Source organism: Lederbergia wuyishanensis, assembly GCF_022900255.1.
GTDB classification, from domain to species: Bacteria; Bacillota; Bacilli; order Bacillales; family Bacillaceae_C; genus Lederbergia; species Lederbergia wuyishanensis.
In genome coordinates, this window is record NZ_JALIRM010000002.1 from 229,034 (window position 1) to 286,704 (window position 57,671).

Annotated in this window: 46 protein-coding genes, 3 pseudogenes and 1 riboswitch (2 of these 50 running past the window's edge); of the genes and pseudogenes, 21 read left to right on the plus strand and 28 right to left on the minus strand. The window is 36.9% G+C overall.

Going from position 1 to position 57,671, the window contains the following annotated elements:
* The 4 genes in view from MT489_RS07315 to MT489_RS07330 are tightly spaced (at most 6 nt apart) and all read right to left on the minus strand, a layout consistent with a single transcriptional unit that may run on beyond the window.
* Positions 1 to 366: the 5' portion of a DUF6339 family protein gene (locus tag MT489_RS07315; RefSeq protein ID WP_244680877.1), read on the minus strand. It extends 354 nt beyond the left edge of the window; only the first 366 of its 720 coding nucleotides appear in the window; it begins with the start codon at positions 364 to 366; its stop codon lies off the left edge, out of view.
* Positions 367 to 372: 6 nt separating this feature from the next.
* Complete coding sequence (locus MT489_RS07320; protein WP_244680878.1) at positions 373 to 1,320, minus strand: hypothetical protein; 948 nt, start codon at positions 1,318 to 1,320, stop codon at positions 373 to 375.
* A 3-nt stretch (positions 1,321 to 1,323) separates the two neighbouring features.
* Positions 1,324 to 3,360, minus strand: coding sequence for a hypothetical protein (locus MT489_RS07325; RefSeq protein ID WP_244680879.1), 2,037 nt, complete (start codon positions 3,358 to 3,360; stop codon positions 1,324 to 1,326).
* 2 nt (positions 3,361 to 3,362) lie between these two features.
* Positions 3,363 to 6,107 carry a Z1 domain-containing protein gene (locus MT489_RS07330; RefSeq protein WP_244680880.1) on the minus strand — a complete coding sequence of 915 codons (2,745 nt, stop codon included), beginning with the start codon at positions 6,105 to 6,107 and terminating at the stop codon, positions 3,363 to 3,365.
* 95 nt (positions 6,108 to 6,202) lie between these two features.
* On the opposite strand from MT489_RS07330, the gene MT489_RS07335 reads away from it, so the two are divergent.
* Positions 6,203 to 6,637, plus strand: coding sequence for a very short patch repair endonuclease (locus MT489_RS07335; RefSeq protein WP_244680881.1), 435 nt, complete (start codon positions 6,203 to 6,205; stop codon positions 6,635 to 6,637).
* A 5-nt stretch (positions 6,638 to 6,642) separates the two neighbouring features.
* Here MT489_RS07335 and MT489_RS07340 read toward each other — a convergent pair whose 3' ends face one another.
* Positions 6,643 to 7,593 (minus strand): restriction endonuclease PLD domain-containing protein, encoded by a 951-nt coding sequence (locus MT489_RS07340; RefSeq protein ID WP_244680882.1) that lies wholly within the window; start codon positions 7,591 to 7,593, stop codon positions 6,643 to 6,645.
* 88 nt (positions 7,594 to 7,681) lie between these two features.
* On the opposite strand from MT489_RS07340, the gene MT489_RS07345 reads away from it, so the two are divergent.
* Complete coding sequence (locus tag MT489_RS07345) at positions 7,682 to 8,854, plus strand: DNA cytosine methyltransferase (protein ID WP_244680883.1); 1,173 nt, start codon at positions 7,682 to 7,684, stop codon at positions 8,852 to 8,854.
* Between the two features lie 492 nt (positions 8,855 to 9,346).
* Here the strand turns inward: MT489_RS07345 and MT489_RS07350 are convergent, their stop codons facing one another.
* Both MT489_RS07350 and MT489_RS07355 read right to left on the minus strand, forming a co-directional pair.
* On the minus strand, positions 9,347 to 10,603 hold the full coding sequence (locus tag MT489_RS07350; RefSeq protein WP_244680884.1) for a DNA cytosine methyltransferase: 1,257 nt from the start codon (positions 10,601 to 10,603) through the stop codon (positions 9,347 to 9,349).
* An 8-nt stretch (positions 10,604 to 10,611) separates the two neighbouring features.
* Entirely contained in the window at positions 10,612 to 11,754 is a 1,143-nt protein-coding gene (locus tag MT489_RS07355) for a DNA cytosine methyltransferase (protein ID WP_244680885.1), read from the minus strand.
* A 263-nt stretch (positions 11,755 to 12,017) separates the two neighbouring features.
* Here MT489_RS07355 and MT489_RS07360 point away from each other — a divergent pair, with 263 nt between their 5' ends.
* Positions 12,018 to 12,956 carry a restriction endonuclease PLD domain-containing protein gene (locus tag MT489_RS07360; RefSeq protein WP_244680886.1) on the plus strand — a complete coding sequence of 313 codons (939 nt, stop codon included), beginning with the start codon at positions 12,018 to 12,020 and terminating at the stop codon, positions 12,954 to 12,956.
* Positions 12,957 to 13,695: 739 nt separating this feature from the next.
* Here MT489_RS07360 and MT489_RS07365 read toward each other — a convergent pair.
* From MT489_RS07365 to MT489_RS07380, 4 genes are all read right to left on the minus strand, one after another.
* Positions 13,696 to 14,376: a hypothetical protein gene (locus MT489_RS07365; RefSeq protein WP_244680887.1), complete on the minus strand. Its 681-nt coding sequence runs from the start codon at positions 14,374 to 14,376 to the stop codon at positions 13,696 to 13,698.
* 207 nt (positions 14,377 to 14,583) lie between these two features.
* Positions 14,584 to 14,835, minus strand: a complete 252-nt coding sequence (locus MT489_RS07370) for a hypothetical protein (RefSeq protein WP_244680888.1) — start codon at positions 14,833 to 14,835, stop codon at positions 14,584 to 14,586.
* Positions 14,836 to 14,975: 140 nt separating this feature from the next.
* Positions 14,976 to 15,113, minus strand: a complete 138-nt coding sequence (locus MT489_RS07375; protein WP_244680889.1) for a hypothetical protein — start codon at positions 15,111 to 15,113, stop codon at positions 14,976 to 14,978.
* 508 nt (positions 15,114 to 15,621) lie between these two features.
* Complete coding sequence (locus tag MT489_RS07380; RefSeq protein ID WP_244680890.1) at positions 15,622 to 16,554, minus strand: D-2-hydroxyacid dehydrogenase; 933 nt, start codon at positions 16,552 to 16,554, stop codon at positions 15,622 to 15,624.
* Positions 16,555 to 16,913: 359 nt separating this feature from the next.
* Positions 16,914 to 17,030, plus strand: a riboswitch (SAM riboswitch).
* A 167-nt stretch (positions 17,031 to 17,197) separates the two neighbouring features.
* On the opposite strand from MT489_RS07380, the gene MT489_RS07385 reads away from it, so the two are divergent.
* From MT489_RS07385 to MT489_RS07400, 4 genes are all read left to right on the plus strand, one after another.
* Positions 17,198 to 18,826 (plus strand): sodium:solute symporter family protein, encoded by a 1,629-nt coding sequence (locus MT489_RS07385; RefSeq protein WP_244680891.1) that lies wholly within the window; start codon positions 17,198 to 17,200, stop codon positions 18,824 to 18,826.
* Positions 18,823 to 19,281 (plus strand): OsmC family protein, encoded by a 459-nt coding sequence (locus MT489_RS07390; protein ID WP_244680892.1) that lies wholly within the window; start codon positions 18,823 to 18,825, stop codon positions 19,279 to 19,281. The genes MT489_RS07385 and MT489_RS07390 overlap by 4 nt, the downstream gene beginning before the upstream one ends.
* 161 nt (positions 19,282 to 19,442) lie before the next feature.
* Entirely contained in the window at positions 19,443 to 19,694 is a 252-nt protein-coding gene (locus tag MT489_RS07395; protein ID WP_244680893.1) for a type II toxin-antitoxin system Phd/YefM family antitoxin, read from the plus strand.
* Positions 19,691 to 20,128, plus strand: coding sequence for a type II toxin-antitoxin system VapC family toxin (locus MT489_RS07400; protein WP_244680894.1), 438 nt, complete (start codon positions 19,691 to 19,693; stop codon positions 20,126 to 20,128). The genes MT489_RS07395 and MT489_RS07400 overlap by 4 nt, the downstream gene beginning before the upstream one ends.
* A 77-nt stretch (positions 20,129 to 20,205) precedes the next feature.
* Here MT489_RS07400 and MT489_RS07405 read toward each other — a convergent pair whose 3' ends face one another.
* The 4 genes from MT489_RS07405 to MT489_RS07420 form a co-directional block, all read right to left on the minus strand.
* The gene (locus tag MT489_RS07405) at positions 20,206 to 21,111 is read right to left on the minus strand and encodes a sugar phosphate isomerase/epimerase family protein (RefSeq protein ID WP_244680895.1); all 906 of its coding nucleotides are present in this window, start codon (positions 21,109 to 21,111) and stop codon (positions 20,206 to 20,208) included.
* A gap of 6 nt (positions 21,112 to 21,117) precedes the next feature.
* The gene (locus MT489_RS07410; RefSeq protein WP_244681009.1) at positions 21,118 to 21,789 is read right to left on the minus strand and encodes an orotidine 5'-phosphate decarboxylase / HUMPS family protein; all 672 of its coding nucleotides are present in this window, start codon (positions 21,787 to 21,789) and stop codon (positions 21,118 to 21,120) included.
* Between the two features lie 31 nt (positions 21,790 to 21,820).
* Complete coding sequence (locus MT489_RS07415; RefSeq protein ID WP_244680896.1) at positions 21,821 to 22,858, minus strand: zinc-binding dehydrogenase; 1,038 nt, start codon at positions 22,856 to 22,858, stop codon at positions 21,821 to 21,823.
* A 496-nt stretch (positions 22,859 to 23,354) separates the two neighbouring features.
* Positions 23,355 to 24,797 carry a sensor domain-containing diguanylate cyclase gene (locus MT489_RS07420; RefSeq protein ID WP_244680897.1) on the minus strand — a complete coding sequence of 481 codons (1,443 nt, stop codon included), beginning with the start codon at positions 24,795 to 24,797 and terminating at the stop codon, positions 23,355 to 23,357.
* A 377-nt stretch (positions 24,798 to 25,174) separates the two neighbouring features.
* On the opposite strand from MT489_RS07420, the gene MT489_RS07425 reads away from it, so the two are divergent.
* Complete coding sequence (locus MT489_RS07425; RefSeq protein WP_244680898.1) at positions 25,175 to 26,569, plus strand: S8 family serine peptidase; 1,395 nt, start codon at positions 25,175 to 25,177, stop codon at positions 26,567 to 26,569.
* 149 nt (positions 26,570 to 26,718) lie between these two features.
* Here MT489_RS07425 and MT489_RS07430 read toward each other — a convergent pair whose 3' ends face one another.
* Both MT489_RS07430 and MT489_RS07435 read right to left on the minus strand, forming a co-directional pair.
* A complete protein-coding gene (locus MT489_RS07430; RefSeq protein WP_244680899.1) occupies positions 26,719 to 28,530 on the minus strand; it encodes an endo-1,4-beta-xylanase in 1,812 nt (603 codons plus the stop codon).
* A gap of 1,058 nt (positions 28,531 to 29,588) precedes the next feature.
* The gene (locus MT489_RS07435) at positions 29,589 to 30,080 is read right to left on the minus strand and encodes a hypothetical protein (protein WP_244680900.1); all 492 of its coding nucleotides are present in this window, start codon (positions 30,078 to 30,080) and stop codon (positions 29,589 to 29,591) included.
* A 103-nt stretch (positions 30,081 to 30,183) separates the two neighbouring features.
* Here MT489_RS07435 and MT489_RS07440 point away from each other — a divergent pair, with 103 nt between their 5' ends.
* The 6 genes and pseudogenes from MT489_RS07440 to istB form a co-directional block, all read left to right on the plus strand.
* Positions 30,184 to 32,784 carry a M14 family metallopeptidase gene (locus tag MT489_RS07440; RefSeq protein ID WP_244680901.1) on the plus strand — a complete coding sequence of 867 codons (2,601 nt, stop codon included), beginning with the start codon at positions 30,184 to 30,186 and terminating at the stop codon, positions 32,782 to 32,784.
* A 650-nt stretch (positions 32,785 to 33,434) separates the two neighbouring features.
* Positions 33,435 to 34,661, plus strand: a complete 1,227-nt coding sequence (locus tag MT489_RS07445; protein WP_244680902.1) for an NAD(P)/FAD-dependent oxidoreductase — start codon at positions 33,435 to 33,437, stop codon at positions 34,659 to 34,661.
* 349 nt (positions 34,662 to 35,010) lie between these two features.
* Positions 35,011 to 35,793 (plus strand): metal-dependent hydrolase, encoded by a 783-nt coding sequence (locus MT489_RS07450; protein ID WP_244680903.1) that lies wholly within the window; start codon positions 35,011 to 35,013, stop codon positions 35,791 to 35,793.
* Between the two features lie 718 nt (positions 35,794 to 36,511).
* Positions 36,512 to 36,955 carry a hypothetical protein gene (locus MT489_RS07455; protein WP_244680904.1) on the plus strand — a complete coding sequence of 148 codons (444 nt, stop codon included), beginning with the start codon at positions 36,512 to 36,514 and terminating at the stop codon, positions 36,953 to 36,955.
* A 25-nt stretch (positions 36,956 to 36,980) separates the two neighbouring features.
* Positions 36,981 to 37,424 carry a hypothetical protein gene (locus MT489_RS07460; protein ID WP_244680905.1) on the plus strand — a complete coding sequence of 148 codons (444 nt, stop codon included), beginning with the start codon at positions 36,981 to 36,983 and terminating at the stop codon, positions 37,422 to 37,424.
* Positions 37,425 to 37,867: 443 nt separating this feature from the next.
* Positions 37,868 to 38,542, plus strand: a pseudogene (gene istB / locus MT489_RS07465) (IS21-like element helper ATPase IstB); the annotation flags it as partial.
* 108 nt (positions 38,543 to 38,650) lie between these two features.
* Here the strand turns inward: istB and MT489_RS07470 are convergent.
* Positions 38,651 to 40,010, minus strand: a pseudogene (locus MT489_RS07470) (IS1182 family transposase).
* Positions 40,011 to 40,473: 463 nt separating this feature from the next.
* Between MT489_RS07470 and MT489_RS07475 the strand changes: the two are divergent.
* The 4 genes and pseudogenes from MT489_RS07475 (at position 40,474) to MT489_RS07490 (ending at position 45,567) form a co-directional block, all read left to right on the plus strand.
* Positions 40,474 to 41,958, plus strand: a complete 1,485-nt coding sequence (locus MT489_RS07475) for a spore germination protein (RefSeq protein ID WP_244680906.1) — start codon at positions 40,474 to 40,476, stop codon at positions 41,956 to 41,958.
* Positions 41,959 to 41,966: 8 nt separating this feature from the next.
* Positions 41,967 to 43,061, plus strand: coding sequence for a GerAB/ArcD/ProY family transporter (locus MT489_RS07480; RefSeq protein ID WP_244680907.1), 1,095 nt, complete (start codon positions 41,967 to 41,969; stop codon positions 43,059 to 43,061).
* 4 nt (positions 43,062 to 43,065) lie between these two features.
* Entirely contained in the window at positions 43,066 to 44,196 is a 1,131-nt protein-coding gene (locus tag MT489_RS07485) for a Ger(x)C family spore germination protein (RefSeq protein WP_244680908.1), read from the plus strand.
* 146 nt (positions 44,197 to 44,342) lie between these two features.
* A pseudogene (locus tag MT489_RS07490) lies at positions 44,343 to 45,567 on the plus strand (IS256 family transposase).
* Between the two features lie 96 nt (positions 45,568 to 45,663).
* Here the strand turns inward: MT489_RS07490 and MT489_RS07495 are convergent.
* Positions 45,664 to 46,797 (minus strand): hypothetical protein, encoded by a 1,134-nt coding sequence (locus MT489_RS07495; RefSeq protein WP_244680909.1) that lies wholly within the window; start codon positions 46,795 to 46,797, stop codon positions 45,664 to 45,666.
* A 283-nt stretch (positions 46,798 to 47,080) separates the two neighbouring features.
* Here MT489_RS07495 and MT489_RS07500 point away from each other — a divergent pair, with 283 nt between their 5' ends.
* Positions 47,081 to 47,677: a hypothetical protein gene (locus MT489_RS07500; protein WP_244680910.1), complete on the plus strand. Its 597-nt coding sequence runs from the start codon at positions 47,081 to 47,083 to the stop codon at positions 47,675 to 47,677.
* A gap of 160 nt (positions 47,678 to 47,837) precedes the next feature.
* Here MT489_RS07500 and rlmH read toward each other — a convergent pair whose 3' ends face one another.
* From rlmH to MT489_RS07515, 3 genes are all read right to left on the minus strand, one after another.
* Positions 47,838 to 48,317: a 23S rRNA (pseudouridine(1915)-N(3))-methyltransferase RlmH gene (gene rlmH / locus MT489_RS07505; RefSeq protein ID WP_244680911.1), complete on the minus strand. Its 480-nt coding sequence runs from the start codon at positions 48,315 to 48,317 to the stop codon at positions 47,838 to 47,840.
* A gap of 196 nt (positions 48,318 to 48,513) precedes the next feature.
* Positions 48,514 to 48,672, minus strand: coding sequence for a CxxH/CxxC protein (locus tag MT489_RS07510; RefSeq protein ID WP_244680912.1), 159 nt, complete (start codon positions 48,670 to 48,672; stop codon positions 48,514 to 48,516).
* A 174-nt stretch (positions 48,673 to 48,846) separates the two neighbouring features.
* The gene (locus tag MT489_RS07515) at positions 48,847 to 50,061 is read right to left on the minus strand and encodes a S1C family serine protease (RefSeq protein WP_244680913.1); all 1,215 of its coding nucleotides are present in this window, start codon (positions 50,059 to 50,061) and stop codon (positions 48,847 to 48,849) included.
* Positions 50,062 to 50,401: 340 nt separating this feature from the next.
* Here MT489_RS07515 and MT489_RS07520 point away from each other — a divergent pair, with 340 nt between their 5' ends.
* Both MT489_RS07520 and MT489_RS07525 read left to right on the plus strand, forming a co-directional pair.
* Positions 50,402 to 51,538, plus strand: a complete 1,137-nt coding sequence (locus tag MT489_RS07520) for a nitric oxide synthase oxygenase (RefSeq protein ID WP_244680914.1) — start codon at positions 50,402 to 50,404, stop codon at positions 51,536 to 51,538.
* Positions 51,539 to 52,055: 517 nt separating this feature from the next.
* Entirely contained in the window at positions 52,056 to 52,226 is a 171-nt protein-coding gene (locus tag MT489_RS07525) for an aspartyl-phosphate phosphatase Spo0E family protein (RefSeq protein WP_244680915.1), read from the plus strand.
* 108 nt (positions 52,227 to 52,334) lie between these two features.
* On the opposite strand, the gene MT489_RS07530 is transcribed toward MT489_RS07525, so the two are convergent.
* The 6 genes from MT489_RS07530 to walK all read right to left on the minus strand — a co-directional run.
* A complete protein-coding gene (locus tag MT489_RS07530; protein WP_244680916.1) occupies positions 52,335 to 52,580 on the minus strand; it encodes a hypothetical protein in 246 nt (81 codons plus the stop codon).
* Positions 52,581 to 52,815: 235 nt separating this feature from the next.
* Positions 52,816 to 53,736, minus strand: a complete 921-nt coding sequence (locus MT489_RS07535) for a phosphotransferase (protein ID WP_244680917.1) — start codon at positions 53,734 to 53,736, stop codon at positions 52,816 to 52,818.
* Positions 53,737 to 53,981: 245 nt separating this feature from the next.
* Entirely contained in the window at positions 53,982 to 54,776 is a 795-nt protein-coding gene (locus MT489_RS07540) for an MBL fold metallo-hydrolase (protein WP_244680918.1), read from the minus strand.
* A 5-nt stretch (positions 54,777 to 54,781) separates the two neighbouring features.
* Positions 54,782 to 55,594, minus strand: coding sequence for a two-component system regulatory protein YycI (locus MT489_RS07545; protein WP_244680919.1), 813 nt, complete (start codon positions 55,592 to 55,594; stop codon positions 54,782 to 54,784).
* Positions 55,581 to 56,915: a YycH family regulatory protein gene (locus tag MT489_RS07550; RefSeq protein ID WP_244680920.1), complete on the minus strand. Its 1,335-nt coding sequence runs from the start codon at positions 56,913 to 56,915 to the stop codon at positions 55,581 to 55,583. Before MT489_RS07550 ends, MT489_RS07545 begins: the two co-directional genes overlap by 14 nt.
* On the minus strand, positions 56,912 to 57,671 hold the final stretch of the coding sequence (walK, locus tag MT489_RS07555) for a cell wall metabolism sensor histidine kinase WalK (RefSeq protein WP_244680921.1). Its footprint extends 1,067 nt past the window's final position; 760 of the gene's 1,827 nt are visible here — the last part of the coding sequence; its start codon lies beyond the right edge, outside the window; its stop codon occupies positions 56,912 to 56,914. Before walK ends, MT489_RS07550 begins: the two co-directional genes overlap by 4 nt.

Consider the following 57,671-nt stretch of genomic DNA (forward strand, 5'->3'; position numbering starts at 1 on the left):
CCTCCTAGATTCCTGATAGAATCGTGGTGCTTTCAGCCCGTCCCAACGGCGTTCCACAACATCCGGAATTAATTTCATTGAAATATAACGCCAAAAGTCGTCATCTGAAGCTTCTCGTTCTGTTATTCCATTCTCAATAGTTAAATACTTATAAAGTTTAAGGGAAAAAAGCAGATCATATTTATAATAGTTGCCTTTTTGTTCTCCCTGTGTCGTTAGTTGCACTCTTACTCTTTCTTCAATCTCTAAAAGATGTTCCCTTTGCAACTGACTATATTCTGATAACTTCCCTTGAGAAATCTTTCCAGCTTCCTGCCAAGTTGCGAAAAGTTCTTCCGCTTCTTTCCTAGTTATTCTGCCAATCATCACTTATCACCCCACAAACCTGCTATATAAGTCTTCTCTTATTGTCCTTGCTAGCTTTTCTGGGCTTGATGTGTCCCAGCCGAACGTGTTTAGAAAATAATAGATTGCCTCTCCGATCGATCCCTTTTCAACATTTTGACCAATTTTGATATCAGCCCAATCTTGGCTTTGACTGAGTTCGTTAATTATGATCTGGAAGGAGGCAGCTAGTATTTCTATTAACAAAGGGGATTGAGCGATTCCCTTCTTGAGGTGGTTAATATCCTTTGCATATCTATGCTTAAGGTTTAAGTAAATACGAACATTTTCCTGATCAAATAAGTCGGTCATTGGATCAGTCCAATTACATTCTACCCACCAAAGGGGTTTAGTAGGATCCTCTATCTCAACAATCGGAAACTCGGAACCCTCACCATCAATGTAAAGGGTTTTACTGTCCAATACGCCAAGTATTGTGCCAACTTTAGTGGCATAGCCTGGTTCCGACCATTTGCCGGAATTCTCCAGATATAGAACCGTTTCGATCACTACAGAACCCCGTAATTGTCCAGGTTTATATGTGATTTCAATATCAAATTCTTTAGGTCCAACCTCATAAGCCTCTAAAGTAGAGATAGGTTCAATGCCTCTCATACTTGAAGTGCGAGAATACCAATTTACGGCAACGCCAAGGCGCGAGTCTTTGGTTGCTACTCCTGATGATCCAAATAAGAAACTAGGCATTTCGAGACTGCATCGTTGCTGAATTGTTAAATCATGGATACTGGGATCCCATATTCCTTCTTTATCATTCATTAAGTAAACATTGGGCTTTTCTTCTCCCTCTCCATCAAGGGTAAAAATCCGCTCTTCCTCTTCGAAAGAATGAGAAAATATGACAGGTTCCACTTCATAACCAATTTTATTGAATAACTTTTCGTCTAAGGAACGATATAACGGTATTGTATTCTGCATATTTTACTCCTCCGTAAAATGTGGAGTGATAGCTAACTCCAATCCTTCTTCCCTATTTTTAATACGGATTTCACCCGTTACGTTCATGATATCGTCATTTGTCTCTCTTTTAATTTCAAAGCCTACTAACGTATTGAACTCAGGAGTCCGGATCATTCCGGTGATGAAACTGCCTACTTCGGGCATTTCATCTTCTACCACGACCGGCTCCTTCTCTCCGTTTACGAAAATATTTCTAATTGCCGAAATCTCAAAGGGGAATTTTTTTTGGATAACGTCTTGTTCCCAATTTTTCCCCTTAATTAAACCCGTTTCTGAGCTAACGTTCAGTTCAATTCTACATTCTTTTACTGGCCTTCTCATAAACAATTCAAAGCCAAGGGTTACAAATCCATCTTCATAAATGACGTCGGGTAATAAAACAAAGCCAGTCTTTTTCCTACCTCCTCCAACGCCACTCCCGCCAGAACCTCCTCTACCACCTGTTGCCTTCTTTCCGAAATTGGTAGGCGGCATTAACTGTCTGCCTAATAGGGTTCCAAGCCTCGATTTTTTGTTTACCATTTCTTTATTTACATTTTCGTTTGTACCCTCTGCAATTTTCTTGGATACCCCTTTGCTGATCCGGTTGACAATATTAGATGGCCTTTCCCCGAGATTAATGTCGTACCATGCTGTATGATCTGCCTTTTCTCCCTTTCTAAGGTATCCTTCAAGATCTGCCACTTCGTACGGATCCTTCAGTTTTAACTCTGAATTAGGCACATAAATAGCTAGCAGAAACTCGGTTCCTCCCGTATTCTCAACATTGATCAACCAAGAACCACTAATTTCGTAATTTACAATCATACCAGGCTTTCTTGTATAACATATTATTGGATAATTTCCGGCCTCAGCGCGATCATGTATATTAAGAAAGATATAAGGATTCGGATTATTATACGGAGGTTGCATTTGCAGGTCTTCCATATTTAGCTTTACAAAAGCAACATTCCCAGCATCCGTCGATATGAAATCTTTTCTAATCGGAATTCCTTCAACACTTATTTTTTTGCTATAGCTACTTGGACGCGCTTTTTTTCCTGCTGCTTTATTATAAAGATCTTGAATAACCTTAAAGACGGTTTCCATATTTTCATAAACTATTTGTTTCCCTGCAATACTAGCTCTTAGATAATTACCATATTTATAGAACTTGTTGTCTATCCTGGGAGCATACCAACGTTGGAAAGCAATATTTAGGTATTCTTCAATAGATTCATTCCACCAATTTTTCCTGTCACCTTCCATAACTGTCTTTTGAAGTAATTCTTGTTTGTCTATAAAAGGAATAATGATCTTGGTGCCTGTCTGGTTACCTGAAAACACCTCAGTACCAAATACATTAAGAACCCTCTTTATTTCTTCTTCATTAGTCAATGGTTGGGTGGTTCCGTCGCCCGCATCAGCTCCCCACCAGGCAATACCACGTTTTGGAAGTTCTCCAACCGCTGGGATTATCGAATTCTCTCTTTCCTCATTCTCTACCATAGTTGCTGCTAAGCGGTGTTCATAGCCACCATCCTTTTCGATTCGGGTATAGTAGAAAACTAGTCCGATCCCAAGTCGGAAATAAATTGTCTTTCCAAGCCCCCATGAACCTCCAGCGCCTTCTTGCCTCTGAGGTTTACTAATTTCATAGACTAGTTTCTGAAAGTTGCCAAAATCGTTGTCCTTCACTTCTTTTACTGTAAGAGGGCCAGTCAGTCCGGTAGTATTGGAGTCTTCCACATAGAGACAGTAATAACTGGATTCTGTGAATCGTAGTCTCAGTGTTTCCCCTATTCCTTCCATCTCACTCGCAAGATCTTCAGCTTTAAAATGTTTTACCCCTATATCTATATTTACATGACCAACTCCTGGTCTACCAGCATCAAGGCTGTTTTGTACAGCCTCCCGGATTAGCAGATCCAAGAGTGGCATATTTTCATTTTGAATGAGTCTTAAAAGTGAACTACCGCTCTCTGACATTCTTTCATGCTTAGCAATTTCAATCTTCACCGTTATTCCTCCACATCAGTTGTGTTGCCGTCTGCAAAACGCTCAATATCTATAATCAGTCGCTTCGCATAACTTTTACCTGTCTTTACTCCAGGCACAATAACACTAATTCCAATAATGTCTTCAACAATCTTTCTGCTCTTAAGACCTAACTTGTCCTTATTTATTCGATAGATAATCAGCTGTGGAGTTTTGTCTAGCCCTACCTGTTCCCTTTTAAAATTAACAGCTCTATTGGATATTTCAAGTTTTGAGTTTTTGCTGATTCCAACCTTTTGAAGATCCTCCTCGGTAAAATCAGCATAGAGATCCATAGGAGCACGCAAAACACCAATGCTAATGCTGTTTCCGCCCTTGTAGGGAGACCTAATTGACCTAGAGATTTTTCCAACTGCCTTATTCCCAATTCTCCACTTATCACCTTCTTTGGTCCCTCCTACAATTACGTTCCACCCAGTAAATCCAATTTCACTTTTAACTTTTTCGTACCAGTCACAAAAAACATCCATATCTTTTAAGGCCGTAGCATTTTTGCTAACAGAGTATTGGGCAAAAAACTTTTCTTTTAATATTTCAAATTCAATATCTCTCCAAACCAGAGATTTAGTCAATGGGCTTTCCTCAGGATTAGGGAGATTGCTCAGTAGCTCTTCTGTAATATTAATATTGTGTCTTAAAGTCACCTCATCCAGATCAAAAGCAACCGTCTGATTTGAAGTGCCGCTAAAATCTAAATCTGTTTCAATTGCTCCTTGGCTCCTGTTACTATTCGTAATCCGCAACCATGATACCTTCGGAGAATTTTTTATACGAAGGCCAACTACCTCAGGTGAAGCTCCTCCAGCTTGGAAGGTTTGGAGTTCGTCTCGCAATTCTTCCTCAAGGCTTGCTAAGAATTTAAACTTTTCTTGTGTATCTTTAGTCATCCAAATTCTCGGGTATAGTTCATAGCCGTGGCGATAACCAAACCACCTGCCCATCTGCATTAATGTATCTGCTTGCCGGCCTACTCGAAGAAAATAGGTGCTTACAAGCCCTTCCAAGGTAAGTCCCCTACTAAGAGTGTTTCCGCCAATTACCATAAATGCAGGAGCTTTGTCCAACCGTTCCAATGTCTTTTTGTCAGGATAAGCCAAACGAACAAAATTATTTTCATCGTCAATTCCGTTAAAACGACAGTTATCGATACATAAATGAATTCCGTTATGATACTCTAGTAGTTCATCATCACCAAGCCTTATATGGCTGATTTGGTTTTTCAGATCAATAATTTCATTTTTAATTTCGTCAAACTTAGGATAGACATTTATTTGATCTTTCTTTACGGCATAATCGTCGAAAGATTCATAGAGATCATTGACGGTAAACTCATGCTCTTCCCTTTCATAGATGATCTTGCAAAGTCGAAGAATTTCACGATCTGTTTTGTTATTCAGCCATAAAGAGAGCATTTCAGCTATTTCACCATGAACTTCCGTCAGATGACTAGTGTGGATCAACATACTAATCGGTTTTCTGAATCCATTATGCCGCATCATTGATACAGCACAAAGGAACCAACAGATGGCTTCTTGAAGCGCAGGAGTCATTCTGTAGGATTGACCACGCTTTTGCATTTCATTGATCTCTTGAACTTCCTCATTGCTGATTGTCCGAATAATGTTCAATCCTTGGTATTCATTGCTTTCCGTGCCAAATACTTGTTTCGGACCAAAATATTCTTTAGAGGTCGGTAATAATCCGATAAAATCCTTTGGATACAGGGTTCCTAGGCCTGCCTCATTCAGGACATTAGCGTAAGGAGTTGCCGTATAACTAATATAATTCATCGCTCTAGCCATACTTTTTCCGGTTCCTTCTACGAGCTTAATAATTCGAGAATTAATTGCTGTTCTGTCCTTCTTTTCAATATCTGCCGTATTGATACCTGCTTGATCGGCCTCATCGTCAATGATCAAGACATTCATCTGATCTAGCTTATTTTTATCCTCGTATAGCCATTTGATCAAATTATCAAGACGAGTTTTATTTTTAAGGCAAACAGTAAAATATCGGTCTCTCGAGGTTTCATCGAACGATAGGGATTGTACCCTGTCAGATAGAGGGGATCTTTTTGATAGGTTATTCAGTGCCCTCCAACTCAGAAATCCCGTTTTATACGTCAGGTCTCCTATTAACCTGTTTTCGGTCTGAATCCTAAGATTTTCTATAACTCCTGATAGAACAATAAACATATTCCATCCGTGGTCAGCCGCCATGGCCATGAGTCCTGCCATACTTGCAGTTTTTCCGGATTGAACGTGTCCAATCATCAATCCTTTTCTTGGCCCTGTTTCTGATGTATCCTTACTTAGTTTGCGGAGAATAGCTAATGTAGAACTTTCTAGCTCGTTAATTGCTGTTGGACTCCACCTTTGACTCCTAAGCTTTTCTTTGTATAACTGCCAAGCACTTCTTTGATGGTTCGGAACTTCAAGAGAGCCTTGTTCAACCCCACCAGAAACCATAACTACTTCTCTTGCCTTCTCTTCAATCTCCTTTTGTTCTTTTACAATTCCCTTCCATTCATAAGCAGATATTTGATAAATGAAGATGCCATTTTCATAAAGATCGTCGAGATATTGTTGCAACTCCTCGTCATTACTCTTGCCATATGTAAAGATATATCTCCAGTCTTTTCCCCTGTCTTTTAAATTTCGTATTACATTTCTTTTTTCATCATATTCGAAAGAAGAGTAATCACTCATGTTTAAATCCTCCTTTAACTTATTGGTATTACTTAATCAGAAAAATGGGTAATGATAATTACTATAAGTATTTGTAAAGCTGAGAGGAGATTCCTATGCCAGATAAAATAACAAAAGAGCAGCGAAGCAAAAATATGGCAGCCATTCGCTCTGTATCAAAAATTGAATCCCTATTCTCAAAAGCCCTATGGGCCAATGGCATTCGATTTAGAAGAAACGTTAGAAAGCTATTCGGAAATCCCGATATCGCTATTCAAAAATACAAAATTGTTATTTTCATCGATTCCTGTTTTTGGCATGCCTGTCCCATCCATTTCACAAGACCCAAAAGTAACCAGGAATATTGGGATCAAAAAATCCTTAGAAACATCAAACGCGATCGAGAAGTAACAAAGTATTACCAGGAAAACGGATGGCATATTAAACGCATTTGGGAACATAGTATTAGAAAAGAATTTGAGAATACGGTAAAAGAAACAGTATTGTTCATCCATAAATCCAAAAGCACCAACTTAAAGGGGCAAGTATAGCCTCTCTATTCGGTATTGGGCACTGCAAAGTCCATGTAGTAAGTTTCTGTATTAATTTTATAAATCCTTACAGTATCTCTACCGTAATCATCCAAGTGCTCTATCTTTACTGCCTCACCAGGCTCTAACCCTAGTCTCTTTCTAAAATAGTGACCGATTAAGCTGTTATCATAAGAAGATTCTATCGCCTTTGCGTTGTCTTGTGCCATTACACACACGAAACTTTCAGCATCATCGGTTAAGAGAGTGAATGTTTCCCCTCGTTTTGGGAAAAAATCTGGCTTTTCTTTGTGGACTTTAAGAGGGACTGGTATATATGCTTGATTTTTGTCACGCCCTTCTCTTTGCCCCCAATTCAATCCGCTCTTCTTATGAACCTTTCTGTCTTTTGACCTTAATTCCGTCAAAGAAAGATCAACAAAGTACTTTTTCTTGGCCATTGTTTTTAGTAAAATTGCATCTATTTCCTCTCGATCATTAGCATATGAAAAGGTTATATACTGCTCGACATTCTCTTTTATGCATTCTACCAGTTCATTTTCCTGTAAACGTCTTATAGGATCATCCATAATAACTTCAGCTAAAACTTCTTGGAAGTTGATGAAACCATTCCTAGTCAAATTTGCCGATCCGACAAAAATCAACTGCTGCATATCCAGTGTCGGATGCCAATAATATATTTTTGAGTGTATTGGCCTTTCTCCTATAAAGTATTTAATTGAAAGTCTATCGTATTTCTCAACCATTCTCTTAAACTCTTTATGTGTCCATATATTTATAGGGTCATGCTTTGCCATTCCGACAATAACTTCTAATCTTAAATCTTTGTAGTTCTGCAACAATTCTAGAATAAAAGGTGCTGACGCATAACCGGTTACAACCGATAGATGCCTATTCCCCCTCCTATAAGGAGTATCTATTACAGCATGTATTAAATCATTGTCGTAAATTGTCACTTTATTTCACCGCCGTTTAGGTGTAGAATTAATTTATGGATATATGCAAGAACTTGTGTTCTTACCCCCTGATTAAAGGAGAATTAAAATGATATTTAAAAAAGGTGAACTATTCAGCGGACCAGGCGGTCTAAGTTTAGGCGCGAAAATTGCCCAAATTTATGACCCTGAAACTGGACATCCGCTTAAAGAATGGCGAATTGAGCATGAATGGGCCAATGACTACGACCCAGATGCTTGCGCTACATTTCGGCATAATATTTGCGGAAGTGTAGATGACCAATCAGTACATTGCGGGCCAGTAGAAAAACTGCCTATAGGTGATAAATCCATTCTAAGTGAAATAGATTGTTTTTCATTTGGTTTCCCCTGCAATGATTATAGCCAAGTCGGTGAGAAACATGGGCTAAACGGAAAATTTGGTCCTCTTTATTCATACGGAATTAAGGTTCTAAAAAGCTATCAACCTAAATTTTTTGTTGCAGAAAATGTCGGCGGCCTGCAGAGTGCGAATCAGGGACAAGCTTTTGTTCAAATTCTTTTGGAACTTCAAGAATGTGGTTATACTTTAACCCCTCACTTGTACAAGTTTGAAGAATATGGAGTTCCGCAAGCTCGTCATCGCATTATAATAGTCGGGATTAGGAATGACTTGACTGAAAAAGGAATTACATATAAAGTTCCAGCACCGACAATAAAGGATCAGTCACAATATCGGACTTCTTACGACGCAATCATGAATCCTCCGATTTTGGCGGAGGCTCCTAATAATGAGTTCCCAAAACATACAGCCCGAGTTAAAGAAATGCTCAGTCATATACCACCCGGAGCAAATGCATGGTTTCCAGGCATACCGGAACATCTGCGACTAAAAGTAAAAGGAGCAAAATTAAGTTCCATTTATAAGAGATTAGATCCTTCTCGTCCTGCTTATACAGTAACAGGCAGCGGAGGAGGCGGTACTCATATGTATCACTGGAAAGAACTAAGAGCTTTAACCAATCGTGAGCGTGCAAGACTACAGACTTTCCCAGATGATTATCTTTTTTTCGGAAGCAAAGAATCGGTAAGAAAGCAGATTGGCATGGCTGTTCCGCCTCAAGGTGCCCAGATTGTTTTTGAATCGATACTTAAATCTTTTGCTGGTATTGCTTACGATTCAATTGAACCTTCTTTTGATACAAATCAATTAAAAGAAAAGCAGAAATTAGTTTTTGAAAACCTTTCTCCAACCGAAAAGCAAATTTCTTTTAATATTTAATTTTAAGTTTTTATTCAAGTTTGAGAATGCTTCGCAAGTTTTTTGCGGAGCTTTTTTATCTTTTTTAATAACGTTCTCAAACAATTTAAAAAATTAAACTTTTAATTACCATTTTACTATAAATTCCTATTTTGTTCTACATTACCTAATAACAGATTTAGACATTTAGTGATTTTGCTTAACCCAGTGGAATAGTTGAAGATATTAGTAAATTAATTGAGCATAAACGGGTATATTTAATAAATAGCATGGGTAAATAGGACTAGATTTCCTGCAAAACAGAAAGAGATCCTAGATATCTAGATAGTAACTTCGAATCTTGTCAACTAACTTTTAATTTTTCGGTATAAATGTTAAAGTACCAAATTATTGCCTACTTAAAATAAAAAAGCCTTAATTCTCTTTTAAGAATTAAAGCTATCAAATATTTTATATTTCTAAATTTAAACTTTTTTAATAATGTACCAACTTTAATTTTGGTTTAAGGGTCAATTACTTTAATTCAGCAACCAATCCCTTATCTACTAATAAATCATAAATAGCACAAGCTAATCGTCTAGCGAATTCTGGTGGGACTGCATTTCCTATCATTTCATAGTTTTGAACCATGCTTCCAATGAATTCGAAATCATCATCAAATGTTTGTAATCTGGCAGCTTCGCGAACTGTTATCGATCTTGCTTGCTCAGGGTCAGGATGAATATGTCTTAATCCATCTTTTTTTAAATGAGCTGGTATTGTATTGCTTGGCTGATCCCATCTTAAAACATAATATTTATGAATATTTGATATTTTACCGGTTTTTTCAGTATATAGGCTTTTTAGTGCCTCCACAGATTGATACTTATTTTCCCCAATCTCTATATCCTCAGCTAAAGATCTAAATATTTCTATATCACGTCTGTTATGGTATCTCGGCAAATGCCAATTGATCTCTTGATTGCTCCAATAATGAGAAAACCTTTTACCACCTTCGCGATAATCAACCTCAGATGGATATATAGGAGGTAAATCACTTATAGCACTATGGACTGTCGGGATTTTCTCGGATTTATATTTATTTAATAAGTCCATATAAAAGTAATTAAGTGTCTCTTGATTTTTATTTCTGTCAGCACCAAAGTAGCTTCTATTGAGCCCAACTAAAATTACTCTTTTTCTTTTTTGTGGAACCCCATACTCGGACAAATCCAATAATGCTAGGCCTCTTATATCTTCAATAATATCAAAACCGATTTCGTTAAAACCGGATTTTATTTTATCTACAATATTCTCTCCATCTGGCGCAGCTGATAACATGCCTTCAACATTTTCAAAAACAAATAACTTTGGTTTATATACTTTAACTATTTTAAGATAACTTTCAAATAAATAATTACGATAATCATTCTTCATTCCATGTTTATCTTGAATTCTCCCTGCAAGTGAATAGGCCTGACAGGGCGGGCCACCTACAATTACATCTATAGTTCTTTTTTTTATAATTCTATTTAACCCATCATTAGATCCATAAGTTTCATCGTTTTCCCAGCCTTGAATTAATTCCCCTGTTCTTTGTATGTCAAAATGAAGGACTCTTTTTTCTGCATCGGAGTAACTATATTTCTTTTTAAGTCTATTAATTAGTGTTTCGCAAGCATATTTCTGCCACTCAACACCAGCAACCATATTATAAAATTTCGACTTTTCAAAGCCATCAAGAAGTCCACCACAACCAACAAATAATTCCAAGGTATTTATTTTATTCATACAATCACCTATACACCGTTAATTTCTAACAATAACTGTTTTTGATATTCTTCTTTTATTTTGCCAGTCTTAACATCCTCAAAGTGTCGGTGGATAGCAACTGCTAAATTATAGGATAATAAGGGCGGTACTGCATTTCCCACCTGTCTATTTTGTTGAGTACGTGTTCCTAAGAAAATAAAATCATCTCTAAAGGATTGAAGTCTAGCATTTTCTCTAATGGTCGGAACTCTATTGTATTTGTAATGAAAATGATTTCTATGACCTGTATCAATTGTACGAGAGGGCATTCCACTATGATATCTTGTCCAGGCTTCATTAAATTTTCTGCTATCTCCTACACCAGGTGGCAAATCTTTATAATTACCACCTTCTGGGACTTGGCTTATTACCCACTTAACATAATCAGTGTGCTTCGTTGCCACATGGTTAAACAGCTTTTCACTATCTTTTCTCATAAACTCTTGATATTGTGACTGTGGCGGCATTGTATAACTATCAACTTCTTGCCCTAAATCTTCTTCTCGACTTTGCAAATCGCTTAGAGCATCACCGCAAGTTATATAATTTTCCGTAGTATGTGTTGCTTCTGGAAATTCAAAATGCCCTAATCCTTTCTTAAATCCAATAAAGAACATCCTTTTTCTCATTTGAGGTACACCAAAATCAGCAGCAAGAAGCGGCTTTGCTGAAACTGTTACATTATATCCCATATCTTCAAATGTATTAATAATTTGCTTCTTGACTGTACCCTTGTATAAGGTAGCAATACCTGGGACGTTTTCAATTAAGAAAGCTTTCGGCTCGAATTTCTTTACTGCCTTTACAACTGCCAAGTAAAGTTTATTTCGAGTATCGTTAATATTCCTGGAACCAGTAAGTGAAAATCCTTGGCATGGAGGTCCACCAATTATAACATCAACATTTTTGCCATTTAGTTTTTTTTCTATTTCTACTATACCTTCATCATTTGAGAGGTCCGTCAGTAAAATATCCGAATTATTATGGTTTTTTTTGTATGTTTCTAGGGCTGCCTTATCAAAATCAACTCCAAGAAGGACATTATAACCAGCATCTATGAATCCCTGCGATAAGCCACCACAACCGCAAAAAAGATCGAGTACGGTCAGGTTATTATTTTTAATGCTCATTTTGTAACCTCCGCTCTTTGCACGTACGTATATTTCTCCATAATTATATTTTTCCCTTAAAGAAATCTTAAATTTATATTATAACATTCTTCGACTTAAATTTTTAAAAATAAAAAAATAGTAAACGGACCAGATACTATTTTAAACCGAAATATTCAAGACCATAATCTTATTATATTAAAGAGAGTCCCAATTTTGAATATTGCTACATTACTTGTAATTAAACTAAAATGGAAATAAATCTCATTGAAGGAGGAAATATATTGTTTTTTACTAATAATCTAGAAAACAAAGTTTTTAATTCACATCAGTATATCAGCTGTGATGAACTCATAATTATTTCTGGTTATGTTGGACCTAATCCCATACAACGATTATCTACCTTACCTTTTAACACAACCGTTATTTATGGAATGTATGGTAGTGAGTCCATATCAGGTAGATTACATAATACTTTACTAACTTTACATAACCCGCCGCATGTTAATATTCTTTATTCCAACATTCCTGTTCATTCTAAATGCTATATTTGGAGAAATAACGGTGAAGTTGTATACGCTCTCATTGGTTCTGCAAACTTTAGTACAAACTCTTTAACTATTCCTTTTAGGGAAAGCCTTGCAGAAACTACCAATGATACTTTTGCAGACTTAAATAATTATTACGATCAAATTGTAGCAAATACTGTATCATGCGATTCTGGCATTTTTACAACAACAAATGAGGTTACATGCAGCATGGTTTTGACCCATCCTACTACAGGTGAGGTTCCCGCTGGAAGTGGATTGAACTGGGGACATAGTCCAAGAGGTAATAATAATCCAGGTGATAGTTATATTCCGATACGTACTAGCCATATTAGAAATTATCCAAGTCTTTTCCCACCAAAACAAACCCATCCTATTAGTAATTTAGGTCTGGGTAGATCAAATAGACAGAATGATTCTATTGAGATAATCTGGGATGACGGTACATTAATGGATGCGGCTCTAGAAGGTTCACAACCTGTTGATGGAAGGCAATATCCAAAAAATCTATGCTCTTTTCCATATAAAAGTGTATTAGGTGCCTATATCAGACAAAGAATAGGTCTTCCTTCTAATGCCTTAGTAACAAGAACTGATTTACTTCGTTATGGCAGAGACAACATACATCTTTCTCTTTTACAAGACGGAACCTATTATGGGGATTTTTCTGTCTAAAAAATATTATGAACAAAGAAATTTACTTTCCTTGTTTTTTGCTTTTTGACGAGTTATAACATTTCAAAAAAATCGTCATCACTTATGATAGAGTTCTGCTTACTTTATTTGAGAGTAAAACACCTTCTGAAGAAAACCAGAAGGTTATTTTCTTTATATCCTTCCTATCATTAGCCAATTCAAATTATCGATATAAAAAATCTCCCCTTATTAATATGAAGGAACTTAGCACATTTTCCAAGAAAACATACAATTTTATCTACAGAGATTTGAAAAAACTGCTGAATTAAAGGTTTTATTTTAACTAATTTTAGCATTGCTTCTGACTAAAAAATGTATATTCGGAATTTATAAAAACTTAGAATCAAGTAATTAAAATATTTTTAAGGAGCCTACAAGGCACACAAATCTGATTTTTTTTATAACTAATTATTGTATTTTTAACAGTTCTAACAAAAGGTACATAGTCCTGTACAATATACTTTCCTTGTTCATCTTTTTGTACATTAATTCCTATTATTTCAAGTCCTTGTGCTTCAGAACTGATTTTTCTTATCATTTTCTAGTAATATATTTGGATGAATAATGAAATAAGTTTCCTCAAATAGAATATCTTAAAATTGATGTAAAGCTTCTTAAAGAATTTAATGTTAAAAGAAAATCGCATAAATAATAAATCATTTAATCCCATTATGCTCAATAAAACTATTCCCCCAATCAACCATCAGCGATGCCTCTTTTATCGTTTACCTCTCTTTCTGTACATATTGGATCCACTCCCCCCCAAAACTTCGCGCATCGTGCGATTACCATCACTGTTTGGAGAGTAATGAGAAGAGTATAAATCGGAGTTATAGAAATCCTTGCGCCGGTATTCTTCTGGGGTAAGTTTCCTGGACCATGCTTTTATTTTGGTTGTTTTTATTTTTGCATTTATTTCCTTCTTCTTTATCCAATATTTCTTCCTTTGATTTTTTGCATTGGATATTAGAGGTAATAGTTCATCTGTATAATAGTCTTTTTCTAGCCAATTTTTCACTTCGAAATGTAGCTTTTTTGAATTACCGGATGAATAGTGAATGAGGTAACTATTATCACTTTGACGAACTATTTTCTTCACTGCATACAGTCGATTAATCTTTATACTAAAGGTATCATCCTCAAAGTAAATCGAACAGATATCATCTTTTGTATCTTTTTTGTCTTGTATTATCTGTTTTGAGATGGAGATTCCGATAATTAATCTTTGTCTTTTATTTCTTTTTTTTATGATCAAATGGTATTTACTATTTCGTTCGATTAAATCGCTTAATGTTATTTTTGTTAGGGTGATTTGTTGTTTTATAGGTCCAAAATCACAAACATGCGTCTTAATCTTCGTTTTTACGGAATGATTTTTAAATGATATTTCCTCTCCCAATTGAATTCCCCCATATATATATTAATATATATTATGCACAAAATTCCCAAAATTCCCACTCCCTTTTCGTAAATAAAATGCCTGGTTATCCATGTAACCAAGCTTTGATAAAATTATTTATCCCATTAGTCAACTACTTTAAACGATTTGACCAAAAACCTTAAAGGACTTTTTAATTGTTTAGAAGGTATTAGCTCCAAATGAATATCATCGATGCTTACTCCCCCGCAATTTTGCTGAATTCCGTCTAAAATGGCGATACAATTGCTCATCCTGCCAACCAAGTCTATGTTTCAATTCATAACAGAAAGCTAATAGAATAAAAGGGCCATCTAAATTCAATTGAAATTCAACCCCTTGACTTGAAAAATATTCCTCAATACGCTCTATCGATCTATAATCCTGTTTATGGTAAAGTTCATCCGCGCCTAATAATCTTATCTCGCGTACAAAATCCAATATTCCCAATTCATCTAAATTGCTTTCTCTTTCTCCGTAAAAACCATATGCCGCATCAAAAATTGCATCAATTTTCTTTAGTGAGAGATTATCAATTCCAATGAATAGTTGATTGACCGAGGTAAACCCGCAGCAATCAACTATTCCCTATACCCCGCCTGTTGTAAAATCATTCCGACTCCGAACGGATGCGTGATATAAGGAATACCTGTTCCTTTTCGATACTGACCTTCATGTTTTATAGCTACGAATTGAATGGTTTTATCGATCATATTCATTAAGAGCTACCAATCTTTTCAAACGTAATAGTATGACTATTCTTTCCCTTCCATTGTTTTTTTGCTAATCTGTTTCTTAACGCATGAATACAGTATAATGGACTAAAGAATGAATCATTTGAGGTAAGCATATGAGAAAATAAAATGGACATGCCGCAGAAGTTATTAAAGATATCATCTGCGAAGGTGAATCGATTTTTGAAATTTGTGGAAAGCGATATTTTTTATCTTTAATTGATGAGTCTAAGACCACAGTAAAAGAGAGCGTTGAGCAAGACGCTGAGTTAAAACAAATGTTATTACAAGCAAAAAAGGACATTCTCGAAGGAAAGATTTATTCAACTGAAGATGTTTTGGAAATGATTCAACAAGATGAGTTGTAAATAAAATATACAAAACAAACCTTGAAAGGATTTTATAATGTTTCAAAGCCAGATGTATTATGCCATATGAAATGGGGTCAAGCCCTTTCATTCCAATCAATTTTTTTCAGGCACTTTGCCCCATATTAATAACCCTTCACTATATTCACCTTATTTTCCAATTCAACATTTGCTTCGATATTATTCATAGTTTCCATAAAGCAAGTTACAGCCTCTGCTGGCGTTGTAATGGCTGATATGTGCGGAGTGATGGTGATATCTTTTCTGTTCCATAGAATATTCTTTCCACTAAGTGGTTCTTCGAGGAAAACGTCGAGTATGGCCTTCCTGATATGCCCTGAGTCTAATGCCTTGATTACTGCTTTATCTTCAATAGATGCCCCGCGCCCACAATTAATAAAAAGGATACTATTAAACTTATTAAACATATCGAAATCAAACAATTCATAGGTTTTATCGGTTAAAGGCAGTGTGTTAATGACAATATCCATATTAGAAGAAATTGAATGAATTTTATTTGTTACAAATACTTCTTTAAATGGTTCTTTTGGAAAACCAGATAATGAGACGCCAAAAACGTTTGCTCTAAAATAGTTGAATGTTCTAGCTACCTCTGAACCAATTTTACCTGTACCAAATATAAGTACATTTTTTTCTCTTAAAAGTTCAGGAGTTTTTTGGGACCACTGTTTGTTAAGTTGGTTTTTTTGAAAATTTTCATGAAGTTGCAGGTCACTTAATACATAACTAAGACTATATTGGCTAATTCTCTCGCCAAACGAGCAGTTAGTTCGTGTTATCAAGATCTTATCATTCCAAACCCTATCAAACAAAAAGCTATCTACACCTGCACCAAGTGAATGAATCCATTTTATATTCTTATAGTCCATGTTAGGGATTGGTTTAAAAGCAATATATGCATCCGCCCAGTCAATATCTTCTTGGCAAACACTTTCTTCAGGAAGAAACCTAAATATCTTATCCGTTTCAAGCCCATCGATAACTTCTTGAATTTCTTTATATATTCTTCCTGTAACTACTATTTTACTAATTTCCAAGATCGCTACCTCCACTTATATAGGCTATATAAAGTCTCACCATTTTACTTGGGATTTTTATCAATCATAAAGTAGAATTTCTCCAATCACAAGAAAACTTTCACCAATTCAAACCTGATCTTCATCAATCTTTATCCGGGTCAAAAAGAAAAGGTTTCCCCGTCGCTGAACATTTGGAGCAGACCCTTTCTTCAGGAGCGAACCAAACCTCCCGTGACATATATCACGAATTTTCCCCCATTTCATTTTTTAAGCACCTCCATTTTTACTAAGTTTATTACATCAGTTAATTTTTGAAAAAAAGCTGTTGATTTTCTCGGATTTTCACTATAAAGTATTTATTAACTTAATACGGAATATCCTTATCGCGAGCCAGGGGAGGAAATTGGTCCTTTGATCCTGCAGCAACCTGTTATTTTCTATAGGAAAATAAAAAGGTGCTAAATCCAACAGACGTGATGTCTGAAAGATGAGGAAGAGAAAAAAACCTCTTCCTTGGAGAGGTTTTTTTCTGTTTACACCCCATGTCTCTAGATAAGGAATCCGTTCCAAGAAGGCAAACCATAATTCCTACTAAATTCATATATTTAATCAGTTTTATGGTAAAGCCAAAGAATAAAAATAGAGAATGGGAGGAAAAAGTATGACAACTGTAGGATATTGGTTTATTGGCTTTGCTTTAGCTTACACATTCTTTCTTATTTTTGTAAGTCAGTTTGCAAGGAAGAAAGCAGTAAGTGGAAATGGATTTTTCGTTGGTGGACGGGGGTTTAACACACTACTTGTTACGGTCTGTATCACGGGGTTGTTTTCCGGTTCATCCTATATTGCCATATTGGAACTTAGCTATCTGACTGGAATCTCCGCGATTTGGTATGGGGTTGCTGAGACGATTCATGTCCTTATCATTGCGTTAGTTTTAATTGCACCCTTTAGAAAAAGGGCGTTAATTACCATTTCAGGATTGCTGGGAGATCGCTACAGTGAAAGCGTTCGGGGTGTGGCTGGTGCCATTACCGCATTTACATTTCCTATGTGGTCTGTCGCAACTGCCCTTGCATTTGCTTCAGCACTCTCTGTTTTTACAGGAATTTCATTAATTTGGTCCGTCGCACTAACGGCGTTATTACTGCTCGTATATTTACAGTTCGGCGGTATGTGGTCCATTGGATTCACACAGTTATCCAATGTAATTGTCTTTTTCATTATGCTTGCAATCGGTACCTATGCATTCTTCCTTAACCCTGGAATTGAGGGAATTAAAACTCTATTTATAGAAAAACCACAACTGGCTTCTCTTAATGGAGCAGGGATTCAAACGATATTGGCTTGGTTTGGCACATTTTTATTTAATGTTATTCTTGCACAGGCAGCTTTTCAAATGGCATTATCCTGTAAAACACCGAAACAAGGGCGGAATGGATTGATTTACGCATCGTTACTTGGAGTACCTTTAATTATAGGAGCAGTTATTTTCGGCTTAGCTGCAGCTCAAGTTGTGCCAAATGAAACTCGCGGGCTTGTCGCTGTTCCCCTTTACTTAATGGAAACACTTCCCGCTCCACTTGTTGGATTATTTTTTCTAGGTTTCTGGGCTGCCGCTCTAAGCTGGGGAGCACCTTGCCAATTTTCAGGTGCCACGAGTCTTGGCCGTGATGTAGGAAAAGCATTAAATCCAAAAGCGACTGAGCTTCAGCTTATCCGCTACACGAAATGGTCATTACTTATATTGACCATTTTAATGGTAGGATTTGCACTACTACGTTCAGAACAATCGGCATGGTGGAATGTTCTTGCCTGGGTAACTAGGAATTCAGCTACTTTTGCGCCAGTAGTAGCCGCATTGTTTTGGCCAGTAGTAACAAAGCGGGCGGCCATTATTTCATTATTTACTGGTTCCTTTTCGGGTTTATTGTGGTATCACCTTAGCGGATGGGCAGTTAGTGATTTTTACCTGAATATTCATCCTGTATGGATAGGAATGGTCATAAATATAATTACCATTGTGTTCGTTAGTTTGATCGATAATGTTGGGAACTGGGAATGGAATGGATCTTTTAGAAGTTTTGGTTTTTATTCATTTTTATTCTCTGTTGTTTTGACAGTTTATATGGTCCCTTCATTTAGTTTCTTATATCAAAATGGACTGGTCGGCATATTTTTAATGCTCATTGTGTCCTGTCTATTTATCAGTTGCATGTTTTTTATTAAGAGGAAAGAAAGTCCGGCATTACTATCATTCAAACAAGAATTGAAAGGAGCTAAAGCATGAAAATTAAAGAAAATATTCATATAAGAAGTATTGAAGTAAATACGGAATGGAAAAAGAAGGTACAAACAGAACATTTTGTTCGAGGGTTTCAATTTTTAATCGACGAACCCCACAAATTAGGCGGGGATAATGAAGCCCCCACTCCGCTGGAATATGTCCTTGGATCCTTTAATGGATGTGTATTAGTCGTCATTGATTTAGCAGCAAAGGAATTGGGATTCCAGTATGATAACATCGAAATAACAAGCAATGCACTTATTGACCGGAGGGGTCTAGCCGGAACAGCAGATGTATCCCCGTATTATCAATCTGTTGAAAATAATATAGTTTTTTATACATCCGAATCTGATGAAAGATTACAAGAATTAAAGGAAATTGTGATCAAACGATGCCCTTTATATAATTTGCTAAAAAACGCCGGCGTTGCTATTCACTTGAATTGGACTATCCAATAGGATACATTCCATTCTTGATTTAAAAGAAAAGACTCCAACAATCAAACTTAATAAAATTCCTGGCCCATCTGGTGCTGAAGTTTATATAAATTAGAGGCACGATGGTTATGCTATAATATATATATCTGGCTAGACAGTCCAGATGAGTGGAGGGAATTACGATGAGTATGCAATGGCAAATTCAAGAAGCAAAAAATCGACTTAGTCAATTAGTAAAAAAAGCAACGGATGAAGGGCCACAAATTATTAGTGTACGAGGTAAGCCTACTGCTGTTGTGTTGTCAGTAGATGAATATGAGCGATTGACCAAACCAAAGACTCGTTTGACGGATTTCTTTAAGGAATCTCCTTTACAAGATGTTGAACTTGATATAGAAAGAAGTACAGATCATGCACGAGAGGTAGAATTATGAAATATCTTTTAGATACCAATGTTATTTCAGAACTCGTAAAAAAAGACCCTCATCCTGGCGTGTTACACTGGATTGATGACTGTGATGAAACTTCTTTGTATTTAAGCGTAATTACTTTTGGGGAGCTACAGAAAGGAATTAGTAAATTAAGCGATACATCTCGTGCTGAACGATTGCAAAAATGGGTAGACCAAGATTTGGCGAACCGGTTTAAAGAAAGAATTCTGCCTATTGATTTGGATGTTGTTTTCACCTGGGGGAGAGTCCATGGGATTTCAGAAAAGAGCGGTACAAAACTTCCTGTGGTGGATAGTTTAATAGCTGCTACAGCCATAACACATAATCTAACAGTTGTCACACGAAATGTTAATGATATCGAGCGTTGTCGGGCTCCCGTCTTTAATCCCTGGGATGAGACCTATCATAATTTATAATGCCATCAGTATTAAAATAAACAAAAAGAGTCAGTCCCTCGCTACTTTCACGGACTAGACCCCAATCTTTCTCATTTTTAATTAGGAATTGCATAATACTTGTCGATCATTTCCCGCAAGAAAACAACAGATTCTTTTAACTCATGAAGACCATTGACACCATCCTCAATCGATATCCACCCATCAAAATGAATAGATTTGAGGATGGTAAAAATTTGATGATAATCATTTAATCCTTTGCCGATTACACCATGGGAAAGAGCATCCGAATATCCCTCATTCACATACTTTTGTATGTCATCTAATGAATAACCTTCTGCCAAATAGCGATCACTTGCATGGGCTGTTACGACTCTATTTTTCACTTCCTCCAATAAAACAATAGGATCTTCACCCGCAAAAATGGCGTTGGACGGATCATAGTTGACTCCAAAATATGGAGATGATATTTGTTTTATGATTGGAAGAAAAACCTCTGACTTCTGCGCAAATTCAGGATAAATCCAAAATCCATCCTTATAATGATTTTCCATTACAAGATGCACATTTTTACTCTCTGCATATAGCAACAGTTCATTGATGGAATCAACCGTCCATTGTATTCCTTCTGCTATAGATACTTCTGGCCTTCTTTGACCAGAAAGAACTCTACATGATTGGAAGTCCCCTGGCCCAAGGAAATGCATAACATCGATCATGTTCTTCATTTTATTTATTTCATTTTCTCTAAATAAAGCATCAGGATGTGTAAAATCTGGAGAAGAGCACATCATCGGGATAATTAAATTTTCTTTTTCCGCCGCTCTTTTTATACTTAATAAATATTCTTCTGACGTATCCTTTAAGAATGAAGGATACAGCTCCAATCCATCCGCTCCCAAAGTACCCGCTTGTTTGATCCATTCAAAAATGGTCATCCTGCCATCTGACAACTCTTCCATATATCCTTTTGGAAATACCGAAATTCGTGGTTGCTTACTCATACATACCTATCCCCTTATTCGCTGAACCAAATCAGATAATATTTTTTTCAAATCTTCTTTATTCGTGCTTGGACTAAATTCTTTTTTATCGATTACTAAAGGTGCGCCAACTACTACTAAAGGTGCGCCATTTTTCGGCATTTCAGCCGCCTGTTCAATCGTTAAGCCACCAACAGCTTGTATAGGTATTGTAACCGCTTTAAAAACTGCGTCTAAATGATCGAAAGGGCTTCTCTCCGGATCTTCTCCTCTTTCATCGAAACCTGTATGTACAATAATATAATTGACACCATTTTCTTCAAGCAATTTTGCTGCAGCTACTGGGTCTTCAGCCGCCATGATATCGCCCATTACTTGTATACCGTATTCTCGCGCCGCTTTTACAACGGCCCTAATCGTAGCTGGATGTGCAACCGCCATGACCACAACATGGGTAGCTCCGGCTTTTGCCATCATCTCCGTTTCCAAATATCCACCATCCATTGTTTTTAAATCAGCAACGATAGGATGATCTGGGAATCTTTCTCTTAAAGCAGCTACTGCATGAAGCCCTTCCGCTAATAATAATGGAGTTCCAACCTCAATCCAATCAACTCCTGCTTCTACAGCAACTTCTGCCATTTCCAATGCCTCTTTCGTGCTTGTTAAATCCAGCGAAATTTGTAAAATTGGTTCCATAGACAAATATATTCATTCCTTTCAATATAGTTTATGAATTTGGTAAAATAATAGATTTGGCTTGTGATAAAGAGTCCATCTCTTTGAACGCGTCTTCCCAATCCTCGATAGGATACACTTTAGCCATTGGTAAAGGATCAATCTTTCCTTGCTCCATCAGCAATAACACCTTCTCCCACATCGGGTAATTGTGACTAAATGAACCTTGTAGTCTAGCCGCCTTTTGTATTAAAGGGTCGAGTGAAAAACCGACAGGAGCCGGTCCCCAGCCAATCTTTGTAATTTGTCCTCCTGGTCGAACAACTTCAATACTTTGCCTTAGTGTCGTTGAATTTCCCACAGCATCCAGCACTAGATTAGGGCCAAAACCATCACCCAATTGCATGATTTCTTGGACAACATTTTGTTTAGAAGCGTTAATGATATGGTCTGCGCCAAAATCTTTAGCAAGTTTCAAGCGATTCATATCTGCCTCTATCCCTACTACGGTCAATGAAGCTGGAGAATAAAGTTTAGCAATCTGAACGCACATTAGCCCTATTGGACCTGGTCCAAAAATGACAACATGATCTCCTGGTTTTATTTCTGAATGATAAGCTACAGCATTATAAGCGACACAGGCTGGTTCAGTTAATGCCGCCTTTTCATAGGAAACGTCTGAAGGAATTCGATGGATAATTGACTCCCTCGTTTTAACATATTGCGCCATGGCACCATCTTCCAACACTCCAAACCCTTTACGTTCCGGACATAAATTGTATTCCCCAGTTCTACAATAGATACAAGTTTCACATACATATGATGGTGTTTCGCTGACCACCCTATCTCCTATTTTGATATTTTTCACATCTTTTCCGACATCAGCTACAACTCCCGAAAATTCATGACCTAATATGACGGGTCGCTTCACTTCAAACCCTTGGGAGTCATGATACATATGAAGGTCACTTCCACATACCCCCACCGCTTTAACTTCCATTAACACATCGTTTGGACCAATCTTTGGAATTGGGACATCTTGCAGCTCCACATTGCCTTTTCCAGCTGAAAAGTTTACTATAGCTTTCATAAAAAGCCCCCTAGTTAAAGATTATGTATGATTCTTAATAGATAAGGTGAATCACTTATAAATAACTTCGAATTAATAATTTCATGAAAGAATGAGAGATATAACAGATAGTCTATGAGGCTTGGATACTGAGGGGCTATTCGTAAGATGAATTGGATAGTAGAACCAGATTATATAGGGATCGAGGCTAAACAGCGCACCCATACCGGATAACGGCCAAAAGTACTTTTGCTCGCCGGTATTGGCGTGATAGGAATGAACGATCCAAGGATTATACTTACTCATGAAGAACGTGACTTTGCATATTAGTATTCTAACAAGCTGGTCTTTTTCGATTTCATTATATTCCAGCTGGTCTATATTTACAATATATTTTGATAATTCACTTTATAAAAGATTAGTATTTGTCGAACAATTTAATATGTAGAAAACAAGTATTTTAATTAAAAATAAGTAGTTAAATATACATGGTAATCCGCGTAGTTCAAGGGAATTATTAATCATTCCCCCGCCCTACTATTTTTTCCTCGTACATGGTTTGATCGGCCGCTTCTAGTATTTCATCCACAGTGGTAAGTATTCCTGGCTTGTAATAGGAGAGTCCGTGGCTGGCTGAAAGATCAAAAGGCTTTTGTCCAGTCAGATTGAAGCTATGAAAATCTCGCTTAATTTTCTCCCATATCTCTTCCACTTCTTCTTTATTTTTTCCGAAGAAAACGATGATAAATTCGTCACCACCCAATCGGAAGAGTACATCTTTGGAATCAATATTCCTTTTGATGATATCGCAACTTGTATTGATGAGATCATCTCCTACTGAGTGACCGAAGTTGTCATTGACGGTTTTTAACCCGTTTATATCAATATAACAAACAGTGAATTCTTGGCTGTAGGGTCCGCGAATCTTCTCTTCCAGTAGGACCATCCCACTTCTCCTGTTCATCACACCTGTGAGCGTGTCGAAAGTTGCGTGCTTAAACAGTTCTTCTTCTTTTTTCTTTAGGCTGGTAATGTCCGTAACCCCAATAAGAATGCAAGTTTGATCCAAATACTCGACCAATTCAAGGCTTAGCATGGCCCATTTCTTAAAATCCGATCCTACTTTATACTCCATTTCATAATTTTTAATACTTTGATGTTCTTCCAGCATGTTTAAAATATTCTGCTTTTCAAAAGGATTTGCGAATAAAAATTTTCCATCTATTTTCGTCATTTCTTGGTCATGCAATTGATAATAATCCATTGCCTGATGATTGATAAGCAAAATTTCATCATTTTGTAGGTTTGTGAGAATCAGAGGATAAGGATTCATATGAAATAATCTTCGAAAACTCTCGGCATTTTTGCTTAACTTGCTTTTATTGATAAAATCCCTTTTTCTAAGATTATAGAACATGAATGCAATCAGGTAAGAAATTACTGCAGCCCCAGTTGAATTAATCATTTTGGTAATTAGCGCAAACTGATCAAGATCCATAAAGAATAATCCAATCAAAAAATAAATGTGATTACTGCAGAAGTAGATCAATAGCTTACCGGGCTGAATGGGAAAAATAATAGAAACCCCGAGTAAAATAATGATATAAGCATAAATATTACCATTTAATAACTGGCTGTTAATAGAAGCCGTTGCGCCAATAAATAGAAATAAAACGGTGTAGGTATGGATGATGAAACCTTTAGGAGCCCTCTTGTAAAAATAATAAAGGAGAAGAAAAATAATAGACAGCAAAAAACCGGTAAGGTGAATAGAGGCAAGAACCCATCTATATGCCTGGACTGTCACTTTATTTAATAGGAATAAGTTGGCGTATAAAAAGCCGGGATATGTGAAAATGAGCATAAAAGAAACCAATTTAAGTCGTTCGAAAAATAACCCATTTGAGTACGCAATAAAATAGTTTTGTTCATCGATACTTTTAGTTGAAAATAACCCCATTATTTTAATTCCTCTATAATTTAATATAACCAGACATATTATACACTTTGAGTAAATTAAATAGTTACCTTGTTTAGTAAAATATTTAATTTATTGATAAGTGACAATCACGGAGATAATAAATAAAAAAGATTAGGTTGCGCAGAGCCCAACATATCTAATGATAGTAGGCTCTACTTTTCGTTCTTTTTAAAATGATCGAAATATCCTTAATTAGGTAAAAAACTGCCTGCATTTATGTCACTTTCTGTATTCAAAAGACGAAAGAAAATAGTAGTCTTCGATTCTAGAACAATTGTATTCTTAATATAGAATTAGTTCGCTTTTACATAAAAGGCAAATTAATTCCTTTTCAAAAAAGATATAGGAGGGGTTATATGAAAAAAGGTCTTTTGCTAGCTTTATCTCTATTACTCATTTTATTCGCTGTTCCAGTCCAAGCCGCAAGCACCAATTCTTCTAAGACTATGTTTACAGTTTCATTCAATGGTAATCAAATCCCCCAAGATATAATCAAAAAGATTGAACAAGAGGGAGGCACCATCGTTTCAAAATATGAAAAGGTGGGAGCACTTCAATTCAGAGGGCCAAGTTCATTAATGAAATCACTGAAAGGACTGAAATCCGTTCAGGTTGTAAGCCCTTCCTTCATGGTACATTTACCTAAAACTAGTGTTGTGAAATACAATGAAACCGCAACCGTTAATACCCAAGATGCAGACTTATATAATTTGTATCAGTGGGATATCAAACAGGTTACCAATAATGGTGCCAGTTATAATATGGAAACTGGCAATCATAATGTGGTAGTTGGAATTATTGATACCGGGGTAAGTCCAAATCATCCAGCTTTGAAGGCAAACTTTATGGGTGGAAGAAACTACGTACCTGCCGGCGGATTCAGCGGAACTGAAACTACCGAAACAGGAGCCCCGACTGATTATGTTGACCGTAACGGCCACGGCAGCCATGTAGCCGGAACGATTGCAGGAAATGGCCGCATCATGGGTGTTGCACCGAACGTGGGCTATAGAGCCTATCGTGTTTTTGGAGCAGAAGGTGGATCCCCTACATCAGCGATTGCAGCAGCAATGGTTGATGCTGTAGATGATGGAGTCGATGTGATTTCCATGAGTTTAGGTGGATTTGATATTTTGGGTCAGTATTATTGGACAGACCCTGAAACTGGCGAGACATTTAAAATGGGAAATGATGTAGCCGACCGCGCAATCTATAAACGAGCAGTGAAATATGCAGTTGACAATGGCGTAACGGTTGTTGTTGCTGCAGGAAATGAGGAGCTAAACGCTACAAATAAGAAAGAAGTCACTGATTTCATGAATGCAGAATATGGTCCAGAAGGTTATAAATTTATCGGGGCAGGCTTTGAATTACCTGGCACTGTTCCAGGAGTTATTACTGTTTCTGCAACGGGCCCAGACAAATCCTTAGCCTCCTATTCCAATTACGGGGCAGGCTTCATTGATGTAACAGCACCTGGAGGGGATTACCAAAGTTATCCTGCTCCTGGTTATCATCTTGATATGTGTCTAAGCGCTTATACGGGTACTGGATATGTTTGGATGGCTGGTACCTCCATGGCAACACCAAAGGTATCTGCGGTTGCCGCTTTAATCATTGCTAAATACGGAAATATCGGACCTGTTAAGGTAGCGCAAATGATCGAGAACACAGCTACAGATATTGGTCCTAAAGGAAAGGATATTTATTTTGGCAAGGGAATGGTAAATGCATTTAGTGCATTACAATAAGTTCAAAAGGGTAAGACCAGTGTTTGTGGTCTTACCTTTTTAGTGTGATTTTATAGGAATAAAAAAAGTCCCCTAGAGGAAACTCCAAGGGACTGCTTTATCTCGCTAAAATTTTATTATATAAATTTTGTAGTATAACTACCTGAGAGTTATTTCTTATTATTAATAAAGAATGTGTCTGGAGGCATGGTTATAATCTTATCTTCCATCCCTGGATGTGATTTAAGAAAATCAAATACTGCTCTCCTGTATGCTCGATTGGATATCTCCAATCCTCCTTTCTTGATGGAATGTGGCTCGTTATTAAAATATGTCTTAGGACCCATCAACTTGGCAACATCGCTGATAAAATTCCCACCTTCTTTTCCAATTCGATAAGCGGGCTTAACATCATTGTAATCAAGAATTATTTCAGCAACTTTGGAGGCAGGAATTGGTTTAAGATAATTATGGTCAACGCCCAGGTAGCCCTCAGGATCGGACACAGCGTAGAAAGCGTCCTTCGGAGAGAAATCACTGTTCCACATTAGCGGATTGTGACCTCTTCTCCAACTTTGAATGTCGTTAAGACCCCAGAAAGTAACGCGGTCGATACTAGCTGCATAATTCTTATAGATTCGGAAGTATTCTGCGTAAACCTCCGCTTGTATCATCTCAATCTCGGAGCCGTTGGTTATACCACGATTAATCCAGTAATTCCTCTGTTCCTCTGTGCCTGTCGAACCGATTATATGTTCAATCCCACGGTCCCTCAAATCCATGTAACCACCAGTTGAGCCACCAGTTGGCTCGGCGTTCCAAGGAAACCAGCAGAACAGATCAAGCTCACTAATGATAAGATCAACTCCAGCGGACAGGAGATTAAGGATTCCGTTTTCCACGCTGGAAGGCGGGGTGTCCATAATGTAGTTGTGGGACTGCATACCCACCCCTTCGATTAACTGGCGAGGATCATCTGGATATTCACTTTTGTACCGCTTATTAAGTTCTTTAACCATCATCGCGACCAGCTTCGATTTTCCATCCTGATACATATTAAAGTCATTGTAGAATAATTTGGCGTCAGTATTTTTACGGGCAAACACGAATGCATCATAGATGAAGTCGCTCGGATCTTCGCCTTCTAACATGCCGTTGCTGTATGCCTTATACCAGCCGCTTTGGTTTCCTTGGCGAAGATAATTTTTCCAATTGGCACCTTCAGGAATGCTTGACACTCCATCAATGAACGCCTCGTTGACGACGTCCCAACTTGTAACTACACCGGGATAATAGGTGTCGAAGTGCTTGACTACGGTTTTGATATAGCGCTCCATGTTTTCTCTAGCCTGTAATCTTGTGTAGTTGCCACTAGTGCCGCCGTTGAGCCAGCTGGGAGACTGGCCGTGCCACACCAGCACGTGTCCGTGCACCGTTATTCCATTTTCTTGTGCTTGTCTAACCAGTTGGTCGGAGGCGTGGTTCGACCCTTCAAAAATTCTAAAAGTACCCGGCTGTCCGGCGCCTCCAGTAGAAAGGTTGTCGGGCTTCATATGATTTTCTGCCGTGAGTGAGTTGAAGTGGGTAGATGTCAACAAGCCGCGAGTATTATTCGGATCTAAGTTGCCTGCCCCACTATAAATGTTGCCTATTTCAAAGTAGTCCTCATAGGTTTTCCACAATGATTCAGAACCGTTCCGGACTCTCAGTGCTTCGATACGTTTGTTTAAAGCAGTGATTGTATCATTGATTTCATTCACCGAGGCGTTTGGATCATCTATTAGATCCTTTATTTTATCGTATTCCATTTTGGCCAGTCGATATGTGGCTGGGGTATAAACATCCTCATTAAGGGCCTCGAACTTATCTATGACCGTCTGCAGTGCGGTATCATCGGTGTTAGCCGAGGCCTGCATCGTAAAAGTCCCCGCCAGAAGAGCAACCATCAAACATATAGACAATAAACTTTTCATCTTTTTCATGATTTTTTTATCCTTTCTTTTAATCTGTATACTTTTTGAATCAAACACTATCTTTAATCAGTATGTAAGCAGGATGTACACGTAAAAGCTCAAGCATGAACCCAACTCCTAAAGTTTTGTTACTTGCTCTAGGAGCATCACAACACTGTCATGGCAGGCCCTCCTCACCATCGATATCCTATTTTCCCTTCAAAGAAGGATTTTTTGCCGAACTGAAGTTACTAGTTAACTACTAAACTAGCTATAAAATTAGGAACCTCCTTTTCCAATAATTAATTACGTAAGTATAATTGTATAGAAATAATTCCCAAATAAAAAGAGTGAATATTAATAATCTTTAGACAAAAATATCCCTAATAGGACACGGGCTTGTAACACTTTCTCAAAAATATAATCCATTCGTATTAGTTAGCCCGAATAATATCCCGGATACCGTCTACTAATCTTTTAAAAAGTCGAAGTAATAGGCTATTAGTCATACAAATGATATACATCATCTTTTGCATAACTTTTAAATTTTATAATGCATTTTATCCGGAAAAAAAGGTTGTTGAAAAAAGAGGATAATATAGGGCAATCTTCTAAAACTTATGAAAAAATAGAAGTCGCTCGAAAGGAATTGCTTGATTAGGACTGAGGAATTTACTTTTGAATTATCGTACATTAAAAGCTAAAGCGTTGAAGAGGTGGAAAGTAAATCCGTTGTTTTTCCTAAGAATTACATAGGAGATCACAATCGTATAGATACCGTTAAACAACGAATGATAGAAAGCTGGAGTAGGTTAGATAATCATGTTTCTAAAAATTCTATTTGGTTTTACCGAATTGACTACATCTTTTCCTTAATAATTCGTAGGTGGAATAGTCTGCGTTCTTTCACACGTAATGACAATTCGCCATAGTTCTAGTTCAAATTTGGCGCTATCTAAAAATTTTTCTGGAGAATGAGTATGACAGTAAAAGCGACTCCTATATTTAAGAATCGCTGTTCTAAAACCATCATCTACTTATGATACGGTTCAACTTATCTTGACTGGCAAACATGGATTTGACGTTTATTAAGAATTTTTCTTAATCATTTCTTCTACATAAGCTAGAAAATTAGGATACCTAGAAGTCCCTTCCAAGAATTGTAGTGTTTCTTGCAATGGCATTATAACCATATCCCTCTTTTTAGAATATAGGAGACTATAAGGTTTTTCACTTCTATGGATTTCATCAAGCGCAGAAGAGTAAACGTAAACAGAATCAAACTCATACCAGGTAAAATCCTGATTAATATTGTTTTTAATCACCTCTCCTATATATGAGCCTATTCGGACCACAAAATTGTCAAAGTGTTTATTTAACAGTTCAATGCCTTTTTCTGTATTCATTAATCTTTCTACATACATATCAATGAATCGAGTGCTTTCAATAGAGAAATCTAAATTTCTTTTAGTTAGATTCTCCTTATCCCATACATCTTCTGAAACATCTCGATACATTAAGGTTGCCATGCCTTTTAAATCATCTTTTATTAATTTTGTTCTTTTTAAGAATTCGAACATACGTAAATATCTCCTTTTATCAAACGAGACAGGTCGGTAACCTTTTAATTTTTTCTGAATATCATACTAAATACAATATTATTATACGCGAAAGGAAGATTCTATGTTAGAACTTAGGGTAAGCAGGTCTCCATTTTCACTTACAGAAGCAAGAATTGTTGAGATTCAGGCAGATATGGGAAGGAATGTTGACCTAAGTCAGCTAGAGTTTCAATTCGGAGGAAAGAGTCTCTCTATGTGGAAAAAATGGACAAGTGGGTCCAATTTTAACGGAGAGCCCTTTATTACCATCATCGAGAAACCTTACTTTATAGGAGAAACGGGGATTATCAAAGCCACCTTAAAGTTTAATCTTTTATTTAATAGAGAGAGTCTCGCCGAGAGATCCGTTCGAACACAATATCAAAAATTTATTGGAAATTATGAATTAGCAATGATTGATCCACAAAGGAATACTAAAGCTTCTGCCACTGTCCGGCTAAACGTATATGACGAATTTCTTTTTTATCAAGAGCTAAAGTCGGAAATTGACTGGATTTTTAAACAAGCGTACCAAAAAAATAATCGTTATCTTAAATACCAAAATCTCGGAAAGTCCGTACAAGGCAGGGACCTTCATTTTGTTATTTTGGCAAAAAATAAGACTGCTGTTGACAGATATTTAAGTGTCACCCTTCCGACAGCATTAGAAAATCCTCAGAGTTTAATAAATAAACTGGAGAACAGATTAATGGGTGAGTATCAGATTCCAATTTGGTTTAATAATATTCATCCCGATGAAATTGAAGGACTCGATGCTCAAGTAGAGTTATTGAAGAAATTTGCCCTTCAGGATATGATCACGATTCCCACGGTTAAAAATGGCCGAAAAGAAACAGTAACCCTTAACGTGAGTGAAGTTCTTAATGATGTCATTTTGCTATTCATGTTTACAAATAATCCTGATGGAAGAGTTGCAAATACCAGAAGAAATGCCAATGGTTTTGACTTAAATCGTGACAATCATTTTCAAACTCAACCTGAAACCATTATTGTGACCCAGGAAATTTCCAAATGGACTCCCCTCTCCTTCTTGGATATGCATGGGTATATTAGCCGATTCTTGATCGAACCAACCACCCCTCCCCACAATCCAAACTATGAATATGATTTGCTTTACAACAATATGATCAAGCAGGCTCATAACATGGGACAAGCGGGATTAGGCAATTCTGATTTTAGATCCTATGTCATTCCAGCACTAGATTATAAAAACGGATGGGACGATATGTCTGTCGGCTATACACCAATGTTTGCCATGCTGCACGGTTCGCTAGGTCATACAATAGAAATTCCGGAATTGAGTCAAGATGGTTATCATGCGATGGTAGGTGTTGGGCTAGGGGCCGTTCTTTTTGTAAAAGAAAATAAAGATCAACTGTATAAAAATCAGCTGGAAATCTTTAAGCGCGGTGTAAATGGTGAAGATAATCGGGCAGTCGATAGGTATTTGGTTAATGCTTCAGGGAATCTCATTGGAAGAAATAGAGAAGGAAATAACAACTTCTTTCCCGACTATTATGTGATTCCAATTGATTCAAAACAACAAAAAAATAAACTGGAAGCTTATAAAATGGTCCAATATTTATTACGTAATGGTATAAAGGTCGAAAAGTTAACAAAAAGCACTAATGTAAATGGAATCACTTATCCAAGAGGGACATTTGTTGTTCCTATGAAACAAGCAAAACGTGGTGTAGCCAATGCTATGCTTTATAAAGGTGATGATGTTTCAGACTGGGAAGCAATGTATGATTCAACTGTGGTCAATTTCCCCGATTTAAGAGGATTTACGGTACATGAAATTCGCAATGAAAATGCTTTTAATCAAAATGTTATTAGAATTAGAAGTACAGGGCTCCCAAAAGGTTATATATACACAAAGGCACTTTTTCATGTGTTGTCTAATACCAATAATGACACAATTAAACTTGTAAACAATCTTCTGAAGAATGGAGCCATTGTTGAAAAGGCACTTGAAACAAGAGGATTAATAAATAAAGGCGACTTTATTGTCCGAACAAAAGATTTACAGACTTTTGGCAAGAACTATTTTTTCACTGCTAGATCTTTATATTCTTCTATTCCTGTAAAAACGTTGCAATTGAAACAGCCGAAAGTGGCTGTCACTGGATCCACTCAATTGAAGTATGCAGTTCAAGAGCTTGGTTTTGAAATGGTCAAACAAGCGGATGCCGACGTAATTGTTAGCGATAGCAGCAGCATCATTGTATCGAATTTAACTGGTAAAACATTTGTGGGAATTGGGTTAGATACATTAAAAGCCATCAAAAATAGAGAATTGCTTCCGGGCTTTAATATGAACTACACAAAAAATACCCATGAAGGCCTAGTCAAAGCAAAAATAAAGAACCATCTGATCACATCAGGCTATCAGAACGATGAGATTTTTTATACAACTTCAGGAATGTGGATTACGACAGTTCCCGCAGGAGCCGAAATACTAGCTTCTTTTAGCAATAGTAATGATTTCTTTGTAGCAGGATGGTGGCCTGGACATGAAAAGGCAAAAGGACAAATCCTTGCCTTGACCCACACCTTAAAGAATACAACATTCATCCTCTTTGCCAACGACCTCACCTTTAGAGCACACACACATTACAGCTATCGCCTTATAGCCAATTCCATCTTTGATGCATATTAGAAAAGCGCAAGGCGCCCGTTCAGCGACGTACAGGCCCACAGGATGTGGGTCCGTCGACGTCGCCACAGGACGTGGCGGTTTTTAGTCGCGTTCCTCTATAAGTTTCTGACGAGATAAAGGAAACACGGCGAGGAACGAGCTAGTGAAATTGGCACTCCAAATTTCACCTGATGTTGACTTATCGTAGGAAGAAGCTGAAAGTTTGCTAGTCGCTGGGCGCCCTGAAGCTAGACAATGAAAGACTTTTTTTTAAATAAGGATCGTATAAAATTTTATACTTTTTTACTTTGAACAAAAGACCGAGTTTTTGCCTAACACCCGTGCTTTAAATTTTTTACGCATAGGGGGGTGACGGGCAAATTTAACGTTGCATATGTAGATAAAGGCGATTGCTATAAATTATTTAGCAATCGCCTTTTTTAAACCTCATTTACTTATGGTAAGGTTTTCCGTAACGCAACAAAATGAGGTTATTTATTCCTTAGTATAGCGCTATCATCTTGCCATTATTTTTTGAATTTCCTTCCTAATGCGTTCATCCTTTCACATTTACATATTATTTCACCGTGACGAGTCTGAGTAGAATTTTTGCATACACAAAATGAGTTTGGAAATAGTAACAGTATACTTTTTAATAACGGAGGATATAGATGAATTTACAATCTGGAACTTATTATTGGCCTACTACATTTCCTGATGCTCCATCATATCCAGCTTTGGAAGCAGATCTATCTTGTGATGTATTAATCATTGGGGGTGGAAGTTCCGGGGCACAATGTGCATATTATCTTGCCGATACAAATTTAGATGTGGCTGTAATTGAAAAATCAACCATTGGCAGCGGCAGTACTAGTACAAATACTTCCCTCCTTCAATACTCCGGTGAAAAAATGTTTACAAAATTGATCAACACCTTTGGAGAAGGTTACATAAAAAGGCATTTACAATTACTGAAGGAAGCCATAAATGAAATAGAAGTAGCCTCAAAGAACGTCACCATTGATTGTGAATTCAACAGAAGAGATACTCTATATTCCGCAAGCTGTGCAGAAGACGTTGAAAGTCTTAAAAAGGAATATGAATTCTTAAAACAGCAAAACTGTGAACTTACTTTTTTAGCAAAGGAAGATATTGAAGCAAAATATCCTTTTAGCAGGGATGCCGCTATTTATTCATACAACGATGCAGAAATTAACCCTTTCCGATATACCCATGCATTATGTGATTACGCCGCGAGAAAAGGAATCCGTATACATGAAAATACGGAAATGAACGGTCACCATTATGATGAAGAACTAGGAAAAATGATTATTTCTACAAAGAATGGGCATTCCATACAAGCACGCTATATTATTTTTGCAGCGGGTTATGAAGGAATGGAAATCAAAAAAGAGAAAAAAGCCTCCTTTGTAAGTACATATACGGTAACAACCAATCCAATCGAGGACTTCTCCGAGTGGTATAATAGGACACTTATTTGGGAAACCGCTCGTCCTAATTTATATATGCGTACAACTAGAGATAACCGGATTATCATAGGCGGACTTGATGATAATACTACTTATCCTGATGATCGTGATAGTAAACTGATTCACAAAAGGAATAAGCTAATTGAAGAATTCAATAAAATGTTTCCTACTATTAAAGTACAGCCAGAATTTTACTTATCTGCATTTTATGGAGGTACAGTAGATGGCATTCCAATTATAGGTCAATATGAAAAATATCCTAATAGCTATTTCCTATTTGCCTTTGGTGACAATGGGACGGTTTACAGTCAATTGCTGTCAAAGATTATTGTACAGGAGATTGTTGAAGGGAACTGTCCAGATTTAGCTTTATACTTGCAGGAACGCCCTCTGCTAAACAAGGGATGAATATTTGAACGTTCTTATCAAGAAAGCTTACAACGTTAATAAGCAGTGAAAATAACCAAAAGACTTGAGACAAATAAAGGCTCAAGTCTTTTTTTGTCTACTAGAAAATAATTAATATGAACACTTTTTGGGAAGAAAATGGATTTGTTTACTTACTAAAGAGGAATCAAATCATGTTTCGAATATTTATAATAAGTTACAAGTTGCCGATCGAAAACGAGCGAAAGAGGAAGGAATGGAGTAATAAAAAACAAGAATCACATTTTGTAAATTCGTACTTATTAATTAGAAAGTCTGGAATAGAATGATAGTAGTTTAACTTTACTACTATTAGGGAGAGAGGTGTGGAATGAAAATATTACGGCTTGGCCATGCAATGTATATGTTTACAAGTAAGGGCGGGAAAAATTACCTCGTAGATCCATTTATTGATTTAAATCCAGGATTTCCACAACAGCTAGATAATGAAGATTTTTATAATGCTATTGATTGTGTATTTTTGACTCACGGGCATTTTGATCATACAAGTGGGCTATCTAAGGTAGTGAAGCACAATCCTGACATTATGGTCGTTGCCCAATATGATTTGGCCATGATACTTCTGCAAAAGGGCATTAAAAATGTACTTCCTATTAATCTTGGTGGTTCGGTGTCCTTCGATAATCTTACCGTCACAATGGTTCAAGCAAAACACACATCCTCATATGGGGAGATAGAAGGAACCCCAATATATGCGGGCGAGGCATCTGGTTATATTTTTGACTTTGACAATGATTATACGGTTTACCATTCTGGGGATACCGCTCTTATGTATGATATGAAGTTGATTCAAGACGTGTTTAATCCAGAGATTGCAATATTATCTTCATCAGGTCATTTTACAATGGGGCCAAAGGAAGCAGCCTATGCAGTAAAGCACCTATTAGAAGTTAATTACGTTATCCCCAGCCATACATTTCCATCTAAAAAAAGTACCACATCACCGGAAATTCTTGATCAATTATTGAACGCCTTTCCTGTAATAGAAAATATGATAGACAAAGATAAAGACCTGAAAGAGTTGTTAAAGGATTATAAACAAACCGAAGTGGTAACGATAGGATATGGAGAGGAAAGGGAATTTAAGAAATAGCCATATTATATAAAACGTTTGTTTGCCACTATCGTTGTATTTCATTAATGCACTCGTTTGGGGAATTCTAATGGATGTTTTTTCGGAGGGGCACTTCATGATGTTCAAAAGTTAACATGCACTGAGAACAAATGGAGTGGAATCAGGATATTGATAGTTTCTACAAATTTGAACCAACATGACAGATGGGGTTCTTTCAGCAGTAGAAAAGTATGGTGTAAGGCAGTCAATCGCAAATTAAGTATCCCTAATTTTTAGGATGACCTCTATTTCATTTCTTTTTCTAAAAGGTAGCTCAACTGTCTGTGGAGCTACCTTTTTAGAGGAAAATATTAAAGGAAAAACATCAATTAATACAGAATAAATATAGAAGTCATTTGTATTGATGTTTCATTAATTTATATCCATAAATTACCAGGTGTTATTTTTGTAACCGCTGTTACTTATGATAAGGTTCACCGTATTGTATCTAGGTGAGGTTTTATTACACAGCTACTAATGCTGTTTCCACACCGTTTATAGTCCCCAGATATCTCTATCTATTCAGTATAAATAAACATTCAAAGGTCCTCAAATTACTCTCAATCCTTACTTCTGTAACTACTAGACTAAATTGAACAGTTTTCGCGCGATAGAACTGAACACTTTTCGCCCATATCCCTCCCATCAGTTAAACTAAGAAAATATGAATTAACTGATGTATTGGAGGATCGGGAAGGTGCTGAAGTTAGAAGTGATTATGGAAGTTCATAAAAGGCAGGGATTTAAAGTCGCTGCCATCACAAGAAAGTGTAATCTATTCTATGTATATCTTGAAATGGATTTTGAAGAGGCCTGCAAGTGGGTGGAGGAATTGAGGACAAGGGAGCGGAAACTGGATTTCTATCAGGATAAGATCCTGGATTGGCTGGAGGAGCGCTGTAATTTCAAAGATGTCGGGGACAGCACCGTACGAACTTATGTTAGGGAGCTTCGGGAAAAGTACCATATTCCCAAATCACTTGCCTTCCGCAGTTACAAAGCCATTGAGGAGTTGTCAAAAGGAAAACAGATGCTGGTGGATTTCGGGGAATCAAAAGTGAAAACATCTGAAGGAAAAATCATGAAACTATATGTCATGGCCTTTGTCCTTTCCCACACGCGATGTCCTGCGCTGCCATGAAAAAGCCTTCAAATATTATGGAGGGATGACGGAAGAGATTGTCTATACGGAAGAATTCCAGGCATACATGCAACAAAGAGGGTTCAGGGTCTACCTGTGCCGGGCTGCGGATCCCGAATCGAAGGGAAAGGTTGAGAGCGTTGTGAAATTCATTAAAAGGAACTTTGCGAAAAACCGGGTATTCCATCAGATTGATATCTGGAACGAACAATGTCTGGCCTGGCTTCAACGAAAAGGGAATTACCAGAAGCACAATACAATAAAAAAGAGACCTGTCGAAGTGTTCGCCCTGGAAAAGCCACACTTGCGAAAAGTCTCCTCTCTGCTCTCTTTCGAGAACAACCATGCATCAAGTATAACAAGGACAATATTATTAAATTTCAGTCAAACCGTTATTCTGTTCCGTTGGGGACATATAGGCCCAACGGTGATAACACCGTACCTACCCGGATCGCAGGTGAAGAGCTGATCATCGAAAGGATTCCCGGTGAGGAGCCATTGGCTGTCCATCGCCTCTCCGAGGCAAAAGGGCAGCTAATCAAGAACATACACCATTCCAGGGGCAGAACCAAAGGGATACCGACCTACATGGATACGGTAAAAGACTCCTTTAAAGATGAAGAATAGATTCAGCGCTATCTTGATGAAATATACAGGATCAGCTCCAAGTTCATCAAAGGGCTGTAAAGGATTACTACCCATACATCGAGTCCATCCTGGATATTTGTATGGAAAAATCCCTGTGGAGCGCCAATGACTATTACGATGTGGCCAAGCATTTGGCCGGAGTACAGGGGCTCGAGGACGCAATTCCTGATAGTGGGGATGTCGGGTCTGTCTCTGAGTATTACAAAGAAAAAGCTTCCTTGAGGGAACTGGATGGCTACCTGAAAATCTTGGGAGGTGCCTGAGATGAATTTTTCAGTCGAGGACTTACAGGCACAGTTTCAGCGTCTGAGAATGACGGAAACTTCAAAAGAACTGCCAGATTTTTTGAGACAGGCAGAGACCCACGCGTGGACCTACAAGGAGTTTCTTCGGGAACTGCTGATGTATGAGGAAAAACCGCGTGAAGAGAAAATGATTGAGAAGCACTTGAAATGGGCAAAGTTCCCTTACCAGAAAAGCCTGAAGAAGTTTGACCTGAAGGAACAGCCATCAATCAGTGAAGGGTAGTTAAGGCAACTCCGCGAGATCTCATGGCTGGAGGAATCATTCAATTTGATCTTTCTGGGCTCGCCGGGAGTCGGAAAAACCCATATTGCGATTGGATTGGGATTGGAGGCCATTCACAGAGGATACCGTGTGTCATTCATTCCCATGGGCGAGTTGGTTCCCCTACTGAAAAGCGAAGAGTACCTACGAAAATCCCAGCTGCAGTTGAGACGGATCAGAGGGGCTGACCTCGTCATCATTGATGACCTGATGTACATGGCCATGGACCAGAACGAGGCCAATCTGTTCTTTCATCTGGTCAACCATTTCTATGAACGAAGTTCCATTATACTGACATCAAACAAAGGGCCCGAGAAGTGGGGAGAATTACTTGTAGACCAGGGGATTACAACGGCGATCCTAGATCGCCTCAGAGCGTAGACAAAAGGGTTGGAAATCATTTTGATTTCCAACCCTTTTCCTATTAATTCAGGTTAAATCTGTGAAAAAGTTCATTTCAGCTTTCCATTTTGCTTCTCATTAAGCGTCGGTTGGCGTTTTCCATGTCCAACTGGCCAACTTCTTAAGATTTAAGGCAGCAAAAGTCAGCATCGCCTGCATGGACTAATTTTTTAATACCTTTTAAGGTTGTCCAGCGCATGCCATGCTTTTCTTTGGCATCGGCAAAGACACGTTCAATCGTCTCTTTACGCTTTCCGTATATTTCTTTAATTTCATGATTGTGTCGTAAGTCCTCAGCTACATCCAAGTAATCTTGCCAGATATGACGTTGGATCCTTTTTTGGTGATTCTTACTCTCCGTGCATTGGCTAAGCACCGGACACGTGGCACAAATAGAAGGAGTTGATGCATACTCACGATAACCTTTCTTCGTTGTTGTGCGGTAGTTAAGAACCTGTCCTTCGGGACAGATATAACAGTCGTAATACTCGTCATAGACATACTCGTGTTTTTTGAAAAAGCCTTCTTTTGTCATTGGGCGTTTGTATGGTAGTGCTGGAAGAACCTGATTCTCTATAAGAAAGTTGGCAATAGCCGGCGTTTTGTAAGCTGCATCAGCGGCAACAACGATTGGACGTCCTACCTGGTCGATGATTTTCTGGACTAGCGGTTCAAGCATATTACTATCGTGAACATTTCCTGGAGTGACGATGTTTGCGAGTACAAATCCCTTCTCGTCCGTAGCAGCGTGAAAAGAATAGGCAAATTGCTTTGTCCGTTCATCCTTAACGTAATAACCACTCTCAGGGTCCGTTGTCGATTCTTTAATCTCCTTGTACTCTTCTGTTTCAAACTTTTCCGGTGGGAATGGTTTCTTCCCGTTCTTTTCACGATCAAGGTTGAGCTCCTCCTGGAGCCTCTTCTCATAAGCTCGCGTCTCTTTACGAACAACCTTCTTCTCGAACTTTCTCTTATTCGCACTCGCTTTAACATGGGTCGAATCAATGAAGACATGATCTGGGCTGAGAAGCCCACGATTTGTCACTTCGTTTAGAACTTTATAGAAAATCTGCTCGAACAGATAAGTATCTGCAAATCGACGGACATAGTTTTTCCCAAACGTGGAGAAGTGAGGAACCTCGGTATGAAAGCCAAAGCCTAGAAACCAGCGATATGCCACGTTCGTTTCAATTTCCTTGATTGTCTGGCGCATGGATCGGATGCCGAAGGTATACTGAATGAATGTCATCTTGATCAGCACTACAGGATCTATGCTGGGTCTACCGATGGTCGAGTAAAGATCTTCAACTAATGGATAGATGAAGGAGAAATCAATAGCTGCATCTAGTTTGCGAACTAGATGATTTTGAGGAACCAACTGCTCTATGGTCAGCATTTCCAGCTGTTCGCGCTCATTGATTTGATTCTTCGTCATCATATCCATCACCTCATATTTTTTAATAAGAAATACCGTTGATTGGAGCGTAGGGCGGCGACTCCTGCGGGAACAGCGCGAGCTGAAGACCCTGGACTGAGCACAGCGAGGGAAGCGGCTGAAGCCGTGCCCGCGGAACGCGTCCGCCCGAAGCGGAAATCAACTTTCCTAGGTTACCACTATTTTAAAAGAAAAAAGACCGTAGGCAAACACCTAAATTTCTGTATTTGTCTACAGTCTGCGGCGATCCTAGATCGCCTTCTCCACCGCTCTGAAGTTCTCCATTTTGATGGCGACAGCCATATAATCAAATATCGTGAGACTGTATTTCAAGCGAAAAGTGTTCAAAGTTAACGAGCAAAAAGTGTACATAATCACTTGACGGTTACAACTTCTTTGTTTTAATCAAGTATAAAATGATTTTTACTTCAAATAATATAGAAAATCTATTGAGGGATATGTTCAAATGACAAACCATCTAAATGAAATTAGCTTCCCTAATTATGAAAAAGTAAAATCCATCCTCAACCATTCACCAGATTTGATTTGTAGAACACTTGAAGTTGGTGGAGTTTGTCTCGAAGTTATTTTCATGAAAAACTTAATTAAAAAAGAGTTACTAAATGAGTATGTAATTAAATACATTCAACAACTTCCAAAAGAATGCATAACTTACTCTTATTTATTGAAAAACATACCAATGGACGAAGTAATGACAAACCTTGAGGAACAAGAGGTTATCTCTTCGCTCTTAAATGGATTCGCTTATGTTTACTTATCAGACGAAAGTAAAGCATTTATGGTAAATTGCTCCAACCCAATTGAAAGATCCATCGAAAAAGCAGAAACAGAATCTTTGGTATACGGTCCTAAAATATCGTTTACAGAATCATTATCTTCTAATATTAAAATTATAAGACAAAATCTAAATGATTCTAAATTGTGTACAGATGAATTAGAAATAGGAGAACGTGTTAAAAAGCAAGTAAGAATTATATATCTTAAAGATATAGCGGATGATGAAACCATTAAAACACTTAAGGAGAAGTTTGAAAATATAAAAACTGATGATATTAGTGACAGTTCAGTATTGGCACATTATCTTGAAGATAACCATTACTCAATTTTTCCACAGTTTATACTAACTGAGTTGCCCGATAGATTCCTCTATTCTATCTTAAACGGAAGGATTGGTGTTCTTATAGATAGAAGTCCAATTGCTATTATCGGACCTGCTAATTTTTTTTCATTTATTGAATCAACAGAAGATATATATTTGAGATGGTCTTTAAGTACTTTAATAAGATTTATACGATTTTTTGCTATGACAGGTTCACTATTTTTTACAGCATTTTATGTTGCAACCATGACATTTCACTTTGAACTAATTCCATCAAAATTGTTACTTATAATCGGGCAATCACGTTCACAAGTTCCTTTTCCACCTTTGCTAGAAGCACTTTTATTGGAATTATTAATTGAATTACTTAGAGAGGCTGGGGCACGCCTTCCATCAAAAGTAGGACAAACAATGGGGATTGTAGGAGGTATTGTTATTGGCCAAGCAACTGTTGAGGCAGGTTTAACTAGCAACATTTTAATTATTATCGTGGCATTTAGTGCATTAGGTGCGTTTACGGCTCCTGTTTATGAAATGGGGACTGCTATAAGAATTGCTAGATTTCCTTTCATTATTCTAGCAGGAATTTGGGGATTAAATGGGATTATTATCGGAGTCTGTGTACTGATGGTCCACCTGTTAAAATTGACATCATTAAACAAACCTTATCTCGCACCTTTATACCCGTTTAGGATAAAGGATTTAAAGTACTTCTTAATACGTCTTCCACACCATTTTTATAAGAGACGTCCTGTTGTCACTCATCCAAAAGACACATTTCGCACAAGGTGGAGATTTAAAAAAACAGAAAAAGATTTAGATGAATTTTGAGGTGGATAATGAAATCAAATATTAGTTTTGTAAATGCCTATATTGCTTTCTTTATCATACACACTTCCCAAATTGGTATGGGCATACTTGGAGTCCCTAGGATTATTTATCTTGAATCTAAGAAAGATGCTTGGATCTCAGTTTTACTATCTGGTCTATTCATTAGTCTTATTACTTGGATTATTATTAGCATACTTAAAAAACATGGAAACTGTAATCTTTTTGAAATACACGAAAATTTATTTGGTCGCTTTATAGGAAGTATCATCAATACCTTAATTGTCATTTACTTTATTGCTGTACATTACTCTATCATTATCAGTTATGTTGAATTGTCCCTAACATGGGGATATGAAGGAGTTTATGAATGGGTAGGCACCTTAGCGCTATTATTAATAACAATTTATGCAGTATCAGGTGGATTCAGAGTAGTTGCAGGGATAAGCTTCTTATCCTTTTTAATGACTATATGGCTGCTATTTGTGATATATCAACCACTTAATTCCATAAACTTAACTAGAATTTTACCCGTCATGTCAACAACTCCGTCAGAAATGATGAAAGGAGTTTTTAAAAGCAGTTTTACAATGTTGGGTTTTGAAACTTTATTTTTCATTTTTCCTTTTATAAAGGAGAAAAAGAAACTACTTCTATTCAGTCAATTAGCAATTTGGTTTACCACCCTTCTTGTTTTAATTGCAACTGTAATTTCCATATTATTTTTTAGCCCTAAAGAATTAGAAAAACAGATCTGGCCTATTGTCAGTATGATAAGCACTGTCCGCTTTCCATTTATTGAGCGCTTTGAATTTATAGGAGTTGCATTATGGATATTAGTTATTTTTCCAAATTTATGTATAACTTTATTCATTTCTTCCAAAGGAGTTAAACAAGTATTTCATTTAAAAATAACACATGGAATATGGGTAATCTCAATAATCATCTTTATCATGAGTTTTTTTGTCACAAAAAGAGTTGATAACAACCGTTTTTTTGATAAAGTTGGTGAAATTGGCTTTTACCTTTGGTTTATCTATCCGATATTCTTATATTTCATTTCAATCATCAAATCTAAAATTTTTTTTCATTTAAAACGGAGTTGAAAAAATGAAAATATGGCTTATTCTACTTTGTTTCTTTCTCTGTACTGCATGTATGCCACCGGAAAAAATATTAGAAAGGCAAGGAATTTTAACTATTATTGGTTTTGACTTACTTGAAGAGGATACATACAAAGGTACTATTAGCTTATTACAATTCGACCGTAAAGAAGAAAAGACGAGTGTAACCATTTCTGCCGTCGGAACTACAAGCAAACAAATAAGACAAAGGTTAGAGCAACAGACAAGCCACGACATTACCTCTGGACAATTAAGGACAATTTTATTTGATAAATATATGACAGAAATGATTGGGATTTCATCTTTTCTAGACACAATGCAACGAGATAGTAGCTTCGGATCTTTAGTATTTTTGGCAATTACAAACAATGCTGAGAGTACAATTAATAATAAAAACTATGAAGAATATCCTGAAATGGGTTCATATATTTATCAATTATTAGATAAGCACCAAAAGAAGGAAATGTTAATAAACTCCAACTTGCATGATTTTATTTCCACACTATATGAAACTGGTATCGATCCTACATTACCTATTCTATCGAATGAGAATGGTGTAGCACCCTATTTAGATGGGGTTGCATTATTTAGGGATGATAAAATGGTTGGTTCTATTTCCATGAAAAAAACCCTGTATATTAAATTATTCACCAATAATAATGCTTTTTTGGGGGATATAACTTTAAATATTCCTATAGAGGTATTAGAAGAAAAGGGAATAAAAATAGTCGAAAAGCAAAAAGGAGATAATTTAAATATTACAATTCACCCAATAAAGTACCGCGGAAATGTTGAATTATCTCAGAATGAGTCGGTTAATTTAAATGCATCTATTTTAGTTTCATCTATAGAATTACAGCCTTCTGTTACTCTTAAAAACAAGGAATCAATAAAAAAGATGGAGCTAATAATTGAAGAAGAACTAAACAAAGAATTCGGGGATATTCTTGAGGAGTTTAGAAAATTAAATACTGATCCAATTGGCATTGGAAGAAAAATAAAAAGTATAAGAAAATTTTCCAATTTAAATGAAAAAGATTTGAGAGAAAAGTATTCCAGATTAAATTTAAAACCAAGTATTAAGGTAGAGATCAAACGAACAGGGGCAATAGATTAGAAAATATAGTAGAGAAAGTCCATGTATACGAATTTATTTACCGGGAGTGTAAACTAAACCGTGTAAGTGAGAGAGCGTACGGCTCTCACTTCACTGTTTAGTTTTTTTATTGGTAAAATAAAACAAATGAATGGGAGGTATTTCTAATAACTAAATCTAAACGAGAAGAGAAATCGGTTGAATTAGCAAATCAGATCCTAGAAAACTACCAACCAAAAACTGTTGAAGATATGCAAAATGCGCTGAAAGATATATTCGGCCCCATGTTTGAGGCTATGTTAAAAGGTGAAATGGACAACCATATGGGCTATGAATCCAATGATAAAAATGAGAAATAACAGGCAACAGGCGTAATGGTTATGGAGAGAAAACCTTAAAGACAAGTGCAGGAGAAGTAGACATTAAGGTGCCCCGTGATCGGATGGCTCCTTTGATCCTCAACTGATACCGTAACGCAAAAAAGACGTGTCCGCCATTGAAAATAAGGTGATTTCGATGTATGCCAGCAGGATGTCGCAACGGGATATTTCTTCGACGATTGAAGATATCTATGGTTTTTCTGTTTCACACGAAATGATATCGGTTATTACCCATCATGTGCTCCCCGAATTGGAGGAATGGCAAACGCGTCCGTTAAGCAGCTACTATGCGTTTGTCTTTGTAGATTGCATGTTTACAACCATTCGGAACCAGTATGAATCAAAGAAATATGCTATCTATACGATATTAGGCTATACCATGGAAGGTAGGAAGGAAATACTTGACCTCTGGCTGAATGAGACAGAAAGCAAGCATAAATGGATGCAAATCTTTGATGAAATCAAGGCAAAGGGCGTGGAAGACATCTTCTTTCTTTCAATGGATGGAGTCAGTGGCTTAGAGGAAGGTGCCAAGGCTATTTTTCCTCAAGTCATCGTGCAGCGATGCATCGTCCATTTGATCCGAAATTCCATCAAATACGTACCAAGCAAGGATTATAAAGCATTAAGAAAGGTATATAGTGCTCCAAGTCTGAAGGCTTGCCAGAGTGCCTTTGAATCTTTCAAACAACAATGGGCAGTCTACCTAGGAGCTATTGACGTATGGGTGAGGAATTTCCATCACGTCGAACAGCTCTTTGACTACGGCAGCGCTATTCGCAAAATCATGTATACCACTAACGCTGTTGAAAGCATCCACTCCAGCTTCAGGAAAGTGACAAAAAAAGGAGCATTCCCCAATGAGAATGCCCTGTTGAAAGTATTGTATTTACGTATTAAAGAACTGGAAACAAAGTGGGATAGCGGCGGTATCCAAAACTGGGTCATGGTTAGGAACCAACTGCTCCTTCATGACGAGCTTAAAGATAGGGTATCAAAATACCTTGAGTAAAGTGGACTTACACACTTTATTTGACAAGCCCAATTTACCTGTGAAGAACCTCATTTACTTATGGTACGGTTCACCGTACTAATTATAATTGAGGTTTTAATATAATGGAGAAAAATCACTAGTAAGTTTAGAAGCTGATGGTTTGTTATTCGTTGCATCCACACTTACAATCATTATATTAAGATTATACTTTTGGTTAATACTATCAACTTCTCTTTCTAAAGCATTCAATTTTTTAAATTCTTTTTCTTCATATACAATTACCATAAAAACAGCATCTTTTATATCCTCAGCCAATAAATACTTTACCAGTTGTAAGTTTAGCCCTTGTCTTAATTTAGGATTAGAAGCCAACTTTACTTCGATTAAGATTCTTTCATTTACTCCTCTTGATAGCTTAAAATCTATTGGACCTCTCCCAATATTCGCTTCTGGTGAAACATCTATGTTATTTGTCTGAAAATATAAGTAACTAGTTGCCATAAAAAGTAGCTGGACTGCTTTTTCATCCCTTGGCCTATAATTTTCAAACCAAAGAAGTTTATAAGAACCATGATTTATAATTGAATGGACAAAATTATCAATTCCCTTTTTAACGACCTTAAAAAAATCATCCTTTATAGTAACCTCGTTAATTTCATCTCCTAATGCCTTTACGCTTAAAAGAGATCTATATTCTTCTTCAATATCAGGAGGCATTAAATCTACGTAATCTGCTAATACTATACCAAACTGAGATTCAAATTTTTTTGTTGGCATATTTTTAAATATTGATAAATAAAGGGGGACATCTAAAAAGTCATGATCTTGAAAGCAATTTTCTAAATAAAAATCAAACTCAATCAAATCCTCAATAACCCAATTAGGATCGTTTTCGTCTATATCAGAATATTCCTCTCTTATCTTAGGTTCAATGTCATAGAAAAATAGACTTTCCCCATCGTTATATGCACGATGATCCTCATCAATATCACTAGATATATTGATAATCGAATATAAAGCGTATTCATGTAAAGGAGTAAGTGTATGTACAAAATCATCTTTACTCCATAAATATAAATCTTTTGCAGCTTGTCTACACTGTTTTTCTTTAGTCTCATAGATTATGTTAGGGAAAATATCAGAAAAATCATCGTCATTAAATTCAAAATAACTCTCAATAAAATCATTTATCTTTTCATTAGCACAACGTAATAAATCTTCAGTTAAATTAGTATAAATTTTTATCAAACTTTGCTCCCCCTTTGAAAACTGCAAAGCTCTAATAGTCATAATCATTTTTATTTTATCTCTAAAAAAATAGGTAAACAACTTTTGAAAGTATTAATTTTATTTGATACTTTCTTCATCAATTAACATGACTGTTAAATACTTAGTTACTTATGATACATCTTCTTTACTGGTATAAAGGTGGTTTTAATAATCTTTGTAATTTATATAAGTTCAAAAAACAGTGATTATTCAGAATGGTGTATAATTAGTTGAGGAATATATTTTCAAGTGAGGGATATGATTGAATAAAACTATTAAAGATTTAATACTCAGTATCGTAGCTTCTTTAATCGCTAGTTTTTTATGGAATTACGCGACTATATCATTTCAAATGAAAGCTTTTTCTAGAATTGATCAGTTTTTAGAATTGCTTAGTACATATCAATTCATAGGATATTGGTTTGGTTTCCTATTGTTTGTTTTAATAGCAAAACATCTTATTAGAAATAAAATTGATCAAAAACAGGAACCATTTCCAATGGTATTTTCTATACCTCTTAACTATGACTTTAAAGGTGAAGTAAAATATGAAGACTTTTTATGGAAAATAAAAGGAAATAAAAAATCATCACAGTGGTTGCATCGAGATCTATTTGATAAGGAATTGAAAAATGAAGAAGTTGATATTTCAACAGTAGATGGCCCCTATTGTATTCATGATTATCGTAAAATGAAAGTGAAACGAACATATTTCGGATTTTTTAAATATACCTGCTCAAAATGTGGTTATAAAAGGAGATTATTAAAAAATAGTTGGACTTTGGAATGTGAATTAAAAGATGAAATTGAATCTGAACAACGAATGAAAACTAGAAATATTATTGATACTAAAAATTAAATGTTGAATTTTGCTTACACAATTTTAATATAAACATGAGTACAACATTAAGGAAATTTTAATTAGAACTTTCTCTTTGTAATTTGCTTCCTAAAAGGAAAGCCTATTCAATATTACCTAATCTTGAATAGGCACATTACATTTTTCCAAAAAACCCCACTTACTTATGATACGGTTCCCCCTTAATAATCCTAAACGCCCTATACACCTGCTCAACCAATATCAACCTCATCAGCTGATGTGGAAAAGTCATCTTCGAAAAGGACAAACCCTCATCAGCTCGCTTCATCACTTCTTCACTCAATCCCAATGATCCACCTATCACAAACACAATCTTGCTCTTACCATATGTAGCAAGATTATCAATCCGCTCGGCGAGTTCTTCGGATGTTTTCATTTTGCCTTCGATGGCGAGGGCGATGACGTGGGCGTCGGGGTGGATTTTGGAGAGGATGCGGTCGCCTTCTTTGGCTTTGACTTGGAGCATTTCGTTATCGCTTAGGATTTCGGGGGCTTTTTCGTCTGGGATTTCGATGATTTCTACTTTTGCGTAGGCTGTGAGGCGTTTCAAGTATTCATCGATTCCTTGTTTTAAGTATTTTTCTTTTAGTTTGCCAACAGTAATGATTGAGATATTCACAATGGTTTTCCTCTCTCCATTAACGGGTATTGGTTAAAACACAGTTTTTCCACAAATCTTAACTGAATGTATCTATTTTTTAGGTCTAATTGCCTGAAACTTTAGTTATAAACATATTACACACATATTACAAACAAGTTATGCACAATAGTTATCCACATATCCCCAAAAGGTATCCACATTTTGTAGGCGAATATTAGTTCCCCACAATATATGCAGCTGGATTTCTACAATATTCACAGGTTGTGGATAATTCTCCTTCTGTTTTGATCTCCTCTAAAATGGGTGCTGTTTCGTATTCATCTACGACGATATCCAGTGCTAACTCTACATGTTCCTTACAACAATAAATCATCTTACATCCTTCTTTCTATTATGTTTACCTTACTTTTTCACAATGACTATCCACATATTCTTTTTTCTATCCACTTGTGGCGCAGTTTAACAATATTATTTATCCACAAACCATTGTATCACTAAGTAAAAAAGCGAGAAAGCCACTGTATGCTTTCTCGCTTCATTATCCACACTACATGCGTGTTTCGTCCGTCAGTTTTAAAGTTACTTCTTCTTTCTTGCCGCCTCTGTAATAAGTGACTTTCATGGAATCGCCGACTTTTTTCTTGTTATATAAATATTTTCTTAGTTCTACGACGTCAGCCACTTGTTCACTATCGAGTTGGACGATAACATCCATTTCCTTTAATCCAGCCTTATCAGCAGGGGAATTTGGCACAATGGATTCAATCATGATTCCTTCTGTTACGTCATGAGGCAGTTTCAATGTTTGTTGTTGATGATATGCAGAAATTTCGGCTACATTTCGAAGTGTAACTCCCATTGCAGGGCGCTTCACTTTTCCAAATGCTTCAAGATCTTCAATGATTGGAACGACATAGTTGATTGGAATGGAAAATCCGATTCCTTCAACAGCACTTTGGGCAATTTTCATGGAGTTGATTCCTACGACTTGACCCGCGATATTAACTAACGCTCCCCCACTATTCCCTGGGTTGATAGCTGCATCCGTTTGGATAACTTCCGCGTTCCAGTCAGGCATTCCGTCATTGTTGATATCAACTGGAACCGCACGATTTACTCCTGAAATAATCCCCTGTGTAACTGATCCAGAAAATTGCAGTCCTAATGGATTTCCTATTGCAAGTACGGGTTCACCGATTTTCAACGCATCAGAATCTCCAAATTCGTTCACTTGGTCATTGGGAATCCCTTTTGAATCAATTTCAACAACGGCTAAATCAGACCACACATCTGTACCTCTTAACCTTGCAGCTACCTTCGTTCCGTCCTGCAATGTCACTTCTAATTGGTTGGCACCTTCAACAACGTGGTTGTTCGTTACGATGTATGCTTTGTCTCCAGCCTTTTTATAAATGACTCCGGAACCAACACCTGCTTCTTGTTCTCCACCTGATGATGACCAGAAGTTGGCTGATTGAATATTCGTGATCCCAACTACTCCCTTACCTGCTTTAGCAACGGCTTTCGTCACATCCGTCGTCACATCAAGTGATAGATTTTTCGTTACGTTATTGTTTGAAGCTCCTTGATTCGTTTCAATTCGTGCAGTACTTACGTCCGATTGGTTGTTGCCAAAAATATACGGATAGATAATAGCAACGAGTAAGGCTCCTATAATTCCACCTATCAGCCCAGTAAAGAAACCCGATCTTCCTCGTTTCCTTTGATAGCGGTTCGGGCTGTGATCATCGTAAAATCCCATAAAACACCTTCCCTTTCTATAGCTCCATACCTCTTAGTTTGCCTTTCTAAGTACATATTATAATGATTTGAAAATAAAATAACAAAATATTAAACCAACAGAGAGTAGACTTTTCATCAGTGTATAGAAGATGTTAACTCGTTTGGATGGTATCAAAAAGTCCATCGCTAGTTAAGAATCGCACCCGTTCGTATTGAAGAAACTACTGCATATTGTTTTCGAAATGTGCAATAAAATCGACTTAATTCCGTATAGCTATTGGCATCCACCTCAATAATAATTCAATAAATTTACAAATTATTTCACTATTACAGTCATGTATCGATGATAAGGTAGAAGTATGGAGTTGATACTATTGGTTCAGTCTACTAAAATAAATAATTTACTACTTGAAGCAATACAATTTATAGAAAGTTGTTACGATGAACTTGGAATGCCTGAAGCAAAAAAATTAAAACGAATTCAAGAAATAAAAAATGAAATAAATGTTACTGGAACTTATGTTCATACGACTTTTGAATTAACACACGGAGCAAAAATGGCTTGGCGTAACAGTAATCGTTGTATTGGACGATTACTCTGGGATACGCTACATGTTTTTGATGCGCGAGATGTACTCATAGCAGAAGATGCATATAAAAAAATAGTTAACCATATTGATTTTGCAACAAATGATGGGAAAATCCGATCTGCAATTACAATTTTTGCTCCTCGAAGAAATGGAAAGGATCCTATCAGAATTTGGAACCATCAATTATTACGTTATGCCGGATACAAAGAGGACGATAAAATAATTGGTGATTCAACATCTATCAAGCTGACCAAAATGTGCGAAAGAATGGGATGGCAAGGGCACAAAACTTCCTTTGATATTCTTCCTCTAGTTATCCAAGAATCAGGGAAAAAACCTAAATTATTTAGAATTCCCAATGAAATCATTAAAGAAGTTCCGATAACTCACCCACAACTTGATGGTTTTAACGAGCTAGGTGTAAAGTGGTATGCTGTTCCAATTATTTCAGACATGCGTTTAGAGATAGGCGGAATTGATTACCCTATGGCCCCGTTTAATGGTTGGTATATGGGCACTGAGATTGGAGCAAGAAACTTAGCGGATCCAGACCGCTATAATTTATTACCTAAAATTGCTGAAATAATGGGATTAGATACAAATTCAAATCAATCTCTATGGATTGACAAAGCTTTAGTTGAATTAAATTTTGCGGTATTACATTCTTATCAAAAAGCTGGTGTAACCCTTGTTGACCATCATACTGCAGCAAAGCAATTTAAAAAATTTGAAGAAAATGAAATGAAAAATGGTCGAACTATCACAGGCAATTGGGCATGGCTTATTCCACCAATATCACCTGCTTCAACTCACATTTTTCATAATCAATATAAAAATGACACGTTAACTCCAAACTACTTTTATCAAGAGAAACCTCAGGAAATCTATACGGACAGTCCCAAATAATTATCTCGTTGTCTTTCAATTAAGTTAGTTCTTTGAGTTTTAAATATTTTAGATTACAAAAGCAAATTATGATTCGAGATCAATAATAAAATTGATCTCTTATCATTTTTAAACATATTTTCACACTCTTCCTTATGTTGGATTTTTTGTCTAATGATCTTCATTACCGAACTGTTTCGCATTATCCCTCAACTAACATGCCTATATCAGCAAGGAAAAGATGCCTTTTCGAACGTAATACTTAGTTCTGAATCGATCTCTTCCTGTTCCTCAAATGTTGTCTCTATATCTCTTCCTTTTTTAAAACTTCAATTCGTTCTTTGTGGTTCCTATATTGTTCATCCCATTCCTTGAATAAAGTTTCTTTTGTATATGATTTTAGTGGCACACTGATTCCTCCATTACTACGTCACATTTTATGTCTTATGTCCGTTCATACTGATTCAGGTGCTTCTCCTCTAAGCCATGCATATTTTTTCCTCTCTTACAGAGACTGATAAAAAACTTGGAGGAAAATATGAAGAATAAACAAATTGAAGAGCTCAGTCAACAAATTCAACATTTAAGAAAGCAACTTAATGAACTTGCAAAAGCTAAAGTTCTATCAGACCCGGAAGTTATAGAAACAAGCCAAAAGCTGGATGGTTTATTAAATGATTTTGAGCTTCTGATAAAAACGAAAGAATAAATTTGCTTAATACTGAAAATCTTCTTGGAGAGGATTCTCCCTTTTATGCGTTTTGTTTTCGAATTGTTCATTAACGGTTAGATATTCTAAAGCCTATCATTTGACCAGCTATTCTTCTTGAACGAACTTCACCTTATTATGTCCACAATTGTTACAGTACATTAAATGAGGACAAATCTGATCTTTCGCTGTATTGGGATAGCCATCAGCCATTTTTACAGTTTCTTGATCATTATAATGACCATAAGGGTCTAAAAAATCGGATACCTTACCTGAGTCTTCTAATCGAGCATTACATTCTGAACAATATATTTCTAATTCTTTAAACGAGTTACATATAGGGCACATAGCCATCAGTATCACTCCTTTTTGCTTTCTAATTAGTATCCAATTCTTTAATTGTTACTATGTAGCAGACAAAAAGGTTTCTAATTAAATTCACGAGGATAACTGAAAAAGACACAATTCCTTGTACAAGAATTCCGTCCTTATTGATGTATAACAGTTTCAAATTTATTGCACAGTATCTACGTTTTTGTATTCACAAATATGTTTCTTCATTTGAAAAAAATCTCGGTTTTAATAAAGGTCATCCAATGTGTTTTGCCTTCATTTCACCCTGAATGATATCTACTGCTTCTTCAAACATCTCTCTATTATTTCTATTTAGGCCTTCCAATAATAGTACAACGTTATCAGCTGTCAGGAAAAAAGAGAGCTTTTCGTACTTTTCTTGAACGTTTTCTTCCTCTCTCAGTTCCATCACTTTTTTTGTAAATTCTTCTCCACACTCTTCCAACAAATATAAATATTCATAATCTGGGTCACCAATCTTTATGTCACCAAAATCGATGATTCCAGTTAATTCTTGCCTCTTTTGATCAAATAATAAATGGTCCATCGATAAATCAGCATGAAGGAGCTTAGGTGAATATGTGAAATGGTTTGTATTTTTCAGGTATGCTTCAAATTGAAAAGTAATATATATTTGCAAATCTTTATTGATTTTAGTAAAGGCTTTTTCCTTCACCTCATTAAAAATGTCCAAGTAATATTGATAGAAATTCTTTTCAGGTATATTTAATTTTCTCGCCTGATCAACGCTGAATAAACTGATCTGATTCATAAACTCAGCTATTTGATGGGCGATTTTATTCTTTGTTTCTAATGGTAATGAGCGAAATAGTTGTTCATCCATGGGCTCTCCTGGCAATATTCTATAGCCGACAAAAGGATAACCATTATCTTGTTTTCCACAATAAATAAATTCCGGTATGTTTAGTGAAATATGTTTTATTAGGTTCGGCAACGCCTTTATTTCTTTTTCTGTATCAATGGCTCCATCTTTTTCTTTTGGAAATCGAAATACGATTTCATGATTGATCAGATAGCAACGACTCATCCAGCCCTCACCAAGTTGCATGATATGATTAATTTTCATGTTTTCAAAATTACTTATAATCATATTCTTAACCCACTCAAACTCAGCAATCTCGATACTGCTAATCATCTTAATTAGTCTCCTTTAAAATTGTGGCCATTTCCATTTTCAATAAAATCTCTTAGTATCTTGTAAAAAAGTATTTCGTTCCACTCCAAAAATCATTACACATCTAAATTCTAAATTTTTACCCAATATCCTGCTTTTTCTCTTAATAAAAATCAACGTTCCCGTTTAAGCACAAACAAAAAAAAACGAATACACCCAGGCCCAATTCCCGAATGTCTTCGTTCTTTTCCACTATCTTGCCTCTCCTAAACTGCAGTCAACACAGTTGGAACACACGGATCCGTATCAAACAGCTCAAACTGCTTCCCAACCGGCATATCCTTTGCTTCCAACGTCTGCTGCACACTCATCCGCGCAAGGTCTTTCATATTATTGTCTCTACTTAAATGAGCAAGATAAATCCGCTTCGTACAGTCGCCGATCACATCACTCATCGCAAGAGCGGCATCCTCATTCGATACATGCCCAACATCACTTAAAATTCTTCGTTTTACACTCCATGGATATCTTCCCATCTGCAGCATTTGAATATCATGATTGCTTTCAAACACATACATATTCGCATTGGAAATGAGTCCTTTCATTCGGTCGCTCACATATCCCGTATCAGTAACGAGTACGAGTTTCTTCCCGCCCGAATGAAATATGTAAAACATCGGTTCCGCCGCATCATGCGATACTCCGAATGATTCAATATCCAATCCTCCGAAAGATTTCACCGTCTCCATACCAAATACAAACTTTTGCTCAACCGCAATTTCTCCGATCATGCCATCCATTGCCTGCCAAGTCTTCTCATTTGCATAGATTGGTAGTTTATATTTACGGGCCATCACACCAAGCCCTTTTATATGATCACTGTGTTCGTGTGTGACGAGAATCCCGTTCAACTTAGCCGGGTTGCGGTCGATTTCTTGAAAAAGCTTGTCCATCTGCTTTCCACTGAGTCCCGCATCGACTAAGAAAGAATGGGTGTCCGTTTCAACATATACGGCATTTCCAGAACTTCCGCTCGCCAGTACACTGAATTGCATTGACATCTAGTTCACTCCATTTTTGTATTCTCATTCGTTTGTTGTTGTGCTTGGATGATTTGTCCTTCAAAAGCATTCACAAGTAAATTTTCGATGGTACCGTCCTTATTTTTGGTCAAAAAATGCCATGTTGGGGTCAATACTTGTGTCGCTTCCATATTGACTAGCGAATAATAGCCGAGTTCGGAATCCAATACCGTACTTCCTGGTTTCAATACTCCTTTTGAATAAAGAGCTTCAAGCGCACGGAGCGCAGGATACACTTCTTCTTTTTCACTAATTGGTTTAAATGTATCGATATCGAGCATCGTTTGATCGTAGGATATGGCTTCCCCTTCATCATTCAATTGAAAAACAATATGCGCACTCCGATTCATGAACAACACTTTGTCATTGTATTTTTGATAATACGTGACGGTGTTTTCTTCTTTGTTGTAGTTCCAAAAGCTATACAGTTCACCATGAAGTACATGTGTAAAAACATAATCATTCAGCTCAAGAAAATCTTCTCTTTCAACTACGACAATCGGTTTCTCCAATATCACATGAATCGATGATCGATCCTCTGGATATTCCACCTTTTCTTTCATCTTCATGATATCATCTTCTGAAAAAATCTTCGTATTGGCACTCATATAATAGTCATTAACAACGTCCTTCGGTAGACCGTCATACACAATGCCATCTGATTTTAAATTTTCTTCTAATGTTGCATCATTTCTTACTTCAAATTGCCTGCTCTTCGTCATTAACTGAGAAAAGAGGAAAACATCAAGGACGAGAAATGCAATGATGAAAATCGTTTTAATCCTATTCCAATCCACTCATATCCCCCCTCTTGTCATTCTCAAAACGAATCCAAGAACCGGCATAGAGGTAATACCAGGAAGGCTCAAGAGTGAGAACCTCTGTTTCTGTATTCGAGGAACTCTTCGAAAGCCTATAGCCAACGAGAATGGATTCCAACATTTCTTGTTTAATACTTGGGTCCTCAAGTAAAGTGTTATATACATATTCACCCGACGGCAGCGTCGTTTTTGTTGGAACTCCAAAAGAATGTTTCAAGAAATAGGGGCGCTTATATTTTAATATTTCTTCGCTCCCCCAATATTGACTGATTTCTGTCATCCCTTGTTCATTAAAGACAGGATAATTATTCGAAAATAGGCGGAAATCAACTTTTCTATCAAATACCCCCATGTCAAAATAACGATAGCTGTCCGTCCAACCCTCATGTTCGTTAATAAAATCGATGCTTCGCTTCAATAAGTCGCGATTATTATTAATCGTCTGCGTGATCGTTTCTTGTCCAGGGTTAATATAATCAATCATATTCGTAGAATAATCAACGTTCATGACACTTCTGTCGTCAGTAAATTGCACCCCGTTCGCAATATCATCTCTTCGTACCTTGGTTGGATCTCGGAATAAGGCATTTTTAAATTTATCTGGATTAATATACTCAGCGAAATAAGTATATCCGACCATATTTTGTTCCTCGATTGGCAAATACATGACTCGTTTCGGGCCATCCTGACTCTTCAGTTCAAACCCTTTGTATTCATCATATATATTCTTTTTCTTTCTTGTTTCAATTCCAAGAGAAGCGACTTTATCCGGGTTTACATTGCTGTCGTATACGCGTCCTTCCTTCGTTGAGATAAAGGATACGGTTGAACTGTTTTTTGTATTGCTGTCCAAGTTAATAACAATCCGATCAAAAGAAGCGTTGGGAAGCACATCCGCTTCAAAGTGCATGACTCCTTTATATAGATCAAAAGGAACGACATCTGGATAAATAATTTCAATCCGATTGTTATCGGTGGACATTTTTTCAATTTGATATGGTTCAAGGATGCGCGCACTTCCAATATCGTAAAAGTTCCATTTGCTCATTTCCTGCAAAATACCTTTGATATCCTCTTCCACCACTGTTCCATAATGCGCTTCGTCAATGTGAAAGAGCACTTGTAATGGCTTAATGAGTTGTGAGGGTTCCCTTGATTCAGCAATGGAAATTTCATGAACGTATTTCGTGTCGCTGAACTCGTATTTAGGCTTATACGTCCATAAATTCCAAGTCAAAAAGACACTTAAAGCTACGAGCACGGTTAACACTATTGACTTAACTGTTTCATATTTCACAGCCAATCATCCTCTTGTCCGGGGTCATATGGGAGAGTAAATAGAATCGTCGTCCCTTTTCCTTCCTTGCTCTTCGCCCAAATATCTCCGCCATGGGCTCCTATCATTTCCTTTGCGATTGCCAGACCAAGGCCTGTTCCTCCAAGCTGTCTCGTCCTCGCACGATCTACACGGTAAAAACGTTCAAAGACTTTTTGTATATTTTCCTTAGGTATACCGATACCCTGGTCACTGATGCTCACTTCAATTTTGTCATCCAGCACTTTTACTCGGAAAGTGATCGTACCACCTTCTGGCGAGTACTTCAGTGCATTTGAGATAATATTATCAATAACTTGCGTAAGCTTGTCCTCGTCAATTTCCACAAAAACAGCTTCTTTCGGAAACAGTCTTCGGAAATGAACATTGCGCTCTTTCGTCATTTCAAAACGATCAATGATGTAATTAAAGAACGTAACAAAATCAACCCACGTAGGATTTATTTCAAAATTTCTTCGATCCATCTTTGAAAGCTGCAGTAAATCATTCACAAGGCGGATCATTCGTTCCGTTTCGAGTTGAGTGATGCTTAAGAAACGAGGTCCAAGTGTATCGTCTTTCATAGCACCCTCTTTTAACGCCTCTAAGTAGCTTCGCATCGTCGTAAGTGGAGTCCGTAATTCATGGGATACATTCGAAACAAAGTCTCTTCGCTCAGCATCCAGTTTTTCCTGCTCCGTTACATCATGAAGCACGACAATTAACCCGTTCACAAAT

What these genes read in the sequence shown, in the direction of transcription:
- MT489_RS07320 (WP_244680878.1), bottom strand. Translation starts at nt 1,320, where the DNA reads ATGCAGAATACAATACCGTTATATCGTTCCTTAGACGAAAAGTTATTC.
- MT489_RS07330 (WP_244680880.1), bottom strand. Translation starts at nt 6,107, where the DNA reads ATGAGTGATTACTCTTCTTTCGAATATGATGAAAAAAGAAATGTAATA.
- MT489_RS07335 (WP_244680881.1), top strand. Translation starts at nt 6,203, where the DNA reads ATGCCAGATAAAATAACAAAAGAGCAGCGAAGCAAAAATATGGCAGCC.
- MT489_RS07345 (WP_244680883.1), top strand. Translation starts at nt 7,682, where the DNA reads ATGATATTTAAAAAAGGTGAACTATTCAGCGGACCAGGCGGTCTAAGT.
- MT489_RS07350 (WP_244680884.1), bottom strand. Translation starts at nt 10,603, where the DNA reads ATGAATAAAATAAATACCTTGGAATTATTTGTTGGTTGTGGTGGACTT.
- MT489_RS07355 (WP_244680885.1), bottom strand. Translation starts at nt 11,754, where the DNA reads ATGAGCATTAAAAATAATAACCTGACCGTACTCGATCTTTTTTGCGGT.
- MT489_RS07375 (WP_244680889.1), bottom strand. Translation starts at nt 15,113, where the DNA reads ATGAATATGATCGATAAAACCATTCAATTCGTAGCTATAAAACATGAA.
- MT489_RS07385 (WP_244680891.1), top strand. Translation starts at nt 17,198, where the DNA reads ATGACAACTGTAGGATATTGGTTTATTGGCTTTGCTTTAGCTTACACA.
- MT489_RS07390 (WP_244680892.1), top strand. Translation starts at nt 18,823, where the DNA reads ATGAAAATTAAAGAAAATATTCATATAAGAAGTATTGAAGTAAATACG.
- MT489_RS07395 (WP_244680893.1), top strand. Translation starts at nt 19,443, where the DNA reads ATGAGTATGCAATGGCAAATTCAAGAAGCAAAAAATCGACTTAGTCAA.
- MT489_RS07400 (WP_244680894.1), top strand. Translation starts at nt 19,691, where the DNA reads ATGAAATATCTTTTAGATACCAATGTTATTTCAGAACTCGTAAAAAAA.
- MT489_RS07405 (WP_244680895.1), bottom strand. Translation starts at nt 21,111, where the DNA reads ATGAGTAAGCAACCACGAATTTCGGTATTTCCAAAAGGATATATGGAA.
- MT489_RS07410 (WP_244681009.1), bottom strand. Translation starts at nt 21,789, where the DNA reads ATGGAACCAATTTTACAAATTTCGCTGGATTTAACAAGCACGAAAGAG.
- MT489_RS07415 (WP_244680896.1), bottom strand. Translation starts at nt 22,858, where the DNA reads ATGAAAGCTATAGTAAACTTTTCAGCTGGAAAAGGCAATGTGGAGCTG.
- MT489_RS07420 (WP_244680897.1), bottom strand. Translation starts at nt 24,797, where the DNA reads ATGGGGTTATTTTCAACTAAAAGTATCGATGAACAAAACTATTTTATT.
- MT489_RS07425 (WP_244680898.1), top strand. Translation starts at nt 25,175, where the DNA reads ATGAAAAAAGGTCTTTTGCTAGCTTTATCTCTATTACTCATTTTATTC.
- MT489_RS07430 (WP_244680899.1), bottom strand. Translation starts at nt 28,530, where the DNA reads ATGAAAAAGATGAAAAGTTTATTGTCTATATGTTTGATGGTTGCTCTT.
- MT489_RS07435 (WP_244680900.1), bottom strand. Translation starts at nt 30,080, where the DNA reads ATGTTCGAATTCTTAAAAAGAACAAAATTAATAAAAGATGATTTAAAA.
- MT489_RS07440 (WP_244680901.1), top strand. Translation starts at nt 30,184, where the DNA reads ATGTTAGAACTTAGGGTAAGCAGGTCTCCATTTTCACTTACAGAAGCA.
- MT489_RS07445 (WP_244680902.1), top strand. Translation starts at nt 33,435, where the DNA reads ATGAATTTACAATCTGGAACTTATTATTGGCCTACTACATTTCCTGAT.
- MT489_RS07450 (WP_244680903.1), top strand. Translation starts at nt 35,011, where the DNA reads ATGAAAATATTACGGCTTGGCCATGCAATGTATATGTTTACAAGTAAG.
- MT489_RS07460 (WP_244680905.1), top strand. Translation starts at nt 36,981, where the DNA reads ATGACGGAAGAGATTGTCTATACGGAAGAATTCCAGGCATACATGCAA.
- MT489_RS07475 (WP_244680906.1), top strand. Translation starts at nt 40,474, where the DNA reads ATGACAAACCATCTAAATGAAATTAGCTTCCCTAATTATGAAAAAGTA.
- MT489_RS07480 (WP_244680907.1), top strand. Translation starts at nt 41,967, where the DNA reads ATGAAATCAAATATTAGTTTTGTAAATGCCTATATTGCTTTCTTTATC.
- MT489_RS07485 (WP_244680908.1), top strand. Translation starts at nt 43,066, where the DNA reads ATGAAAATATGGCTTATTCTACTTTGTTTCTTTCTCTGTACTGCATGT.
- MT489_RS07510 (WP_244680912.1), bottom strand. Translation starts at nt 48,672, where the DNA reads ATGATTTATTGTTGTAAGGAACATGTAGAGTTAGCACTGGATATCGTC.
- MT489_RS07515 (WP_244680913.1), bottom strand. Translation starts at nt 50,061, where the DNA reads ATGGGATTTTACGATGATCACAGCCCGAACCGCTATCAAAGGAAACGA.
- MT489_RS07520 (WP_244680914.1), top strand. Translation starts at nt 50,402, where the DNA reads ATGGAGTTGATACTATTGGTTCAGTCTACTAAAATAAATAATTTACTA.
- MT489_RS07525 (WP_244680915.1), top strand. Translation starts at nt 52,056, where the DNA reads ATGAAGAATAAACAAATTGAAGAGCTCAGTCAACAAATTCAACATTTA.
- MT489_RS07530 (WP_244680916.1), bottom strand. Translation starts at nt 52,580, where the DNA reads ATGGCTATGTGCCCTATATGTAACTCGTTTAAAGAATTAGAAATATAT.
- MT489_RS07535 (WP_244680917.1), bottom strand. Translation starts at nt 53,736, where the DNA reads ATGATTAGCAGTATCGAGATTGCTGAGTTTGAGTGGGTTAAGAATATG.
- MT489_RS07540 (WP_244680918.1), bottom strand. Translation starts at nt 54,776, where the DNA reads ATGTCAATGCAATTCAGTGTACTGGCGAGCGGAAGTTCTGGAAATGCC.